The following is a 57671-nucleotide window of genomic DNA, read 5'->3' on the forward strand; positions in this document are numbered from 1 at the left end:
TCGTCCTCCATGGACGCCCGCGGGAACCCGATGCAGGACACCGGCACGGCCCCGATGAACCCGTCGTATTCCGCCCACACGGGCGGGGGACCGAACGCGGACCGGAGGCCCTCCACGCGGAGCAAGGCGACATCGGGTGCCTCGGCGGACCGCTCATTCGATGGCGGCCAGAGCACTTCTGCCACCCGCCAGCCGTCGTCATCGGAAGCGCGCTTCACAAGGGGAGGCTGATCGCCGAGGAGGCCGTGGGCGGAGGTGATCACCAATTCGTCGGTGAGGATGCATCCCGACTGCGTTCGCTCCCGCCGCTCATTGCCGGAACGGTAGGGGATCTTGATCTCGACGATGCGGACGGCCTCGTCGCTGAGGTTCAGATCGGGCATGGTGTTCCGCCCGGTCCGTTCAGTTGTTCAAAGGATCGTGCGTGACGATTCGCCTTTCGGGCGGTGCCGCGCCGTCCGCCGCCAATGCCAGTGACGCGGTCGTGCCGTCGCCCTTCCTTGTCATCGGCGCCAGCGTGAGACGCAGGCGATGGGTGTTCGCGCTGTTCTTCGAACCGTTGGCCCCCAGGTTGACGAACCATGCCGCGAAGGTCCCGTTCGCGCCGCGGGACGAGCCCGCTTGGACGGTGAGTTCGAGTTCGAGATCGCGGATTTCGAAGACCAGTTCCTCGTCCTGATCGGCAATCGCCTTCTTGAGTTCTTCGCGCAAGCCGGCAATGGCCGAGCCCAAAGGGATTTGTTCCATTGGAAGGAATCCGATCTGAAGGAGGGGTGGGCGACCTTCGAACTCCAGGCAGTCCTGGATCGTCGAGCCGCTGCGGTTTCGAAGCCGGGAGGCAATATTAACCGCTCGCGTTCGTGTCGGCGGTACGCGGATCCCGCAATCGTCGCCACGTGAGGACGGAATGTAATCATGGGGGCCAAAGCGATCCAGAGTGAATGGCAGTGGCAGGGCGGCACCGTTCGATGCCGCCCGGCCGCTTCGGTCCTTCAGCGGTTCCCCGCTTGCCTCATCCGGCCGCTGGAGGGATGTTCTGGTTGGCGTGGAAGAAGTTCTCGGGATCGTAGGCGTGCTTGATCGAGGCGAGCCGGTCGTAGTTGCCGCGGTATGTCGATTGCACGCGCTCCGGACTCTCTTTGGACCCGAGGAAGTTGACGTAGGAACCGCCCATGGAATGCGGATGCAGATCCGTCGAGTAGTCAACGGCCCATTGGCGGATCAAGGCGGCGTTGGCCGGGTCGGGGTCGATTCCGCCGATCACCGCGGACCAGACGGCGTCCCGGTACGCCCAAGCGGTCTCGTCCGCACCCACCCGGTGGGCGGCCCCGTCCACCGGGTAGAGGTGCATGGTCGAGGACTCGGTGGGCAGGCCGTGGCCGTACCGCTCGTGCACCTCGATCGCCTCGTCGGAGATCGTGTCGAAGAAGGCGCCGCGCCAGTACCATTGCAGCCCTTTCGGAATCAGCTCGTCGAACATGCTCTGCAAGGCGGGGTAGGGCATCGGCGCGGTGAAGTGGAAGGCCGGCGGAGCCGGATCGTTCGCCACCGCCAGGACTTCCTCGAGGCGGCCCTCTTCCAGATCGCCGGTGTAGCACCAGACCACCGCGCACATCTTCTGCCCGTGGATCGGCTCCGGGAACGGCGGCCCGGGCGGCACCGTCAGGAGGGCGAAGAACCCGTTGAGCTCTTCCGGCGCGGCGGGGAGGAACTCCCGGTACCACCGGAGGATCTCCTGGGTGCGGTCGACGGGCCAGACGGTCAAGCCGACCCCGACGTTGCTGACCTCGTTCAGCCGGAAGGTGAACGACGTGACGACGCCGAAGTTCCCGCCTCCGCCTCGCAGCGCCCAGAACAGGTCCGGATGGTTCTGTGCGGAGGCGGTCACGAAGGTGCCGTCGGCGAGCACGACATCGGCGGCCATCAGGCTGTCGATCGTCAGGCCGTACTTGCGGGTCAGGTGGCCGTGCCCGCCGCCCAGCGTGAGACCGCCGACTCCGGTCGTCGACATGATGCCGGAGGGTATGCCGAGGCCGAACGTATGCGCCGCATGGTCGAGAGCGCCCAGCTGAGCACCGCCGCCCACTTGCGCGATGCCCGCACCGGGGTCCACCCGAACCCAGTTCATGGGGGAGAGGTCCAGCGTGAGTCCGTCGTCCACCAGGCACAGGCCCGGACCGCTGTGCCCGCCCCCGCGTACGGCGAGATCGACCTCGACGTCCTGCGCGAAGGCGATCGTGGCCCGCACGTCGGCGACGTCGGCGCATTGCGCGAACGCGGCCGGGCGTCGGTCGATCATGGCGTTGTAGATGCTGCGGGCATCGTCGTAGCCTGGATCCCCTGGGGCGATAACGGGTCCGCGCAACGCTTCTCGCAGCCTGTCGAGGTTGGTCCCGTTGATGCTGCCCATGGTCGAATGCCTCCATCGGGATTTCGGATGACGAATGGCGGTCCGATTGCGCCGCGTACGCCTCGGCTCAGGCGGGGAGAGCGATCGTTCGTGCCGCGAATCATCCGACCTGAGTAGGTCTCGGCTCCCGGCCTGGCGATATTGACGCTACTTCACGTTCGGGGATCCAGTCCCGCATTTCGGCACAATGCCCGGCCCCGCCGACGTGGGCGACCTGGAACTTTGCGGCCTTGAAGGCGTCAATGCACTGCAGTTCCGGTTGGCCTCGGCCGGTCGGGCGGGCAGAATCGGGGAGTCGAGGAGGACTGAGGATGAACGTCAATGTGGACCGATCGAGCGTCGCCATGGGCGACGACGTGTACGCGCACGCCGAGACGATCGACCTGCCGGAGTCGAGCACGATCGCCGAGGCGGTCGCCTACCTGCGGCAGCGGCGGTTCCTCGCCGCTATCGCCGGCGGGCGCGCGACCTGGCTTCTCGAGGTCAACGGCAGCCCCGCGGCCGTGATCGCGCAGCAGTGGGCGGAGCCGAAGTTCCTCACCGACCCCTCGGACACGCTCGGCTCCTTCGGAAGCGAGGTCTCGCTCATGTTCCGCTACCGCGCGCAGATCGACCCCGATGACCTCTTCGACACCCTCGAGGCAGGAGAGGCCGGGCCTGAAACCTGAGATGGCGTCATTTCAGGTAGTCCTCGAGCAGCGCGGGGCGCAGACCGGATCGCTCGGCCTCTTCGACGAAGCGTTCGACGTCCTCGCGGAAGGCCTCCCTGAAGTGCATCAGGACGATGTCGCCCGAAGTCAGGCGGTCACCCGCGGCGTACTCGATGGCGCCTTCGTCGATGACGGCTGACCAGTGGACGACATGCCGCACCCCGCTGTCCTCCGCCGCGCGCAGGGTGTCGTCGTTGAACTCGCCGTAAGGCGGTCGCAAGAGCGTGGGACGGCGGCCGAACTCCCGCTGGTAGCGGTCCGAGGTCTCGCCGATCTGCCGCTGCTGCCCCTCGAGGGGCAGGGTGGTGAGATCCGGGTGGTCGAGCGTGTGGTTCTCGATGAGCGACCCGGTGCGGTCGCGCAGGTCGCGGAAGAAGCCGGGGTCCTGCCGCACGTACTGGTCGGTGAGGAACAGGGTGGCTTTGAGGTCGTGTTCCTTGAGGATGTCGGCCGTGTCGGGGTGGCGCGTGACGCCGTCGTCGATCGTCAGGAAGACGACGGGATCGTCGGTGTCCACTTTGAAGGTCACGTCGTCGATGGCGGTCTTCACATCGGGTTCGGGTGCGGGCCGGCCGGGGGCGTTCCGCGGGGAGGGCTTGGGCGCGGGACTGCGGGCGGCGTCGGTTGCGGTGCGCTCCGCCGTCGTGGTCGACCCGCATGCGGCGGCACCGAGCAATCCGGTACCGAGCAGGGAGCTCATCAGCAGGAAGCGTCGTCGTGAGGTGCTGTCTCGATTCATGGCGGGGACGCTATGCGCGCAGTTTCTCGGTCGCCCCTATCCGCTGTTGCGGTCCTCCAGCGGAAACCCATCGGTTCGGTAACAGCCGTTCTTCCAGCGGTAGCATGGCGGACGTGCAGGTCAGGAGATGGATTTCAGCGGGCGCCGTCGTGTGCGCGCTCTTCGCGGCGGGCGGCTGCGGCATCGCGGGCGGCGGGGTGCGGGTCGCCGAGGACGCCGGCGAAGGCACCACCGGTCCCGTCCCCGATTCGCAGCCGCACCCAGCCGAAGGCGAGGCGTTCAGCATCGACCCGGTCGCGGTCCTGCGCGAGGATCCCGAAGTGCGCCAGGACATCAAGGACCTGGTCGCACGCCCCTGCACCGGCGAGGGCTACGACGGGAGCTTCTTCCCAGTGGAGACGGCCTACGCGACCGTCGCCGGGACCGACGTCCAGGTCGTCGTCGTCAACGTCCTGGGCTGCACCTCCCCGTACCTCTGCGCCTCCGGTTACGCCAGCTATGTCTACCGGCTCTGGCAGGACGGGCCCGAGCAGGTCTTCGCCGCCGAGGAGGTCTCCACGACCGTCATGGTGACCGAGGGCGAGTTCACCCTCGAACGGCAGGTCTGGTTGCCCGGTGACACCGCCGACTGCCCGACCGGCCTGGAGTCGGTGCCCCTGACCTGGGACGGCGACGCTCTCGCGGGAGGCGGGTGAGCGGTGGGGCCGGCGCATGTGCTCTTCGTCGAGGACGACGACGTGATCCGGGAGGCCACGCAGCTGAGTCTGGAGCGGGACGGATTCCGGGTCTCCGTCGCCGCGGACGGCAGGGCCGGGCTGGAGGCGTTCTTCGCCGTGCGACCGGACGTGGCGCTGCTCGACGTGATGCTGCCGGGCATGAACGGGGTCAGCCTGTGCCGCCGCATCCGCGAGCACAGCCTCGTCCCGGTCATCATGCTCTCGGCCCGCGACGACCCGGTCGACGTGGTGGTCGGGCTTGAGGCCGGCGCCGACGACTACATCACCAAGCCCTTCGACAGCGCCGTGCTCACCGCCCGCATCCGGGCGGCGCTGCGCCGCGCGGAGACCGCCCCGTCGCCGGGCGGAGGCGAGCGGACCGGGCCGCTGCGGTTCGGGGCGGTCGAGATCGACCCCGACGGCGTGCGGGTGGTCCGGGACGGGGAACCCGTGGCGCTCACCCCGACCGAGATGCGCCTGCTGCTGCGATTCGCCGCTTCCCCAGGGATCGTGCTCAGCCGCGACATCCTCCTGGAGAGCGTCTGGAACTACCAGTGGGGCGGCGACAGCCGGGTCGTGGACGTGCACGTCCAGCGGCTGCGCAACAAGATCGGCGCCGACCTCATCGAGACCGTGCGCGGGTTCGGCTACAAGCTCATCGGCGACGTCCGATGAGCCTGCGCTGGAAGATCACCGCCACGATCACGCTCGTGAGCGTGCTCGTCGCGGTGGCGCTCAGCCTGATCGTGCACTTCGCCTTCGCCCACCGCCTCGCCGACGAGGCCCGCGAAGTCCAAGAGGAGCGGATCGCGCTGGTGATGCGGGAGTTCGACCGCACCGGGCAGGCCGCGCTCGGCGGCGTGCTGAACGACCCGGACCTGCCCGAAGACCTGCGGGCCGCGGTCGACGGCGATCGGACGGCGACCCTGATCGAGGACACCGGGGACGGCGCCTACGTCTGGGCCGCGGCACCCGTCGGCGACGGACGGATCCTGTCGCTGCGCGACACCTACGAGGACCACCTCGACTCGCTCGCGTCGCTCGACCGGGTGCTGGTGGGAGGCGCCGCCGCGGTCGTCGCGGCCGGGGCGGGATCTGGGGTCCTGATCGGCGCGCGCATGTCGCAGCGCCTCCGCCGGGCCGCGGCCGCCGCGGGACGGGTGGCCGACGGCGACCGCACCACCCGGGTGAGCGCCGCGATCGGCGGCAGGTCGCGCGACGAGGCCGCCGAACTGGCGCAGGCGATCGACGCGATGGCCGACGCCCTGCAGGCCAGGCTGGAGGCCGAACGGCGGGTCACCGCCGACATCGCCCACGAACTGCGCACCCCGATCACCGGGCTGAACACGGCCGCGGAACTCCTGCCGCCCGGCCGTCCGTCCGAACTGGTCCGCGACCGCGTCAGCGCGCTGCGCGCCCTGGTCGAGGACGTCCTCGAGGTGGCGCGCCTGGACACCGCCAGCGAAAGGGCCGACACGACCGACGTGCCCATCGCCGAGTTCACCACCCGGCGCGTCGCCGCCTTCGGGCCGGAAGTCCAGGTGCGCGTCGTCGCCGACGCCGTCGTCGAGACCGATCCGCGTCGACTCGAGCGGATCCTCGTCAACCTGGTCGCCAACGCGGTCAGGCACGGCGCACCGCCGGTGCTGGTGGAGGTCGACGGGCCCCGCATCACCGTCCGCGACCACGGGCCCGGCTACCCCGAAGCCGTGCTCCGCGACGGGCCGATCCGGTTCCGCATCGGCGCGGAGGACAACGGCGGGCACGGCCTCGGACTCACCATCGCTCTCGGCCAGGCCCGGGTGCTCGGCGCCCGGCTCGACCTCGCCAACGCCCCGGACGGCGGTGCACTCGCCACAGTGGACCTGAGGCCGTAACCGGATCCCACGGGACTCGGCGAGGACCGATCATGCGATGACGTCATTATGGCGTCTCTATGGCACAATGATGCATACAATTGCGCGCCTTGAGATCGGAACCCCAATGACCCCGGAACACGTCCGCGATGCCGCTGCGGTGGCGGCGATCTTCGGCTTCTTCGCGATGGCCTGGTTCGGCTGGGCCCAAGAGGCTCCGCCGGCTCGCTGGGTCAAGTGGCTCGCGGCCGGATCAGCGGCCGGCATTCTGACATTGATCATCGGCGGCCTCCTCGTCTGGCGGCACTGGTCCGACGGGACGGTGTTCGACGATCAAGTGAGCCCGCGGTTCGGCCTGGTCGTGGGCATCGAGTTCGCGTCCGCCGGCATCGGTGCGGCGCTGCTGGCCTGGCGCAAGCGCGCCGATCTGATCTCGGCGTGGATCGCCTTCGTCGTCGGCGTTCACTTCGTCCCCGTCGCGATGGTGCTCTCGATCCCGGCCCTGCACATCGTGGCCGCGGCGGTGACGGTCGCGTCGGCGGCCTCGGTCTTGGTCGCAAGGGCCAAGGGCCTCATCGTGAGTGCCGTGGTCGGTCTGAGCGTGGGCGGACTGCTGCTCGGGGCCGCGGTGCTGTCGCTGGTCGACGCGCTGACGCGGTAGCAGGCGATCGAGGCGCCCGCTCGCCGCGGGCGCCTCGATCGTGTGTCAGGCCTTTCCTGCGTGGGTTTCGAGGTAGGCGCGGATGGCGGCGGGGTCGTCCTCGCCGGCCCAGCCGATGTAGGCGTCGGGCCGGATGATCTTGGCGGTGCCGTCGGGGGCGGCCGAATCGGCGTCGGCGACGAAGCGGGCCGCGTAGGACTCGGCGCTGTCGAGGACCACGAACCTGCCGCCGCGCAGGGCCTCGTAGAGTCGGGTGCCGTCGGCGAGGGCGATGTCGTTGGCGCGGTGGCCGACGAGCTGGTCCTCGTCCTTGCCGTGTCCGTAGTGGAATCCGACGCCGGAGATGACGCCCATGGCCCTGGCCTCGATCGGCTTGATGTGCATGGCCGCGCCGAAGGCGAGCCCGCCGATGGCGGCCTTGATCTTCGAGCGTTCGGCGGCCAGGCGGATCATGGTGCCGCTGGAGCGCAGCACCATCTTGCCGACGGGGTGGCGCTCGGAGTGGTAGGTGTCGAGCAGGGCCGGGTCGGCTCCCCTGAGGACGGCGGCGAGCTTCCACGCGAGGTTCGCGGCGTCCTGGAGGCCGGTGTTCATGCCCTGGCCGCCCGCGGGGGAGTGGCAGTGGGCGGCGTCGCCGGCGAGGAAGACGTTGCCGTCGCGGTAGCTCGGGACCTGGCGCTCGTCGGAATGGAAGCGCGAGATCCAGCGCGCGTCGTGCATGCCGAAGTCGGAGCCGAAGACCAGGCGGGTGGCCTGCTTGATCTCGTCGAGGTCGATCGGGTCGTCGTCGTTCTTCTGCTCGGCCGAGTTCCAGGCGAAGATCCGCCAGTACTCGTCGCCGAAGGAGGCGATGAAGCAGAAGGCGCCGTTGATGCCGTGGATGGCGGGGCTCTCGGCGGGCGGCTCGGCGAGCTTGACGTCCGCGAGCATGATCGACTTCAGGACGGCCTCGCCCGGGTAGGGCATGCCGATCGCTTGGCGCACAGCGGACTTGACGCCGTCGGCGCCGACGGCATAGGTCGCCCTGTAGTCGCCCTGCGCGGTGCCGACGGTGACCGCGCCGTCGGCCTGCTCGAGGCCGGTCACCTTGTGGTCGTACAGGATCGAGGCGCCGGCGGTGAGGGCGCGGCGGCGCAGGACTTCCTCCACTGTGTACTGAGGGGTCATGAGCAGGTAGGGGAAGCGGGTCTCCAGGTCGGAGAGGTTGAGGGTGACGCGGTTGAACAGGCGGATGCCGGGCAGCTGCGCGCCGCCGTAGGCGATGAGCTCGTCGGCCATGCCGCGCGCGTCGAGCTCTTCGAGGGTGCGGGCGTGGACCCCGAAGGCGCGGGAGAGGTTCGAGAGGTGCTCGCCGCGGCCTTCGAGGACGAGGACGTCGACCCCGGCTTTGGCGAGGTCGCCCGCCAGGAGGAGCCCGGTGGGGCCGGCGCCGACGACGATGACGTCGGCTTGCTGCTGGTTGGACATATCAGTCTCCCTAGGGGTGTCTCGGTGACCTTAATTCATCATCTGCTGAATTTATTGTATGGCAAGGGTCGTGTGGTGAGAAGCCTTCGGCCGCAGTGTGACGCGATCGAAAATCCGGAAGCGGGCGGTGGTCCGGCTAGGGATAAAGCGTAGTGATCACCGGTCCGCATCCGAAGCGCTCTCGGGGAATCAGGTCGACCGGGACAGCGAACACCGTGCGTCGGGCCTTGGCAGAGCGATCGGGGAACGGATGGACCTGTCACGGCGCCAGTCACTCGACCTAAGCGGCTGCGCAGACGGGCCGATCCGACCATGAACGCTACGGAAGCGGCGAGGCCGCCGAGCGATCTAGGGTCGCCTCCATGGCGGTGACTAGCGATCGGTGGCGAGGCTTCCCAGTTCCGTGCGGGAGGTGATGCCCAGCTTCGGGAACGCCTTGTACAGGTGGTACGCGACCGTGCGCGGGCTGAGGAAGAGCTGGGCGCCGATGTCGCGGTTGGTCGCCCCCGTGACGGCCAACCGGACCACTTGCAGCTCTTGCGGTGTGAGTACGGCAAGGGGGTCGTCGGCGACGCGTCCGGGCACGGAGACTCCGGCCGCGCGCAGCTCACCTGCCGCTCGGGTCGACCACGGCGCAGCGCCCAGCCGGTCGAACCCCTCCTTCGCGGCCTCGAGCTGCAGGCGGGCTTCGCTCCGCCGCCGGTGGCGGCGGAGCCACTCGCCGTACGCCAGCCGGGTGCGGGCGAGGTCGAACGGCTGCTCGTGCTGGAGGTGGAGCGCAAGCGCCCGTTCATAAAGCCGCTCCGCCGAATCGTCACCGGCCATCATGGCCCGCGCCCGGTGCAGGACCGCGAGCGTCCCCACCTGTCCGGTGGAGTTCGCCCAGGCCGCATACCGCTCCAGCACCGCCGTCGCCTGATGCGGCTCGCCCGCTTTGACCGCCGCCTCGACGTAGTCCGGCCAGGCGTACCGCCACACGAACGCGTGCCGGGACGGCCCCGCCGCCTGGTCGATCCGCTCGGTCGCGGCGGCATACCGGCCCGCGCCCAGGTCCAGCATCGCGCCCGCGTACTCGGCCCAGCAGCGGCTCGGCATCCACGCCAGGGAGTCCGCGCTCCGCATGGCCTCGGACGAAAGTGCCGCATACGCGTTCTCGTCGCCTGCTACGGCTGACAGCCAGGCGTGCACGCCCGCCACATAGCCGCGCCATACGGGCTGATCCATGTCCGCTGCCAGCTCGAGCCCCTCGGCCGCCGTGGTGCGCGCGGCGTCATGCCGGCCGGCTAGCGCCTGGGCGATCGCAAGGGTCGTCATCGCCTGCGGGATCCGACCCAGTCGGCCCTCGGTCCGGCAGTCCTGGATGAGCGCTTCCGCGTCGGCGATCATCCCGTCGCGGTCGGCGCGGACGAGCGTGTGCATGGTGACCAGGAACCGCAGGTCGGAGGGCATCGCCTTCGGCGGGGAGGGGAGGGAGGTGGTCACCGAGGTGCCGCCTTCGATGGTCACGCGGAAGTCGCGGATGACCGCCTCACCCGCTGTGAGGTCGTTGCCGCCCTTGGGGGTCAGGGCCTCGATGCGACGGGCCAGCTCGACTTGATCGGGGTGTGCCGTACTGGTCCACGCGTAGTACGCGGCCAGTCCTAGAAACGAGAGTCTCGTGAGGTCGGCCGCGACCGTCCGTGCGATTTCCAGCAGGATCCGGGCGGCCTCCAGCGGCCGCCCTTCCTCAAAGGCCAGCCGCGCTCGCACTTGGGCTAGTTCCGCCGCGACGGCGGGATCCAGCGATGCGGTGTCGGTGCTTCGGCCTGCGCGCTCGACCAGTTCGGTGGCGCGCTGGCGCAGACCGGCCTCCGCGGCGCTGAACGCGGCGGCCGTGTATCGCCGGGCGGCGTCCTCGGGCTGGGGTGACAGCACTGCGGCCCTTGCATAGGCGGCCGAGACCGCGGCCTGTCCGCCCCGCTGGCGGGCGCGCTGCGCGAGGCGTTCGAGGCCCATGGCCACCTGCTCGTCGGCCCCCATGGTGACGGCGGCGAGGTGCCACGGCCGCCGGTCGTCGTCGACCGCGTCCGCCAGCGCCCGGTGCGCGGCGATCCGCGCGGTGATGTCGCACGCCAGCAGCACCGCGGTGCGCACCAGGGGGTGGTGGAAGGCGACGCCGTCGCCGGTGATGCGGATCAGGCCCGCTCGCTCGGCGGGAGCGGCGTCGGCGAGGGCGATGCCGAGCAGCCGCGCGGCGTGGGTGAGGACTTCGAGTGATCCGCCGTCGTCGAGCGCCGCCACCAGCAGGCAGGAGCGGGTGCGGTCGGGCAGCGCGGCGATCCGGTCGCGGAATCCGGCGAGCACGCGGTCGGTCGCGGGCTCGGCGGTTCCGAGGGTGAAGGACAGCGGCACCAGCGCTCCGGTCCGCTGCTCGGCGGTGAGCATGCGCGGCAGCTCGACGAGCGCCAGCGGGTTGCCCTGCGCCTCGGCCACCAGCTGGTCGCGCAGTGCGGGCGGCAGTGTTCCGGACCGCTCGGCGAGGAGCCGTCCGGCGGCGGCGTCGTCGAGTCGCGCGAGCCAGAGCTCGGGCAGTCCGGTGGCGGGGAGGTCCGCGCCGGTTCTGGCGGCGAACAGAACGGCGATCGGCTCGGCGTGCAGGCGGCGGGCCGCGAACAGCAGTGCGTCGGCGGACTCGCCGTCCATCCACTGTGCATCGTCGACGAGGCAGACGAGCGGGCGTTGCGAGGACAGCTCCACGAACAGGTTGAGCGTGGCCAGTCCGACGAGGAAGCGGTCGCCGCGGCCCGATTCACCCATGCCCAGCGCGCCGAGCAGCGCCGCGGCCTGCTGCGCCGGCAGCGCCTCCGCTCGGTCCAGGACCGGACGCAGCAGCGAGTGCAGCGCGGCGAACGGCAGTGCCGCCTCCGATTCGACGCCTGTCACGCGCAGCACGTGCGCGTCCGCGTTCTCGGCGGCGTAGTCGAGCAGCGCCGATTTGCCGATGCCCGCCTCGCCGCGCATCACCAGTACGCCGGGGCGGCTGTCGAGGATGCCGTGCAGCATCCGGTCGATCGCGGCCTGTTCGGCCTGGCGGCCGTGCAGCATGTCGTACCTCCTGAGGGGAGTGTCCGCAGTGGCGGCGTATCCAGCGGGCGTCGGGCGCTTCGGCTTCGGACGCTGTCGCGAGCTTAGTGTCGGATCCGCGCGCGAACGCGGGCACGTACGGGCCTCGCCTATGCGCCGAGGAACGCCGCGATGAGCGGAACCGCGGTTTCGGGGCAGTCTTCGTGGAGATTGTGGCCGCAGCCCGGGAGGATCTCGGCGCGGGCGTCGGGGATGCGGTGGGCGAGGCCCTCGGCCTGCGAGGGCGGCAGCCATGCGTCGTCGCCTCCCCAGAGGATCAGCGTCGGGGCGGCGACGTCGCTCAGCCGGACGTGGGTCTCGTCGTAGTCGAGGCCGCGGGCGAGGGCCACGAACGCGTCGCGCTGGGCCGGCCGGGAGAACCAGGCCCAGCCCTCGTCGATCATCTCGTCGGTGGCGAGTTCGTCGTGGCTGAAGGCGCTGAGCAGGCTGTCGGCGTAGAGGTCCCTCGTGGTGAGGTTCGCGGCGGCTTCGCCCACGCCAGGTCGAGCTCTTCGGTGAGCGAGTCGCCCGCCGCGCCCGCGGCGCCGGTTCGTTGACGCTCTCGAAGGCGAGCTCGGCCGGGTAGTCCTTGAAGCGGTCGGCGATCTGCGTCCACAGCGCCTCGTACTTCGCGAGCGCCGCGTCGCGGTCGTTCGGCAGCTCGTCCAGCCACATCCACGAGTCGTGGAACGTTCAGCAGGACTTGGAGGTCCTGTTCGAGCGCCAGTCGATCCCCTGCGCGACTCGGTCCATCCGGTCCGGGTCGACGGTATGGCCCGGACCCGGACCCATGTACTCCTCCCACGTGACGGGCAGCCGGATCGAGTTGAAGCCCTGCGACTTCACGTGCGCGAGCAGCTGTTCGGTGATCAGCGGGTTGCCCCAGGGGGTCTCCTCTCCCAGTGGTCCGAAGTGTTGCCCACGTTCCAGCCCGGCTGCATCGCCACCTGCTCCACCGCCGAGACGCCCCCAGCGGGCGGCGTGGCCGGGGAGGTGGTCGGCTCGCCGACCGTGCCGTCGCAGGCCCGGCCGTTGAGGCGGAACTCGAACGGCTCGCGGTTCACCCCGGCCCAGGAACCGTTGAAGCCGAAGGAGACCGACGAGCCGGTGGCGACCTTGGCGTTCCAGCTCAGGTTCGTGGCGTTGACCTGGTCGCCGGTGGCCGCGAACGCCGCGTTCCAGCCGTGGGTCACGCGCTGGCCCTCGGGCCAGGCCCATTCGACGTCCCAGCCGTCGATCGTCTCGCCGAGGTTCGTGACCGTGACGTTCGCGGTGAAGCCGCCGGTCCACTGGTTCTGGACGAAGTAGTCGACGTCGCAGCCTTGCGCCGCTTGGGCGCTGACCGCGCCCAGGAGGCCGGTCGCGAGCAGTGCGAGCACCGCCGCCGCGACCGCGAGCCATCGCGCGCGGGCACGCCGTATGGAATGGATGGTCACTGGAGACTCCTTGCCGGGTCGGGGAGTGGTGCGAAAGCCCCTGCGCCGCAGGAGGACACAGGGGATCCAAGTTGAGTCTTCAAACCTTATACATCGAGATTACTAAATGTGTCATATGGACGTCAAATTCAACCGTGTCTTGAGGCGCAGGTCAGAAGCCATCGCGCCCGTCCACGAACCGCTCGGTCGGCTGACCGAACGGGCCCAAGCCGCGGGATCGATCATGCCGGACCTGGCAGGCGAGGACGTGGTCTGCGTCATCGGCATGATCGCCAGCTCCCACTGGTCCTTCCCCGAAGGCGAGCAAGGCCGGCGGCGCTACCTCCGGCTGATCTTCGACGCCTTCCGCCCGGCCGCGCCCTTGCCGCCGCCGTCGCCGCTCCCGGGGTCCTGAGCGTTCAGCCTCAGGTCGGTTCCCGGCCGCCGGGCGTCGCGTGTCCTTATCCTTGGGTCCCTACGGTCAGGAGGCAAGGCGTGAGCGAGGAGATCGCGACGGCGAAGGACGCTGCGGGCGACGGGCTCGTGCTCGCGTTCGGTCGTCTGCTGGGGGCGGCCAACCGGTTGGAGTACTTGCTGGGCAAGGCGATCGAGGAGGAGTGCGGCATCTCGCACCTGACCTACGAGGTGCTGCTGATCCTCGCCCGCGCGGGCGGGACGGGGATGTCGATGGGGGCGATCAGCCGCGAGCAGGTGCTCACCACCGGGGGCGTCACCAGGCTCATCGACCGCATGGAGGCGGCCGGCCTGGTCGAGCGGGTCGCCAATCCGGGGGACCGGCGCGGCCGCCTGGTCCGGCTGACCGCGGCCGGCGACGCGAAGGCCGTCGAGGCCACGCGGGTGCACCGGGAGAACATCAAGCGCTACTTCGTGGCGCCCATTCCGGCCGATCATCGCGATTGGTTCGCGGACGACCTGCGGAAACTCAGTCACGCGGCCCGCGACGCGATCCCGCCGCTGCGGTGATCCGGGCCCCTACGGCAGATCGAAATATCTGATCAGTCAGATACTGTTATGTAAGGTATATGTGTTCCGTGCGTTGCGGAACCCGGATACGACCTTGCGAGGAGCATCATGAGCACGCTGGACTTCACGATTCTCGACCTTGACTTCCCCGCCGGGAGCAAGAACAAGACCGCCGTTCTCGTCACCGGCGAGCACGAGGCGCTCCTGGTCGACGCCGGCTTCACCCGCGCGGACGGGCACCGCATCGTCGCCGCGGTCCTCGACTCCGGCAAGGAACTGACCACCGTCTTCATCAGCCACGGCGACCCCGACTTCTACTTCGGCGCCGAAGCGGTCGCCGACGCCTTCTCGAACGCGCGCTTCGTCGCGACCCCGCAGACGATCGACCACATTCGACACTCATACGAGGGCAAGCTCAAGGCCTGGGCCGCGCTCGGCGCCAACCTGCCCACCCGACTGGTCGACATCGAACCTCTGGAAGGCGACCTCGAACTCGAGGGCGCCCTCCTCGAACTCAAGGGCGGTCCCGCGGCGCTCCCGGACCGGCACTACCTGTGGCAGGCCGAGCGGCACGCCATGCTGGGCGGCGTCCTGCTGTTCCAGGGCGAGCACGTCTGGGTCGCCGACACCCCGACCGAGGCCGACCGCGATGCCTGGATCGCGATGCTGGACGAGATGGCCGCGCTCGAACCCGAACTCGTCGTCCCCGGCCACCGCCTGCCCGGCACTCCCGCTGACGCCTCCGCCATCAGCGCGACCCGCGAGTACCTCATCGCATTCGGCGAGGAGCTCGCGAAGGCCGCTGACGCCGCGGCTCTGACCGAAGCGCTCCTCAAACGCTACCCCGAGCACGGCATGCAGATCGCCGCCCAGATCGGCGCCAAGGTCGCGAAGGGCGAAATGCAGTGGGGCTGATCGGCTTGGGCGACAACGACTTCGCGACCTCCACTGCGCCGCGCGACGTGGTGCGCCGCCAGTACCTCGCCTCGGCTGCCGGGGACTTGGAGGCGCTGCGCGCCACCCTCGCACCGGATGTGGAGTGGACCGAGATGGCGGGTTTCCCGCTCGCGGGGACCTACCGCACGCCGACGGGCGTCACCTCCGCGGTCATGGAGCGGCTCGGCGCCGACTGGGCCGACTGGACGGCCCATGACGACGCCTACGTCGTCGAGGGCGAGAACGTCGTGGTCCTGGCCCGCTACACCGCGACGAACAAGGCCACCGGCAAGCCGATCGACGTGCGGGTGGCCCACCACTTCACCGTCCGCGGGGGTCTCATCGTCCGCTTCGAGCAGTTCGTCGACACCGCACTGGTCCGCGAAGCCATGCGACCCTGACCGGTCCTGAGGCGTACGCGCTTGCCGAGGAGTTCGGGGAGCCGAGGCGAGCGCGGTGCCGCAGGCCACCACGCGCCGCTCCGACGCGACGAGCAGGGCGGCCGTTCCCGCGGTGAAGACCGAGGCGCAGGAGCTGCTGCCCGGCGGCCGATGAGGGTCGCGGCCTTCAGCGGATCGGCGCGGCCGCGCAGTAGCCGCCCGCGTGGTAGACGAGCGGATCGCGGTCCTCATCGGACTCGATGTCGGTGACCAGGCCGATGACGAGATGGTGGTCGCCGACCTCGAACCGGTCCTGGACGACGGCCCGCAACCGCGCGGGCGCCCCGTGGAGGACCGGTTCACCGGTCTCGAGGCGCGACCATGCGGTGGGGGAGCCGAAGCGGTCGGCGCCGCGCGCGGCGAAGCGGGCGGCGAGGTCGTGCTGGTCCGCGGCGAGGAAGTGCGCCGTGAAGCTCTCGGCGGCCGCGAACGTGGCCCACACCGAGGAGACGGTGGCGACGGCGAACGACACCAGCGGCGGTGCGAGCGAGACCGACGCGAGCGAGGTGGCGGTGAACCCGGCGGGGCCGTACCCGGCGTCGGCGCAGATCACCGTCACGCCGGCCGGGTGGGAGCGGAAGAGCGAGCGGTAGTCGTCGGGGGCGACGCCGGCGTGTGCGGCGGTCCGGGCGGCAGCGGTCAACATGGTTCCTCGGCAGGTTGCGGCACGGGCGCGTCGGGGGACGGGCCCGCGTCGGTCGAATGGAGACGAAGGGTTCCGAGCGGCACCGCTGGCGCGGGCGCTATGCCAAGGAACGGGGACAGATGGCGCTCGCGGCGCGCATCTGATCGATTTCGCGCCGCCGCGTGAGGAAGGCGGACGACATGCAGGCGACAGTAACGGCACGGGCCCGCCCGCGCCACCGCCGTCCCGCATCCCGGGCGCGGCGGCGAGGAGGGACGCGGCGCGAACGGTGGCGCGGGCGGGCCCGTGAATCGGACCGGTCGTCATCCGGCCCGTTCGTCCGCTCGCTGCGATGTCGGCCCTCCCGATACAACACCGGTATCGGGAGGGCCTTCCGCGGTCTCGGCGACGGGTGCGAGTGCCTGGGCGATCCGCTGCCGGTACTCCGGCATGGCCCGGGCGAAGCCCGCGGCGGCGACGCCGACCAGGCGGCCCCGGTGGCGGTATTCGGCCATGAAGCGGTGCCCCGGTTCCTGCGCCACGAGGCGCGATTCGCAGTCGGCGCCGGTGAAGCCGACGGCCTGGAGCCGCCTGCCGTACAGATGCGACCAGAAATTCGGCAGCGGCGTGTACGGGCCGATCCCTCCCAGGAGCGCCCGCGCGGCGTGCGCACCCTGCTCGGCAGCGTTGGCGTAGTGCTCGATCCGCAGTGTTCGTCCACTGTGCAGCGGATGCGGCCATCGCGCGACGTCTCCGGCGGCCGCGATGCCGGGAGCGACCAGGCCGTCGGCGCCGACCATGACGCCGTCCCCGTCCCCAAGACCCGTGCCCCGCAGCCACTCGGTTTCAGGTTCGGCGCCCAGGGCCGCCACGACGAGGTCGGCCGTTACGGTCCCGCCGTCCTGCAAGTGGACGCGTTCGACCCGGCCGGTCCCGGACACGCCCGCCATGCGGCCGGTGCGGACCTCGACGCCGTGTTCGCGGTGCATCGCCTCGGCGATCGCGCCGACCTCCGCGCCGAGGGCGCTCCGAAGCACGGGCCTCCCGCTGATGAGCGTGACCTCCAGCCCGAGTCCGCGCAGCGTAGCGGCGGTCTCGGAACCGATGAAGCCGCCGCCGACCACGACGGTGCGCGGCCGCGCTTCGATCTCCCGGCGCAGACCGCGCGCGTCGTCGAGCCCGCGGAGGAAGTGGACGCCCGGCAGGGCCGTGCCCTCGGGCAGCGACTTGGCGCGCAGCCCCGTCGCGATCACGAGCCCGTCGAAGCCGATGGCCGCCTCCCCGACCAGGACCGCGCGGCGCTCCAGGTCGAGACCGGTGGCGGCGCGACCGAGCCGCCACGCCGCGCCGAGCTCGTCGGCGCCCCGCAGCGAGAGGTCGGACTCGCCGAGAAGGTGCTCTTTGGACAGCGGCGGGCGCCGATAGGGCCGGTGCGGCTCGGCGCCGATCACGGTCAGGTCGCCGTCGAAGCCGAGGCGGCGCAGCTCCTGGCCCGCGCTGAACCCGGCCAGTCCCGCCCCGACGATGGCGATGCGTCGCATGGGTCAGCCCTGCTCGATGAATACGGCCTGCACGGGGCAGGCCAGGACGGCCTGCTCGATCTTGGCCCGCAGGGCGTCGTCCGGGTTCGCGTCATAGACGAGTTCGTCGTCATCGTCGAGTGAGAAGGCCTCTGGGGCGGCGAAGACGCACTGCGCGTGGGTCTCGCACTTGGCCATGTCGACGCGGATCTTCATGTCTTGTCCCTTCAGGACGGGTTGAACTTGGAGTACTTCTCGAACGTCCAGCGCATCGGGAGGGCGTGCTCGATCGCGACGGCGCGTTCGAGTTCGAAGTCGACCACCCGCTGCGCACCGGGGAACCCGGCGGCGCGGCGCGGGTCCCAGTCGGTGCGGGCGCGGCCGCTCAGGTGCAGGGCGTGCCCGTGCTCCCAGTCGAGGAACAGCAGCCCGCAGCGCGCGTCGAGTTCGAGGTTGCCGAGCGTCATGTACATCGAGTTGCCGATGTAGTCGGGCCAGGTGAGCGTTCGCTCGCCGGTCACGGCCACGAAGCCCGGATTGCCGCCCCGGTGGGAGGCGTCCGTGCCCTTGCCCTCGGCCAGCGTCGCGACGATGAAGGTGTCGGCAGTGGAGATCCACCGCCGCTGCGAGTCGGTCAGGATCGTCCCGGTCCGCGAAGCCCCTTGGGCCCCCGCGGCGAAGGAGCCCTCGGGGTGGCGCGTCTGCAGGTACTTGGGGCAGTTCGAATAGACCTGGCCGGTGCGGATCAGGAGGCCGTCGCCTACGCGGCGGGCGGTTCCGTTGATGCGCATGCGCCGCCGCGTCGAAGGTTCGATCGCGAGGACGCCGAGGTCGCGTTCGGCGTCGAAGGCGCCGGCGAGCGGATCGGCCCCGGCCGGGGCTCGGTCCACGACCACGGTGCGCTCGTCGGCGGACGACACGAACCCGGCCGGTCCGGCCAGAGCCGTGGCCCAGACCAGGCCTTCGTCGTCGGCGGCGCCGATCGCGATGAGGCGCTGGAGCGCGAGGAAATCGGCTGCGACCGGCGGGATGGTGTCGCCGACAAGGGCCGAGCCCCAGTTTCCGGCGTCGACGCCGGCTCGGCGCTGGACGGCGGTCTCTCCTGGGTGCTGCATGGGACTCCTTTCAGGCTGGGCCCGGGCCGCCCGCGGGCGGCCCGGGTCGGACGGATCGGTCTAGAAGAAACCGCAGGTGGGGGCGTCCGCGACGGGAGCCGGAGCGGTGTCGGCGCCCGAGGGCGCGTAGATCTCGAGGCGGATGCCGTCGGGGTCGGCGAAGAACACGCCGCCGGAGGAGGCGCCCTCGCCGTGGGGGACGATCCCGTCGTGGAAGAGCTGGACCCCAAGCCTTTTCAGCGTGGTCTCGGCCTGCTGCACGGTCGCGATGTCAGGGGCTTCGAAGGAGAGGTGGTGCAGGCCGGGGAGGTCGGTGGCGAACCCGCCCTTGCTCTGCTGCCACAGAGTGAGGAGCAGCGCGCCGTCGGCGCCGAGGAAGGCGTACTTGCGCTCGCCCTCGATCTGCGAGCCCAAGACTTCGAAGTCGAAGACCTCCTTGTAGAAGGCGATGGACCGGTCGAGGTCCGAGACGTTCAGGCCGACGTGGCCGGTTTTGAGGGCGGTGCCCATGACGACTCCCATCAATCTAATGGTTATTCCGTTAGAAATTATCCTGCCACGTCGATCTAACGGATGTATAGCGATTAGGCGTTAGAATTTCTGTGACGAGCGCGATATGCCGGATCCGGAGCGTTCTCAGGAACGACGAAGGGCCGCAACCGAAGTCGCGGCCCTTCTCGGGGTTCTGGTCAGTGTTCGGACTTGTGGCGGGCGTAGTGCCTGGCGGCGCGGGCCCGGTTGCCGCACCCGGCCGAGCACCACTCGCGCCTGGGGTGGTCCTTGACGAAGTACAGGACGCATCCGGGCCCGTAGCAGGCCCGCAGCTCCTCGCGGCCGGGTCCGGTCAGCAGCGCGATCGCCTGCGAGGCGATGAGTGAGCGGCTGCGCGCGGCACTCGATCCGCCGCCCGGTCGGCTCAACCGCAGGTCGCCGTCGCCGAACTCCAGGTGCGGCCAGGCCGGTGCGGCCTCGACCGCGTGATTGGCCTCGGCGACCGCCTCGGCGACCTCTGCGGTCGGCGAAGCGGCCTTCTCGCGCGTGTCATCGGTGACGAAGGCGGCCAGTCGGCGCAGCGCGTCGCGGAGCGAGCGGAAGGCGGTGAGGTCGGCCTCGCCCAGTGCGGTGTCCCCGTGCTCCGGATCGACCGCCGCGAGCCAGGCGCGCAGGTCGTCGACCGTGGCGAGGTCGTCGTGCAGGCTCGAGCGATCGGCCCAGATCGTGTTCATGAGCCGGACGGGCACCGGTTCGTCGGGGTGCAGTAGCGCAGGCATTATCTAACGATAACACCGGGTATTAATCGTTAGAAGATTTCGGCGCGGCGCACCCGCGCCACGATGGCGCGACCACCGGGAGGAGGCCGTCGCCGCGTCCCGGATCGTCCTGAACGCGCAAGACCCCGCCGCGTTCGCGCGAGTCCCAAAGGGCGGCCGCAGGCGCCCGACGCTGCTACGGTCGAGACGTGAGGGCCCTCGCGCTCTCGGCCCGAGCAGACCGCCCGGATCTGCGGTCATCTGCGGGGACACCGTCGCGTCGAGGGTCTCCGAACCGGGTCGTCGGGAGGGGACATGGACAGCGAGCGGAAGCCGGTGGAGCTCGATCCGAAGGTCGCGATGGGGCTGCTCATCCACGCCGAATTCGGACGCGTCGCCTTCGTCGCCGACGGCCTGCCGACGATCAGGCCCCTCAACCACGCGGTCTTCGAGGGCCGCATCCTCGTCCACACGGGTCATGCCTCGGTGTTCGCCGAGGCCGTGCGCGCGCAGCCGGGGCTCGAGGTCGCCTACCAGGTCGACGAGATCAAGCCGCACAGCAGGCTGGGCTGGAGCGTCCTCGTCGCGGGGACCGCCGTCGACGTCACGGGCGAGCGCGGCGCCGAGCAGCTGGGGAAGCGGGTCCAGTCCTGGATCAACCGGCCCCTCGACACGGTCATCGCCATCAAACCGCGAACGGTGACCGGTCTGCGCCTCACCATCGGCGACTGACGCGGCCATCCGCCGCTCGGCCCTCAGCCCAGGTCTTCGCGTACCAGCAGGATCACCTCGTCCATGTCGATGGCGCCGCGATGCCGTGCCTCGATCGCCGCGAGGCCCATGACGCACGACCACAAGGGTTCCGAGTATTCGGCCTCCATCCAGAGCGCCACGGCGTACAGCGCGATGCGCATCGACGCGAGCATTTCGGGGTCGGTCTCCGTCCGGCGCGCCACCAGTTCCATCAGCGGCGCCTGCATTTCGGTGAGCATGTCGTCCACCTGCTGGCGGGGGCGGAAACGACGCGGCTTGGCAGTGCGGCCGTAGTTCCGCCTGACTTCGTCGAGCAGGTTCGGGAGCTCGTGAGGCAATGGTGCTTTGGCCGCGTGCACCATTTCGGCCAATCGGTTGGGCAATTTGAAAGCCGTTGGAAGGCCGTTGGCGGGGAGCCGAGTCGCGAGCAGGAGCGAACCTGCGGTTTGCAGGAATCCTGGAGCGCTGCCGCTGGCGCGGAAGCGATCGCGATGCAGTCGGTACGAGACCTGGACGGCCCACCGCGTCGCCTCCAACAGCGTTTCGATCTCCTCGTGGATCCTCGCCGCCGGAATCGCGGGGATCTGGACCTGGCCGCTCCTGCTCGGTCCCGATCCGTTCGTGTTCGCGAGCCGCTGGATCGCCAGGAGGTAGATGGAATCGGCGTCGGCGTACCAGGCCGTTTCCGCGACCGTTTCCGCGAAGGAGTTGGCATATTGACGGTGGGAGTTGAGGGTCCGGGCCAGGACGGACTGGGTATCGCCGGGCCGGGTCACGCGGTCGACAGCCGTCTTGTAACTTCGCGCGGTCTTCTGCAAGGCGGCACAGGCGTCCCTGATCCGCACCGCCGCGTGCTCCGCCAATTCCGACCGGCCCGTCAGATCGAACCGGCTCAGCATGAACCGCCAGTCCTCGCGGACCCGATCCTGCAGCTGCCTAGCGGGTATCTCGAATCCCAGGTTGGCCCTTTGGCCGACGTATCTGGGCTCCACCGCGTTCCTGCGTCGAGACTGAACCCAGACGGCTTGCCGTCCGAGCCGCCCGGAGGACAGCGGTGCTTGCATCTCACCAAGGCGAGGCAGCCGGTACTGGAAGCCGCCGTGGTCGAATCGTTCGAGCCAGTCCATGAAGGAGGACACCTCGTCGGGCCACAGCCCCATGAGCACATCCTCCGGGCCGAACCGATGCGCGGAGGATCGGAACCCTCTGGCGTGCTCCGCTCTGGCGAACAGCCGATACACCTCCCGGTTCACCGGCGCGGCGCAGATCGTCCTGCCGGTGAGCGGCCTGACGTCGCGCAGGTTCCGGGCGATGGTCTCGTTGCAGACGACGAAGTACTCCTCGCTGTCCACAGGGTGCTCCGCGAGGAGGAACGCTTCGATGCGGTCGAGGAGCCGCGGATCGACTTCCCCGCCGCTCAGTTCGACCTCATGCCGCAGCTCGATCGCGAGCGTCCAGCCTTCGGCCGTTCCGGCGTCGGCACACGCTTCGATCAGCGGGGCCGAGTCGTAGGCGGTCGCCCAGAACAGCGCCGTGTTGCGCCACCAGCGCTTGCCGATGCGGCCGGCCAGCACCTCGACCCGCCCCTGCTCGTAGAGCTCCTTCGCGGCCAGGTACTCCTGGAAGGACAAGTGGGCGAACATGTACGCGTCCGAGTCCAGGAGCGACAGCAGGCCGTTGTCGCAGAGGTCCGCCAGCAACTCCCGCGCGGACACCCCGATCTCGAATTCCTCGACCAGTTCCTTGATCAGCGGCAGCGGATCGAACTGCACGGACTCCTCGAGCATCATCTCGAGCGCGAGCCGCTGCACGACGCGGAGTTTCGGCTTCAGGTCGAGCCGGTCCACCGGTGCGGTGAGTTTCACCCGGTTCCGTCGCTCGAACAGCAGCATCTCGACCATGCGCTCGTACAGTTCGCCCCGGCTGGCGGGCAGCCCATCGTCGCTGTTGCGGTGCACGTACACCATGAGCTGCAGCAACAGCGGCGTGCTCGCGAGGTCGTAGAGCGCCGGATCGGCCCGGAGGCTCGCCAGCAGCTCGGCTTCCTGGTCGGCGGCGGACCGCGCGTCCAGTTCGCCTCCCTTCCTGAAGGCGCGGTAGCAGTTCCGCACGAACTCATTGATCTGATCCCAGGTCAGCGGGCAGACCTCCAGCACCAGGTCGGCCGCGTCGAAGCTCGCCGACTCGAAGCCGAGCTCCCGCGAGGTGACCACCAGGTTGCAGTCCGGGTAGCTGCCGTGCTGCTGCTCGGCCCACAGCATCACGGCGGGCCGGTGCAGCGCGGGGACCTCGTCGAGCCCGTCGAGCATGATCATGCAGCGGCCCTTGGCCAGCCAGCGCTTCACTTCCTCGACCGGAAGTTCGTCGGGGTTGACCCAGCGGGCGCTCACCGCGATCTCCGCGAGGCCGATGCCGGGGTTCTCGATGATCTGTCCCAAGTGGTGGGCGAGCGCCACGAGGATCGGCATCGGCGCGTTCGGGTGCCGCTTCCGCGCCATCCGCATGGCGGCGGAACGGAGCAGAGTGGACTTGCCGGAGCCTGGCAGCCCGTACACCGCGAACTGCGCTCCCCTCCGCCCGAGCAGGAAGTCGTCGAGTGCGGCCCGTCTGCCCGGGCGGCCCGGCACCCAGCCGAAGACCTTCTGGCCGCCGACTTCGGTCTCGTCGTCTCGCAGGGAGACGTCGACGTACACGTCGGCGAGCGTCAGCCCCGGGAGCGCGCGGGAGACGGCGCCGAGCAGGGCCACGCTGTTCAGGTATCCGTGGCGTCGGATGCGGCTTCGATACCGCAGCACGCAGAGGTACGAGCGCACTCGCCGCCACAGGGCCTAGCAGACGCCCGCCGCGATCAGGGCGCCGCAGGCGACGCCGATCCACAACGGACTGCCCTTGGTGGAGACGAGGTAGGTCGTCGAGGCCGCGAAGACGGCGGCCACCGCGCCGACGATCGCGGTCGTCTCCATGGTCGTTCGGCGGCTGGGGGAGGGGGCAGGGAGCATCGGGGCAGCTTTCGGAACGGGCCATCGGCTCGTCCAGTGCCGTTGGCACAGTGCGAACACGAGGCGGGCCTGCATCCTGAATGACTGATCTTATCGCCGCAGCTCGATCTCGTCGGGTGTCGATGAGCCGCTCTGTCGCCCCGGTCGAGCCGCCGGGCTCGGTTTTCCGCTGCCCTCCACCACTTGCGGTCCCGAGCCCGAGTTATGTAAATTGAAGAAATTAAATATCACGATCATCAATATCCGCTGGACATCGCCCAGTTCACGATCGTGATCACTTCTCTCCGAACAGGAGCGGCACACCATGACCTCCTCCTCACCCGCGACCGCCGCGAGGCGGCCGCGGCGACTCGCCTTCGCGATCGCCGTGCTCCTCGCGGCGTCCCTCGTCGCAACCTCCTTGGCCCTCTGGCAGAGCGCCAAGGCCAGCGCGCTCGAAATCGGCACCTGGTACAACCTCGAGTCCCGGCATTCGGGGTTGGTGATGGGCATCCGGGCGGCCTCGACCGCCAGCGGCGCCGAGCTGGTGCAGTGGTCCAGCAACGGCTCTCACGACCAGCAGTTCCGCTTCGTCGACGCGGGCGGCGGCTACTACAAGATCCAAGTGCGCCATTCGAACCTGGTGCTCGACGTCGACGGCGGCAGCACCGCCGACGGCGCCAAGGTCCAGCAGTGGGGCGACGCGGGCACCGCGAACCAGCAGTGGAAGGTGACCGAAACGGGCGGTTACGCCACGATCGTCAACCGCGCTTCGGGCAAGGCGCTCGACGTCTGGGAGTGGTCGACCGCGTCCGGCGGCCGCATCTCCCAGTACGCGCCCACCGGCGGCGCGAACCAGCAGTGGAAGCTCGTTCCCGTCGGCGGCACCGGTCTGCCCCCGGGCGTCGACGTCCTCGACGGCTTCGGCGAGGGCACCACCGGCGGCCAGGGCGGCACCACCGTCACCGTCACCAACCAGGCCGACCTCGAGCGCTACGCAGCCGCCTCCGGCGCGTACACCATCAAGGTCGCGGCCACGATCAATATGAGCCCCAAGGGCAGAGAGATCCCGGTGTCCTCGAACAAGACGATCATCGGCGTCGGCGAGTCCGGGCAGATCGTCGGCGGCGGGTTCTTTCTCGGCGACGCCACGAGCAACGTCATCCTCCGCAACCTCACCATCCGCGACACCAAGATGGCCGACGACGACCCCGGCGACGACCTGTACGACTACGACGGCATCCAGATGGACGGCGCTGACCGCGTCTGGATCGACCACAACCGCATCTACAACATGAACGACGGCCTCATCGACTCCAGGAAGGACACCACGAACCTGACCGTCTCCTGGAACCACCTGGGCCCCAACAACAAGTCCTTCGGCATCGGCTGGACCGAGAAAGTCACCGCCCGGATCACCATCCACCACAACTGGATCCAGGGCACCAGCCAGCGCAATCCCAGCACCGACAACGTGGCCTACGCGCACCTCTACAACAACTACCTGCAGAGCATCACCGGCTACGGCAACTACTCGCGCGGCCAGACCAGGATGGTCCTGGAGAACTCCTACTTCCAGAACGTCAACAACCCGTACTACCCGGACTCGACCGCGCAGTTGCGCGAGAGCGGCAGCATCTGCTCCGGCTGCACCGGGCGCCGCGAGACCCTCGGTTCCGCCTTCAACCCGTCCAGTTTCTACACCTACACGCTCAACCCGGCCGCCGAGGTGCCCGGCCTCGTCGGCACCTACGCCGGTCCCCAATCCTGGCTCGGCGTCTGACCCGACGGTCCCCGGGCGGCCCCGTCCGTCCGCGATCCGGTCGAGCCCCGGACAGCGCAAAGCGGGGCGGGAGCCGCATGGCTCCCGCCCCTCCAGCTCAAGTCCGCTAGGACGCCGCTGCGCCCAGGACTCGCGCCTTCTCCGTCTCGAACTCGGTATCGGTGAGCTTCCCCCGGTCGTGCAGATCGGCGAGCACCCGCAGCTGCTCGGCGACATTGTCCGGCGCGTACTTCGCGACGAACGCGCGACTGCTCTCATCGATGGCCTCACGCTCCGCGACGGTCGCGCCGGCCGGGCGGGCGATCAGGTAGATGAGCGTGCCGAAGAACGGCAGCAGGATCACGACCACGACCCACAGCGCCTTGAGCCAGCCTTTGAGATCGTCCCGGCGGAAGATGTCGAACAGCGCGAACATCCACACCATCATCAGCGGCAGCCAGATCACCAGCAGCCAGAAGAAATCCCAGAACGACATGGCGTCCCCCTCATGCCTGGATCGCGACCGGACCGGCCCCGACTACGACTCACTATTGCAAGATCTCGCATGACATGTCGCGAATTCGGGCGCTCTCCTCGTCGTCCACGAGCCTCCGGCGGAAAGGCGCTCAAGCTCGGGCAGGATCCCTCCGTTGAACTGGTTCCCGGGGAATTCGATCAGCACCGCGCGGCGCAGCCCCGTCAGCGGCGTTGAACGCGAGAACGCCCCGGTCAGGGCCCGATCGGTCCTAGTATTTGGGGGCCCACGCGGCATTCTTCGAAGGAGCGAGACCATGTCCGACGACGCGTTGAACCCGGCCGAGCGCGAAGAACTCGAACGGCTCCGCGCCCAGGCATCCCGCACGGGGAACGGCCGGCACGGGCTGCGCTGGACCGGATCGGTCGTACTGCTGGTGCTCGGGGCGATCGTGCTCATGCTGGCCTCCGTGACCGTGTTCGCACGCAACGAGGTCCTCAACACAGACCGGTTCACCGAGACCATGGAACCCCTCTACCACGACGCCGAGGTCCGCGCGGCCGTCGCCGCCCGCATCTCGAACGCCGTCGGTGAAGCCCTCGACGTCGAAGCACTCGTTGACGAGGCGATCGCCGCCGTCCAGACGAGGGGCGGCCCCGAGGTCCTCGACAGGCTCGCCGTGCCGCTCGCCTCCGGCATCAACGGGTTCATCGACAAGCAGGTCACCGCGGTCGTCTACTCCGACCAGTTCACCGACCTGTGGCGCGAGGCCACCCGGAGCGCCCACACCGCGCTCGTCTCCCTGTTGCGGGGCGAGGACGGCGGACTCCTCGAACTCCAGGGCCAGGACCTGGTGCTCGACCTCGGGCCCGTCGTCGAACGGGTCAAGGACCGCATGGTCGAGGCCGGATTCGCGCTGGCCGAAAGCCTTCCGGCGGTGTCGGTGACCTTCACGATCGCCAGCTCGGAGGCGTTCCCGCAGGCGCGGACCGCCGCGGCCCTGCTCGACGCAGCGGCCTGGATCCTGCCGTTCGCCGGGCTCGCGCTGCTGGCCGGCGGAGTCGTCCTCGCGCCGAGCCGCCGCCGGGGCCTGCTCATCGGCGCTCTCTGCGTCGCCGGCGCGATGCTGCTGCTCTCGGCCGGGCTCACGGTCGGCCGGGGCGTGTATCTCGCGGGGCTCGGCGACGCGGTCCAGTCACCGGCCGCCGCGGCGAACGTCTACGACACGGTCACCCGCTTCCTCAAGGGCGCGGCCGAGACCATCACCGTCCTCGCGCTCATCACCGCCCTCGTCTGCTGGCTGCTCGGGCCCGGGACGGTGGCGCGGGGTTCGCGCAGGCTCGGCGCTTCGGGCCGCGACGCCGCCGCGCGGGGCATGGCCGGTGCGGGACTGACCTTCGGCGGCTTCGGCGGTTTCGTGCTCCGCCACCGCCGGACGATCGAGGTGCTCCTGGTCGTCGGCGGTCTGCTCTGGATCGTCCTGTGGCGACACCCCGGCGTCTCCGGCGTCATCACGGTCGTCGTGGTCGTGGCGGTGCTCGCCGCCGTCGTGGAGCTGATCGGCCGCACCGCCTTCGAGGCCGAGCGCGAGCCGGGCCCGATCCCGGCCTGAGCGGGCCCCGCGGTCACCAGTGGCGCGCGACCTCGTAATGCTCGGCCAGGTGGATGAGGTACCGGCTGTCGTATTGGAGGAGTTCACGGTAGAGGTCGGGATCGGGCCTCTCACCGGGGCGGGTCAGGGCCAGCTGGGCGATGTAGGAGACGAGCGGGTCGCCCGGGTAGCTGACACCGTCGGTGGGGCTCTCCTCCAGCCAGGACAGCAGGGGGTGCAGCGCCGCCTGTACCGCCTTCGTGACTCGCTCGGCGTGGTCCAGCAGCGCATTCGGCCCTATCAGTTCGGGCCAGAACTCGGTCTCGGCCTCGATGGTGAGGGCCACGGCGAGCGTCAGCTCGTACTTGAAATCGGAGTCGATCGTCCATTCCGGCAGCGGGTACCGCGCGTCGAGCGCGGCCCTCAACGACGCCTCGGCAAGCATCGGTCAGGCGCTCTTCCGCTTGGAGGCGGGCGCCTTCTTCGCCGTCTTCTTGCGCGCGGTCGACTTCTTCGCGGTCTTCTTGGCCGCTTTCTTCACGCTCTTCTCCGCGGCCTTCTTGGCCGGCTGCTTGGCCGACTGCTTCGCCGGGCGCCGCCTGCCCGAGCCCGACTTCGTCTGGTCGACGCTCTTGGCCAGCGCCTCCATCAGGTCGATGACCTTCGCCTTGGGCTCCGCCTTGACCTTCGCCTTGAGCGTGCGGCCTTCCGCCTTGGCCTCGATGAGGTCCTGCATGGCCTCTTGGTACTCGTCGCTGTACTCCCCGGGGTCGAAGTCGTCGATGGCCATGGACTCGATGAGGGTCGCGGCCATCTTCAGCTCCGCCTGCCTCGTCTCGCCGCCAAGCCCGGAGGCCTCGGGTTCGCGGATCTCGTCGGCCCAGACCATCGTGTGCAGGACCAGCACCTCGTCGCGGGGGAGGAGGGCGGCGAGGCTCTCGCGGCGGCGCAGCGTGACCCGGACGATCGCGACGCGGTCGGCCTCCACGAGGGCCTCGCGCAGCAGCGCGTACGGCCTGGCCGCGGCCTTGCCCGGTTCGGCGTAGTAGGACCGCTCGTAGTAGATCGGGTCGATCTGCTCGGCGGGTACGAATCCGATGACCTCGATGGTCTTCGACGTGCTGATCGGCAGGTCGGCGAGGTCGTCCTCGTCGAGGATCACGATGTCGCCCTCGTCGGTCTCGGTGCCCTTGGCGATGTCCTCGGGGTCGACGACCTTGCCGTCGAGCTCGCAGACCTTCTGGTAGCGGATCCGGCCCCCGTCGGCCGCGTGGTACTGATGGAGGGAGAGGTCGTGGCTGCCGGTGGCCGCACGGAGCCGGATCGGGATGCTCACCAACCCGAACGCGATCACGCCGTCCCAGATCGCACCTGGCATGACCACAGCATGGCACTGAGGGTGATGATGCGCGTGCGTTAAGTGATAATTCTTCGTTTGTCGGCGCCGCCGGTCGGGTATCTTCCGCTCATGCCACGCAAGCTCGACGAATACCGCAGCAAACGGGACTTCTCGAAAACCGGCGAGCCCTCGGGCGGCCGCAAGGGCGACCGCGGCGACCGGTTCGTCATCCAGCGGCACGAGGCCTCCCGCCTGCACTACGACCTCCGCCTCGAGATCGACGGCGTGCTCGTCTCCTGGGCCGTCCCGAAGGGCCCCTCGCTCAACCCGGAGGACAAGCGCCTCGCCGTCCGCACCGAGGACCACCCCCTCGACTACGCCGAGTACGAGGGGCGCATCCCCGAAGGCGAATACGGCGCGGGCACCATGATCGTCTGGGACGCCGGCACCTACGAGAACCTCACCGAGAAGCGCGGCAAGCCGGTCCCGATCGGCGACGCCCTCGAACACGGCCACCTCGTGGTGCGGCTCGACGGCGAGAAGCTCAACGGCGCGTTCGCGCTGTCCCGCATGGGCGAAGACCACGACTGGTTGCTCGTCAAGGTCGACGACGAAGGCGCCGACCGCCGCCGCAAACCCGCCAAGACCCAGCTCGAATCCGTGCTCAGCGGGCGCACCAACAAGGACTTGGCGTGAGCGGCTTCCGCGAGCCGATGCTCGCGACCCTCACCGAACGCCGCTTCTCCAACGCGGCCTGGATCTTCGAGCGGAAGTTCGACGGCATGCGCGCGCTGGCGGTCCGCGAAGGCGGTGCGGCGCCGCAATTGTGGTCGCGCAACGAGAAGCGCCTCGACAAGCGCTTCCCCGAGCTCGTCGACGCGCTCGCCGAACTCGGCGGGCCCGAGTTCACCGCCGACGGCGAGATCGTCGCGTTCGACGGCAGGCAGACGAGCTTCGCCCGCCTGCAGGCCCGCATCCACCTCACCGGCGCGACCCGGATCGCCGCCACCGGCGTCGAGGTCTACTACTACCTGTTCGACCTGCTCTCCTTCGAAGGCGAGGACCTGACGCGGCGGCCGCTGCGCGAGCGCAAGCGGATCCTCAAGGGCGCGTTCCACTTCCAGGACCCGCTCCGATATTCCGTGCACCGCAACTCCGACGGCGCGGCGTACTACGAGGACGCGTGCGGGCGCGGCTGGGAAGGCCTGATCGCCAAACGCGCGGACTCGCGCTACCGCAGCGGCCGGTCGACCGACTGGCTCAAGTTCAAATGCGTACGCGACCAGGAGTTCGTGGTCGGCGGCTTCACCGACCCGCAAGGTTCGCGCTCCGGTTTCGGCGCGCTGCTCGTCGGATACCACGAAAGCCAGGGCCTGCTGCGCTACGCGGGCAAGGTCGGCACCGGCTACGACGACCGCACCCTGCGGGCCTTGCGGGCGCGGATGGACGACCTGTCCCGGGACGCCAGCCCCTTCGCCGACCAGGTCCGCGAGAAGAGCGCGCACTGGATCGAACCGGAGCTGGTCGTGCAGGTGGGCTTCACCGAATGGACCGGCGACGGGATGCTCCGCCACCCCCGGTACCAGGGCGAGCGCACCGACAAGGCTCCCGAGGACGTCGTGCGGGAAACGGCCTGACATGGCGCCCCTCATCCATGTGGCCGGACACGACATCAAAGTGACCACGCTCGACAAAGTGCTCTTCCCCGACGACGGGATCACCAAGGGGGACATGCTCGTCCACTATCTCGCCGTCGCCGAGGCGATGCTCCCGCACCTGGCCGGGCGCCCGCTGACCCTGCGCCGCTTCCCGCACGGCATCGTCACCGAGGGGTTCTTCCAGAAGGACACCGGCGGGCGCTTCCCCGACTGGATCGACACCGTCGAAGTCGCGCACCGGCACAGCGAGGGCAGCGTCCGGTACGTCATGTGCGACGACGCCGCGTCGCTGCTCTACCTCGCCAACCAGGGCACCATCGAATTCCACATCTGGACCGCGACCGTGGCCAACCTCGGCCACCCCGACCGGCTCGTCATGGACCTCGACCCGCCGCAGGGCGTCACCGTGGCCGAGCTCCGCTCCGTCGCCCGGCGCGCCCGGGACCTCTACGCCGACCTCGGCCTCACCGCGTACCTCCAGGCCACCGGCGGACGCGGCTACCACGTGGTCGCGCCCCTCGACCGCGGCGCGAACTTCCGGTTCGTACGCGACCTCGCCGGAGACCTCGCCGCCCGCCTCGCCGCCGACGACCCCGACCGGCTCACCACCGCGCACCGCAAGAACCGCCGCGGCGACCGGATCTTCCTCGACGTCAACCGCAACGGCCGCGCCCAGACCTTCATCGCCCCGTACTCGCTGCGCGCCCGCCCCGGCGCCACCGTCGCGACCCCGCTCGAGTGGAGCGAGCTCGGCCGCTCGACCCCGAACGGCTTCACCACGGCCGCGGTCCGCCGCCGCCTCGCCCGAAAGGCCGACCCCTGGGCCGGCATGGACGACCACGCCGCCTCCCCCGGAGCCGTGCGCAAGCGGCTGGACGCCCTCGACGATTGACGCAAGGCCCTTGACACAGAAACCGTTATCTATGAAACTGGCCATAGAAACATCGTATCTATCAAGGATTTGCAGCTGAAGAATCAACTTGAATGTCGTAGTTAAGCGGAAATAATCAACGACTTTCGTTACAGGCGTCGGATGTTTGCGGCGCCTCGGCTCTTGTGCTCGATCGACCCTGCCGCTAGCTTGGTTCATCGAGTCCTCCGCACCCGAGTATCCAAACTGGAGCAACCCCGTGAGTGAGACCGCCCCGCCGCAGCCCGAACCCTCCTTCGAGTGGGCCCAACCCGGACGTTACCTGCGGTTCGACCACGGCGAGGACCACCCCGTCCGGATCGCCCGCTGGGCGACCGGTCCCGACGGACCGTCGTTCGCCGCGCCCATGCCCATCGTCGACGTGAACACCGCCGGGGAGCCGCGCGCCCGCCACAATCAGAGCCTCCTGCATTGGGGCGCCGGGCTGCGCCTGCGCTACACCTTTCATGAATTCGACGGCAATGAGCTGCGGATTCACCAGCGTGAACCCGAGAGCGGGCTCGAAGTGACCAGCGTCTTCCGGGCGGCGGGGCCGGGCCTGCAGATCCGGCACACCGTTCGCAACGGCGCAGAAACCGGTATCATGCTGCTTTCGGTCACCTCCGCGCTCGTCGCCGTCCCCGAAGGCCCCCACGACCTGATCTGGGGAGAGAGCGAATGGCTCGCCGAAGGGCGCTGGCGCCAGCGGCCGATCGCCGAGCTGCTGCCGAACGTCAACCCGGAGTTCCACCACGGCCGCCGCAACCGCGGGAACTTCGGCGTGACCAGCCACGGGTCCTTTTCGAGCGGCGAGTTCCTGCCCACCGGCGTGCTCGCCGTCGCAGGCGGGCCATCGATCGCGTGGCAGGTCGAGACCAGCGCCGGATGGCACTGGGAGGCGACGCAGAACGAAGGCACGGTCACCGTCGGCGTGTACGGCGCGACCGACCTGTACCACCAGTTCGCCCAGCACCTGGCCCCCGGCGAGGAGTTCACCTCGGTGCCCGCCGGGTTCTGCGTCGCTGACGGCGGACGGGACGCGGCATTCGCGGCGCTCACCGACTACCGCCGCGCGATCCGCGAGCTGCGCCCGGTCGACGCCCGACTGCCGCTGGTCTACAACGACTTCATGAACACCCTCATGGCCGGGCCCTCGACCGAGAAGGAGCTGCCGCTCATCGAGGCAGCGGCCGAGGCCGGTGCGGAGTACTTCTGCATCGACGCCGGCTGGTACGGCACCGGCAACTGGTGGACCGACTCGGGTGACTGGCACGAGGTCCCCGGGCTGTTCGACGGCGGCCTCATCTCGCTCATCGACGCGATCCGCGCCAAGGGCATGCGCCCGGGGATCTGGCTCGAACCCGAAGCCGTGGGCGGCAACGCGAAAGCGGGCAGGGAGCTGCCCGAGGAGGCGTTCTTCCAGCGGCACGGCCGCCGCGTCAACGAGACCGGGCACTTCCAGCTCGACTTCCGCCACCCGGCCGCCCGCGCGCTGCTGGACGAGGCCGTGGACCGGCTCGTGGACGAGTTCGGGATCGAGTTCTTCAAGCTCGACTACAACGTCAACTCCGGTGTGGGCACGGATGTGGACGCCGACGGCCCCGGGGCCGGGCTCCTCGGGCACACGCGGGCCTTCCGCGACTGGTTGAGCGACGCCCAGACTCGCCACCCGAACGTGCTGTTCGAGAACTGCGGTTCGGGCGCGATGCGCATGGACTACAACCTCCTTTCCGTGGCGCACCTGCAATCCACCAGCGACCAGCAGGACTTCCGGCTGTACGCGGCGATCGCCGCCGCCGCGCCCGCGAGCGTCCTCCCCGAGCAGGCCGGGAACTGGGCCTACCCGGCTGAGGAGATGAGCATCGAGGAGACGGCGTTCGCGATGACTGCGGGCGTCATGGGCCGGCTCTACCTCTCCGGGTTCCTCGGCGGGCTGAGCCCGGAGCGCTTCACGCTGGTGCGCGAGGCCATCGCGCTCCACAAGGACTGGCGCCACCGCATCGCCAAGTCGCACCCGGTGTGGCCGCTCGGCCTTCCCGGATGGGACGACGACGTGATCGCGCTGCAACTGGACACCGGCGACGAGTCGCTGCTGGCGCTGTGGGGGCGCGGCGAAGCCGCCGAGATCGCGCTGCCGGGGCTGCGCGGGCGGACTTTCGAGCAGGTCTATCCGGTCGCCTTGCCACAGTGGACGATCCGCGAGGACGGCGGCGTGCCGATCGTGGAGGTGCCCACCGGCAACGCCGCTCGCATCTTCGCGGTGCGGTAGCGAAGCAACGATGGGGCCTTTCCGGATTGCGGCATCCGGAAGGCCTCGTCGCCAATGCCCGAGTTGTGTGGATCAGTGAAAGATTCGATCAATCATCTATTGATTGATGCCTATACCAGGCATAACGCTCATGAACAGTAACGATATTTCGACTATCCGAACGCTCCGACAGTAAAGATCAGATCTTTTTTCGTTCAGAGCATTGACGAAGTTGAGTGATCGATTTACCGTGAACATTCACGAATCTGGATCGCAAAGGAGCGGGCGTGAGCGTCTTGAGCTGGGAGTGTCGCCTAACGGCACACAGGACGACCGGAGCGGAACGGTGACCGCGGCAGTGGAGGCGCCGACCGCGGCCACCGTCCGCGAGCGGCGCCGAAAGACGCGCCGGCGGAACCTGCGGCGGCATTGGCAGCTGTACGTGCTGCTGGTGCTTCCGGTGGCGTACTTCGTGATCTTCCAGTACATCCCGATGGCGAACAACGTGATCGCCTTCAAGGACTACAACGTGGTCCAGGGCATCTGGGGTTCGCCCTGGGCCGGGTTCGACCACTTCGAGCGGTTCTTCGCCAACCCGGTCGCCTGGGACCTGATCCGCAACACGTTGATGCTGAGCCTCTACGGCTTCCTGGCCGGATTCCCGATCCCGATCATCCTCGCTCTGGCCCTGAACGAGGTGCGGGCGCGCTTCTTCAAGCGCACGGTCCAGATGGTGACCTACGCACCGCACTTCATCTCGACGGTCATCGTCGTCTCAATGCTCATCCTGATCTTCTCCCCGCGCATCGGGTTCATGTCGGATGCGCTGGGCTTCTTCGGGATGGACTCGAACCTGCTCGCGGATCCTGACGCGTTCCGCAGCGTGTACGTGTGGAGCGACATCTGGCAGACCGCGGGGTACTCGGCGATCATCTACATGGCCGCGCTCGCGGGGATCGACGTGAGCCTGTACGAGGCCGCCCGCCTCGACGGGGCGTCCCGGTTGCAGAAGATCTGGCATGTGGACCTGCCGGGGATCGCGCCCACGGTCGTCGTGGTGATGATCCTGAGCGTCGGCTCGGTGATGGCGATCGGGTTCGAGAAGGCGTTCCTGCTGCAGAACCCCCTCAACCTCTCGCAGTCGGAGATCATCGCGACCTACACGTACAAGATCGGCCTGCTCAACGCCGACTTCAGCCTGGCGACGGCGGTCGGGCTGTTCAACTCCGTCATCAACCTCGTCCTCCTCCTTGCGGTCAACACCGTCTCCAAGCGCGTGACCGGCAACGGACTCTGGTGAAGGGAGCCCCTGCAATGACTATCGAGACCGCTACTCGGGCCGAGCCCGAGACCGCCCCCGAAATCAAGGCCCGCAAGCCGAAACGCCGCCGCGCCACCCAGGTGCAGGACACCCGCGTGGACCGGATCTTCATGGTCGGCGTCTACGCCCTCCTGACGACCTTCCTGCTCATCGTGCTCGTGCCGCTGATCAACATCGTGGCCAGCTCCTTCTCCAGCCCCGCGGCGGTGTCGGGCGGCCGGGTGTTCCTGTGGCCGGTCGACTTCACCTTCATCGGCTACAAGGCGGTGCTGACCAGCGACGCCATCATCACCGGCTTCGGCAACTCGCTGTTCTACGCCGGCGTCGGAACGCTCGTCAGCGTCGCTCTCACGGTGATGATCGCCTACCCGCTCTCCCGCAGCGAACTGGTGGGACGCAAGGTCTTCATCGGCGGCGTCCTGTTCACGATGCTGTTCTCCGGCGGGCTGATCCCGACCTACATGGTCGTCCGGGCCCTCGGCCTGCTGGACACCCGCTGGGCGCTGATCCTGCCTGCCGCGATCGGGGCCTGGCAGGTGCTCATCGCCATGACCTTCTTCCGCTCCTCGATCCCCGGCGAGCTCTATGAAGCGGCGCAACTCGACGGCGCCAGTGATCTGCGGTTCCTGTGGTCGATCGTGCTGCCGCTTTCGAAACCGCTGCTGGCGGTCATCGCGCTCATGTACGGCATCGGGCAGTGGAACTCCTACTTCAGCGCCCTGATCTACCTGCGGAGCGAAGAGCTGTACCCCTTGCAGCTGGTACTGCGGAACATCCTGATCGTCAACAACACCGGCGGAACGAACCTCGCCGATCAGATGGCGGCCGAGCAGATGGCCGACCTCATGAAGTTCTCCCTCATCGTCGTGTCCACAGTGCCGGTCATGCTCGTGTACCCGTTCGTGGCAAGGCACTTCACCAAGGGCGTGATGCTCGGCTCCGTCAAGGGCTAGAGCGCCGCTACCCCGAGTTTTTTCGCCGTAGCCGGCTCGACGGCGTTCCCCCTCACTCCCGTCAACTCCTCAAACCGAAAGGCAGTCAACGATGACCAGCAGATTCGCCCGAGCGGCAGCGGCCGGAGCGGCGCTCGCCGTGTCGGCCAGCGCGTTCGCCGCGTGCTCCTCGGAGCCGGAGACCACTCCGGACGACGTGATCACCGTCTTCGCCCCGCAAGGCGAAGACGCGGACCTGGACACGAACGCCTTCACGAAGGTGATAGAAGAGAAGTTCGACGTCGACCTCCAGTTCGAGACGACGACGTGGGACGGGGCCGCGGCCGGGGAGAAGCGGCAGATCTCCCTCGCCAGCGGCGACTACCCGGACGCTTACATGCTCATTCCATGGGTCGACCAGTTCTCCAGCGATGAGCTGGTGAAGCTCGGCGGTCAGGGGGTGATCCTGCCGCTCGACGACCTGATCGGCGAGGACACCCCGAACCTCACCGCCGCGTTCGAGAAGGAGCCGGGATTCAAGGAACTGGCGACGTCCCCGGACGGGAAGATCTGGGGCATTCCCGCGTGGAACGACTGCTACCACTGCTCGTATCCCTCGAAGCTGTGGATGAACTCCACTTGGCTGGAGGCCGTCGACCTGCCCCAGCCCACCACGCCCGAAGAGCTTCGGACGGTGCTCGAGGCGTTCAAGACGCAGGACCCCAACGGGAACGGGAAGGCCGACGAGATCCCGCTCTCCGCGGCGGGCGGCAGCTCGCTCTTGTCGTACCTGATGAACCCGTTCGTCTACACCGCGGAGATGTACTCGAACGCGGAGGGCACCACCCCGGCCACGCTCGGGGCCGTCAACGGCGAGGTCGTCCTGCAGCCCACCCGAGACGAATGGCGCGATGCGATCGCCTACGTCGCTTCCCTGTACGAGGACGGCCTGATCGACGAGGGCGCCTTCACGCAGAACGGCGAGGCGCTCAATGCCAAGGGCAACAGCGCGGAGGGCGTGATCCTCGGATCGGTCGCCGTCATGCACCCCTGGTTCGTGACCAACGACCACGAGGACGGGCGTTACGGGCAGTACGACGCGGTCGCGCCGCTGACCGGACCGAACGGCAGCGACGCGACGTACAGCGGTGGGGGCGCCGGCGCCGCACCCGGCGCGACCTTCGTGATCACGAACCGCTCCAGCGAGGCCAAGCAGAAGAAGCTCATGCAGATTCTCGACTTCATGGTCTCGTATGACGGGCACCTGCAGGGCGAGTTCGGCGTCGAGGGCGTCAACTGGTCCCGCCCCGAGGCGGGCGATGTGGCCCTGGACGAGGCCCTGGAGCCGAACTTCAAGACCCTCACGCCTCCCGAGGGCGAGGGCACGAACAACTCGTGGGGTCCGATCGCGCAGTTCTTCAGCGACGCGGAGTTCCGCAACAGCCAGGTCACCGCGACGGACATCTACACTCCCGAGGGCTATGAGCGCCGTCTGTTCGAAGCCACGAAGCTCTACGAGGGCCACGAGTCCGCCGAGCTGTTCCCCTACTGGGAGGTGGGGGTGACCGGCGAGACCGCCACTGAGCTCTCGACGATCCAGACGAACGTGGAGAACTTCGTCGTCCAGGCGAGCGCGGAGTTCGTCACCGGCGTCCGCGACATCGAGAGCGATGAGGACTGGGCCGAGTTCCAGCAGAACCTGACCGACCTCGGCGCCGAACGGTACGTCGAGATCTACCAAGAGGCCTGGGACGCCTCGAAGTAGCTCCCCCTACTGGTGGGCCGCCTCCGGGTCAAGACGAGGAGGCGGCCCACTGTCACGACACCTATTGAAAGGCCCCGGCAGCATGATCCGCGAGCGGCGATTCATCAACGGCGACTGGAAGTTCGACTTCGGCGAGCATCCCGAGGCGGAACTGGAGGCGTCGGATCCACAGTGGTATGACGTGGGCCTGCCGCACTCCTTCGAGCTCCCGGACTTCCGCGAGCACAAGATCTATGTCGGCCACGGCTGCTACCGGCGCACCATCGAGGTGGACGAGACGTGGCTGGGCAAGTGGATCGCGCTGGAGTTCCTCGGTGTCTTCCAAGTGGCCGAGGTGTTCGTGAACGGCCGCTTCGCGGGCCGCCACGAGGGCGGCTACACACCGTTCACAGTGGACATATCCGATGCCGTCACCGCCGGGGCGAACGACGTGTTCGTGCGGGTGAACAATCTGTGGAACGCGCGCCTGGCGCCGCGCGCCGGCGATTACAGCTTCGGCGGCGGGATCAACCGCGACGTGAGCCTCATCGTCGCCGACCGGGTGCGCATCGACTGGTACGGCATCGGTGTCACCACACCGGAAGTGAGCCGCGAGCGCGCCACGGTGGCCGCTTCCGTGGAGGTCGTCAACGACGAACCCTGGCCGGTCCAGGTCAGCGTGGCGGCTGTGGTCTCCGACCCCGAACGCTCGGTCGCGTCGCTGCCGACCATGCACCGGAGGATCCCCGCCCGGTCTCGCGCAGTGGTGGAACTCGAAGGGGTCGTGGCGAATCCGATCCTGTGGCATCCCGACCATCCGCACCGCTACAAGCTGACGGCTTCGGTATCGGTCGACGGCATCGCCCGCGACTCGCAGACCACACACTTCGGCTTCCGCTGGTTCGAGTTCACCGCCGATCGCGGTTTCTTCCTCAACGGCGAGCACCTCTACCTTCACGGTGCGAACGTCCACCAGAACCGCGGTGGCTGGGGCGACGCCGGCACGCGGGCGTCCATCCGCCGCGACATCGCGATGGTGAAGGAGCTGGGGATGAACATCATCCGAGGCTCCCACTACCCGCACCACCCTTACTTCGCCGAGGAATGCGACCGCCAGGGGATCCTGTTCTGGTCCGAGCTCCACTTCTGGGGCATGGGCGGCCCGAGCGACGACGGCTACTGGTTCGCCAGCGCCTATCCGGTGAACGAGGCCGACGAGGCCGAGTTCGAAGAGAGCCTGCGCCTGGCGTTGCGGGAGATGATCCGCACCCACCGCAACCATCCGAGCATCATCACCTGGAGCATCGGCAACGAGGCGTTCTTCAGCGACGACGCGGTGATCGGCAAGGCCAAGGCGCTCACCGTGGAACTGGTCGCGCTCGCGAAGGAGCTCGACCCGACTCGGCCCGCAGCGGTCGGCGGTGCGCAGCGCAAGGGCTTCGACGTGCTCGGCGACATCGCCGGCTACAACGGCGACGGCGCGGAGCTCTTCATGGACCCCGGGTTCCCGAGTGTCGTCTCGGAGCACCACGGCGTGATCGGCCCCGGTCCCGGCAAGTACGAGGTGCGGTGGGAGCACGGGGTCGAGGTCGACTACCCGTGGCGCTCAGGGAAGATCTTCTGGTGCGCCTTCCACTACAAGACGATCGCGCCGGGGGCCGGCCTGCAAGGCCTCGCCGACTACTTCCGCAGGCCCAAACGGGCTTACTACTGGTACCGCGAGCAGTTGCGCGGGATCGCCCCGCCCGTCTTCCCCGAACCCGGGACGGCGGCCGCGCTGCGGCTGCGCACCGACACTGAGACGATCCCGACCGACGGCACCGGCGACGCGAGGATCGAAGTCGAGCTCGTCGACGAGCGCGGGGTCCGCGTGGCCGACGACCGGCCGATCCGCCTCACCGTAGTCGAGGGCGAGGCGCTGTTCCCTTCAGGGCAGAGCATCACGCTGTCTCCGGAGACCAGCAGCGTCTGGGATGGGGCAGGGGCGATCGAAGTGCGCTCCTATGCGCCTGGGTCGCAGCGTATCCGCGCCACCGCCGATGGCATGGCGCCGGCCGAGATCGTGCTGACCGCGACCGGTCGAGGGCGGCCGCTCGGCTCGGCGCGGCGGCTCCCGCCGCGCGCGCCGTACCTGACCGAACCGCCGCCGGGTGGCGGCTACATCTCGCTGGCGGCCTACCGCCCGGTGAAGACCAGCAGCGCCGCCCCGGGGCACCATGGCGGCAATGCGACCGAATCGGGCGGCTCGTGCTGGCGCGCGATGCGGCGGGAACCGGGCGAGTGGATCGCCGCGAGCCTCGAGTTCCCGTACTTGATCAGCCGGGTCGAGATCGACTTCGCCGAGGCGCCGAGCAGCCCGTGGCTGGTCGAATCGGCCGAGGACGGGCACGAGTTCACGACACTGCACCGGGGCGAGCCCGGTAGCGTTCGCTCGGTCAAGGTCGAATTCGAGCTGCGGACGGCCACGGCGGTCCGCGTGTACTTCCCAGAGCAACCCATCGACATCGAGGAGATCCGTGTCCACTGAATCCGAATACGCGGGCTACCTGTACGCGTATTTCAAGCGCGAGGGCGCCGACGGCGAGCAGGTCTACTTCGCCTTGAGCGAGGGCGACGACCCGCTGCGCTTCAAGGACCTCAACGGCGGCAAGCCGGTCCTGCGCTCCACCTCTGGCGAAGGCGGCGTGCGCGACCACCACATCGTGCGCTCCCCGGAAGGCGATCGGTTCTACCTGGTCGCCACCGACCTGTGCCTGTACAAGAGCATGGACTGGGACCGGCACCAGCGGTGGGGCAGCCGCTCGATCATGGTCTGGGAGTCCGGGGATCTCGTGGACTGGGGCGAGGGCCGGCTGGTGGAGGTCGCGCCGCCGGAGGCCGGCAACACGTGGGCGCCCGAGTCGGTGTGGGACCCCGAGCAGGAGGCCTACCTCGTGCACTGGTCGTCGAAGCTCTACGACGGCCCTGAGCACGAAGGCGAGACCTACAACCGGATCGTGTGCGCGACCACGCGCGACTTCCGGGAGTTCTCCGAGCCGCAGGTGTGGATCGACCGGGGCTGGAACACGATCGACGCCACGGTGATCGAGCACGAGGGCGTCTACTACCGCTACCTCAAGGACGAGCGCAGCCGCACTCACGGTGTGCCACATGGCAAGTCGATCTTCTCCGAGACCGCGACCTCCCTCATGGGCGAGTGGAAGCCGCTGGCCGAGGGCATCGGCCTGGGGCCGGTCAGCCAGGGCGAGGGGCCGCTCGTGTACAAGTCGAACACCGAGGACAAGTGGTACCTCTGGATCGACGAGTTCAGGCCCGATCGCCGGTACGTGCCGTTCGAGACCACCGATCTCGCGGGCGGTGCATGGACGCCCTCCGAGGGCTTCCTGCTGCCGGAGGACCCGTGCCACGGCGTCGTGCTGCCGGTGACCGCCGCGGAGCACGAGCGTCTGACCGCCGCCTGGGCCTGACGGAGACGAACGGGCGGGGCCGAGCGACCATCGCTCGGCCCCGCCTTTGCGACCTCAGGAAGCGTTGCCGCCCTTGCGGGGGCGTTCGAGCACGGCGTTCCCGTACGGCTCGAGTTCCAGGGCCTCGCCGTCGATGTCGACCGTCGCCGGGGTCGGGCTGCAGTTGAGCACGAACACGTGGTCGGTGTCGCCGTCGCTGCGGACCTGGGCCGTGACGCCCGCCGGGAGGTCGGTGTCGAGGGCGCGTTCGACGCCGGTCTCGGCGATCAGCGAGCCGTAGAAGTCGCCGAGGAAGTCCGCGCCGGTGCGCGCCGCGATGAAGTACGCCCGGCCCGCTCCGCGGTGGTTGACGGTGAGCGCCGGCCGGCCCGCGTAGAAGTCGGAGCCGTACGAGCCGAGGACTTCAGCGCCCTCGGCGTGGATCAGCTCGCACAGGTCGAACGCCTCGTACTCCGTGCCGTTCCAGGCGATCGCGTTCCGGTCGTCCGGGTAAAGCGCGTCGACCTCCTCGGCCCAGACACCGAGCGTCTCCCGCAGCGGGCCGGGGAAGCCGCCCAGGAAGGTCTTGTCGTTCTCGTCGACGTACCCGGAGGCGTAGGTGGCGACGAAGGTGCCGCCGCGCTTGACGAACGCGTCGACGGCCTCGGCGACGCCCGGCCTGAGCATGTAGAGCATCGGCGCGACGAGGACCTTGTACCGGTCCAGACCGCCCTCAGCGGCGAGGAGCGAGCCGTCGATCACGTCGACCGGCACGCCCTGCTGCCAGAACGCCTGGTAGTGGTCGATCACCGTGCGCGCGTATCCGGTCCTCTGCTGGAGCATGCCCCTCATGTCGTCCAGGGCCCACCGGTTGGGCCAGTCGTAGACGAGCGCGACATCTGCGGGGGTTGCAGTGCCGACGACCGCGTCCATGCCGGCGAGGCGCTCGCCGACCTCGGCCACGTCCCGGAAGACGCGGGTCTTCTCGGTGCCCTCGTGGTCGACGATCGCGCCGTGGAACTTCTCTGAACCGCCGCGGCCCTTGCGGAACTGGAAGTACTGCACGGTGTCCGCGCCGTGCGCGACCGCCTGCAGCGACTGGAGCAAGTGGACACCGGGGCGGTGGAGCTTGGCGACCGGCCGCCAGTTCGTGGCCGACGGAGAGGACTCCATGAGCATGAACGGCTTGCCCTTGAGGCTGCGCGTCAGGTCGTGGTGGAACGAGGCCTCGACGCCGGTGCGCACGTCGCTCTCGGTGCCGTTCCACTGCGGGTAGGAGTCCCAGGAGACGACGTCGAGCACTTCGGCGAGCCGGTAGTAGTCGATGCCCGGGTAGGTGCCCATGAGGTTGGTCGTGCAGGGGATCTCGGGGGTGATCGCCTTGAGCGGCGTGATCTCGTGCAGGTAGAAGTCGACGAACTGCTCGGTGGTGAACCGCATCCAGTCCACTTGCAGGCCGTGGATGTCCTGCTCGCCCTTGGCGCCCGGGGACTCGACGTGGGACCAGTCGGAGTAGGTCTTGGCCCAGAACGCGCTCCACCACGCCTCGTTCAGGTCGTCGAGCGAGCCGTACTTGTCCCGGAGGTACTCGCGGAACCGCTCCTGGCACAGGTCGCAGTGGCATTCGCCGCCGTACTCGTTCGAGATGTGCCAGACGCCGAGCGCGGGATGCCTCCCGTAGCGCTCGGCGAGCGCCGTGTTGATCGCCAGGGTCTTCTCGCGGTACACCGGCGAGGTGAGGCAGTGGTTGTGGCGGCCGCCGTGGCGGTTCTTCGTGCGGTCGCCGTTCATCCGCAGGACCTCGGGGTAGCGGTGGCTCATCCAGCCGGGGCGGGCGCCGGAGGGGGTGGCGAGGACGGCGGTGATGCCGTTCTCGGCCATGAGGTCCAGGATCTCGTCGAGCCAGCCGAACTCGTACCGGCCCTCTTCGGGTTCGAGTGCGGCCCACGCGAAGATGCCGACCGACAGGGTGTTGACCCCGGCGAGGCGGGCGAGGCGCATGTCCTCCTTCCAGGTCTCGTCCTTGGTCCTGAGCCACTGGTCGGGGTTGTAGTCACCGCCGTGCAGGAGGTGGGGGACGCCCTTGACGATGGGCGCGTGGCGGATGGTCTTCCGGCTCACGAGGCGTACTTCCTTCATTCGGCACCGTTCATTTACCGATCAAGACCCTATGGCAAAGTCACCGATTGTCAACCCGGATCGTGATCGGATCCGGCGGCGCGAACGCCGTGCGCGCCGCTTCGGTAGCCAGTCGGGCTCACGCCGTGGACGCGCGTGAACTGGCGCGAGAAGTACATCGGGTCGTCGTAGCCCGTCTCGCGGGCGACCGCCGCGACCGGCAGGTCCGTGCCGTCGAGGAGCTCCCTGGCGCGGGTCATCCGCAGCTGCACCTGGAACTGCAGCGGCGTGACACCCAGCCGCTCGCGGAACAGTGCGGTGAGCTGGGAAGCGCTGAGCCCCACCATGTCCGCGAGCGCGGTGACCGAGGTGCGGCGCGGCGCGGCGGCCCGCAGATGCGCCGCGGCCCGCTCCAGGGGACTCAAGTCGGATCCGGGTCCGCGCCGCCCGGTGGCGACCACGCGGGTGAGCGCGTGCCAGGCCGCTCCGGCGGCCTCGATGAACGCCGACGCGGTCAGCCCGGAGTCCAGCGCGTCGATGACTTGTGAGACCAGGCTCACCACCGGCGCCGGGTCGCGAAGGTGCGTCACCGGGCCTCCCGCCGCCGCGTGCGCGGTCCGGACCAGGTCGGCCGCGTCCACGCCCGTGAAGTGGAACCACCACAGCGTCCACGGATCCGCTTCGAGGGCGCCGTACGCGTGCGGACGGTCGGCGGGGAGCAGCACCGTGCCCCCTCGGGAGACCGTGAACCGGGTGCCCTCGGTGCGGCACCAGCCCGTGCCGTCGGTGCAGACCAGCAGCACGTGCTCGCGCGCGCCGCGCGGACGGACGCGGCCGTGCCGGGCCGCGTGCGGGAAATGGCCGGCGTCGGTGACCATCAGCTTGCCCGTCACCGGGTGCCGCAGGGCCTTCGCGACCGCAGCACGTGGGACCACGAGCATCCGCTGCCCGGAGAAGCCGTCGCGGATCGCGGAGCCGTCATCGACCGTGGTTTCGTCCATGCCCTCCAGTGAAATGACCATCGACAGGCATGTCAAGCGCTCGTAAGGTCGAGCACATGCCCTCCGAGCCGTCGAGAATCGTCCTGCCCGAGGCCCCTGCCGCGCTCGCGGACCGGCCGGTCAAGGCCTGGCGCGAGCCGGTCGCGATCGACTCCTACGCGCCCGCCTCACCAGACCTGTACCCGGCGTACCTCGAACAGCGCGTCTACCAGGGCTCCTCGGGTGCGGTCTACCCGCTGCCGTTCATCGACGCGGTGGCACGCGAGAAGGCCCCGCGCGAGTGGGACGCGATCCACCTCGAGAACGAGTACGTGCGGCTGATGATCCTGCCCGAACTCGGCGGAAGAATCCACATCGGACTCGACAAGACCCGCGGATACGACTTCTTCTACCGCAACGACGTCATCAAACCCGCCCTCGTCGGCCTCGCCGGACCCTGGATCTCCGGCGGCGTCGAATGCAACTGGCCCCAGCACCACCGCCCCGCCACCCACCTCCCGGTCGAGAGCGCGATCGAGTCCGAAACGGACGGAGCCGTGACGGCCTGGTGCTCCGACCACGACCCCTTCGCCCGCATGCAGGGCATGCACGGGATCAGGCTGCGGCCCGCGAGCGCGCTCATCGAACTGCGCGGCCACCTCGTCAACCGCAGCGACGACGTCCAGACCTTCCTCTGGTGGGCCAACGTCGCCGCCAAGGCGGGGGAGGACTACCAGTCGTTCTTCCCCGCCGACGTACGCGTCGTCGCCGACCACGCCAAGCGCGCCACCACCACCTTCCCTGCAGCCCAGGGGCATTACTACGGCGTCGACTACCCGGGCCGCCGTGGTTCAGGCGGCGATCGCCTCGACTGGTACCGGAACATCCCCGTCCCCACCTCCTACATGTGCCTCGGCAGCGAGGACGACTTCTTCGGCGGCTACGACCACGCCGCCAGCGCCGGATTCGTGCACTGGGCCGACCACCGCATCGCACCCGGCAAGAAGCAGTGGACCTGGGGAAACGCCCCCTTCGGATGGGCCTGGGACGGGCACCTCACCGACGACGGCGGGCCCTATGTGGAACTCATGGCCGGGGTCTTCACCGACAACCAGCCCGACTTCGCGTTCCTCGCCCCCGGCGAGACCAGGAGCTTCTCCCAGTACTGGTACCCGATCCAGGACACCGGACCCGTCCACCAGGCCACATTGGATGCCGCTGTCCGACTCGACCTGGACGGCACCCGAGTCCGGGTCGCCGCCGCAGTGACCACCTCGCGGCCTGGCGCGGTCATCCGACTCCGGGCGGGCGACCGAACCGTCTACGAGACGGAAGCCGACCTCGCTCCGGGAGCGCCGCATGTCGCGGCGTTCGATCTTGACGGCGGGGACGGTGCGGCGGTCGCGAGCCGGAGATCGACACAGGCCGGAACGGCGGTCGACCCGACCGATTGCGAACTCGAGGTCGAGCATGGCGGCAGGACCCTCGTGTCCTGGCGGCCGAGAGCCGAACCGCCCACGACTGGACGGTCCGTCGGAGCCGCTGAGCGGACAAGCGAGAACACCACCGAGGCCGTCGGTCCTCCGAGCGGGACCGCCGCAGCGCCTGTGAACGCACCCAGCGGAACCGAGGTCGCAACTGAACCGCTTGCGCCCGAAGCGATCCACTCCCTCGACGAGCTCTACCTCACCGGCCTCCACCTCGACCAGTACCGGCACGCGACCCGCTCGCCCGTGCCCTACTGGCGCGAGGCCCTGCGCCGCGACCCCGGCGACGCTCGGTGCAACACCGCGCTGGCGGCACGCCTGGCGCGCGCCGGGCGACTCGACGAAGCCGAAGCGCATCTTCGAGCGGCGGTGGCGCGCCTGACCAGGCGTAACCCGAACCCGCGCGACGGCGAGGCCCACTACCGGCTCGGGGTCGTCCTCGCCCGGCAGCGCCGCGAGGCCGAGGCCAAGGCGGCCTTCGGGAAAGCCCTCTGGGACCGCGCCTGGGCCGACCCCGCCACCGTCGCGACCGCCAGGCTCGACCTCGCCGCCGGGCGGGATGCCGAAGCCGAACTTCGCGAGGCCGTCGCGCGCAGCCCGCGCCACACGCAGGCCCGCAACCTTCTCGCCGTCGCGGTGCTCCGGCGCGGCGATCGGGTCCGTGCGACTGCGATCGTGCGAGGCACCTTGAGCGACAACCCACTCGACGCGTGGGCTCGGGATCTTGCCGTACCACTCGGCCTCGATGCGGCGCCGACGACCGATCCGACGATCGCCCTCGATGTCGCCCTCGAATACCGGGCGATCGGCGAGGACGAGGCAGCGATCGCGGGTTTCGCGGCCGCCGCCGCACTCGCACCGGCTCCGGGCCAGGTCAACGTCGCGCCGATTGCGTGGCTCCACCGCGCCGACCTCGCCTTCGAACGCGGCGAGGAGGACGTGGCCGATGCTGCGCTGCAACGTGTTCACGAACTCGACCGCACCTGGTGCTTCCCTTCGCACACCGAAGACGATGCCCTCGCCCGGCTGCGCGAGCGCCGTCCGGCGGACCCGGTCCTCGCCGCCCTCTCCGGGCATCGGCTGTACGCGGCGGGCCGCCAGCGCGAAGCGATCATTGCTTGGGAGGTCGCCGCCGAGACAGGCGATCCGGTGGTGCTGCGCAACCTCGGCGTGGCCGCGCACAACGTCGAAGGCGACGCCGAGCGCGCCGCCAGTTGGTACGAGCGCGCCCGCACGGTGGCCCCCGACGACGCGCGCCTGCTGTACGAGGCCGACCAACTCGATGCGAGGCGCGGTGTTGATCCGTCGAAACGCGTTGCCGCCCTGGAACCTCGCCGCGACCTCGTCGACCAGCGCGACGACCTCACGGTCCAGTTCGCCGAGCTCCTGACCGCGGGCGGTCGGCCCTGCGACGCCATCGAAGTGCTCGTGGGCCGCGCATTCCAGCCGTGGGAAGGCGGAGAAGGGCGGGTCCTGGCTGCCTGGGAGGACGCGCACCTCGTCCTCGCACGCCGGGCGATCGCCGGAAGCCGTACAAGCGAGACGACAGCCCGCGCCGAGACCGCGCGTTCCGTTGAGGTCGAATCGCAAGCCGCAACCGGCCCAGAGGAGGCCGTGGCCCATGCCAAGGCCGCGCTCTGGCCGCCCGCGAACCTCGGCGAGGCCCGCCACCCGCTCGCCAACACCGCCGACCTCCACCTCGTGCTCGGCGACGCCCTCGCAGCGGCGGGCGACGCCGAAGCGGCCCGCGCCGCCTGGAGTGCCGCCGCCTCCCAGCAGGGCGACTTCCAGACGATGCAGGTGCAGGCCCACTCCGAGCACACTGCCGCCGCGGTCAGCGCGCTCCGACGCCTCGGCGAAACCGAAGCGGCCCGAGCACTCCGCGACGACCTTGCCCGGTACATCGACGAGCAGGCCGGTGCCACGGCGACGATCGACTACTTCGCGACCTCGCTGCCCGCCATGCTCCTGTTCACCACGGACCTCCAAGCCGCCCATGACCTTCGGGTCCTGGTGCTGCGGGCGCAGCTGGCGTCGCTGGACGGCGAACCCGGTCGCGCCGCGATCCTTGCCCGCGAGGCCCTAGAGCGGGATCCGCTCAACGCCGCCGCGCGAGCCGTCAAGACCGAGACGGATGCGGTGAGCGTGCGCGTGGGTGAAGGAGCGGCATGAGCGATCAGGGACACCACCGCGACCTTCGCGCCGTCACACCCGCACTGCCCGTTCGCGGACACCTGCCCTACGGCGAACCGGCCGGTACGCCGGACCGCATTACGGTCACCAGCCGCTACATCGAACGCGATGGCCGCCCCTGGATCCCGATCACCGGCGAGATCCACTACTCCCGCCTGCCGCGCGAACGCTGGAACGAAGTCCTCGGTCACGCCCGCGCAGGCGGCCTCAACTCCGTCGCCACCTATATCTTCTGGTCCGCACACGAACCCGAGCCCGGTCGCTTCGACTGGACCGGGAACCTCGACCTGCGCGCTTTCACCGAACTGGCCGCCGCCCGCGGCCTCGACGTCGTCGTCCGCCTCGGCCCTTGGGCGCACGGCGAATCCCGCAACGGCGGCTTCCCCGATTGGCTCCTCGGGCGCGACCTCAAGCCCCGCAGCAACGACCCCGCCTACCTGGCGCTCGTACGCCCGCTCTACGCCCAGATCGCCGCCCAGCTGCGGGGCCTGACCCACGCGGAGGGCGGGCCGGTCATCGGCGGTCAGGTCGACAACGAATTGTATGACCAGCCCGAACACCTCCGCGTCCTCCGTGAGATCGCCGAGGAGGCCGGTCTGCGGGTGCCGATCTGGACCGCCACCGGCTGGGGCGGAGCGCAGGTCCCCGACACGCTGCTGCCCGTGTACGGCGCCTACGCCGAGGGCTTCTGGGAGGACGAGGCCACCGAGTGGCCCGCGTTCGCGCCCCTCCACTTCCGCTATTCCGAGATCCGCGACGACCTGAGCGTCGGTGCCGACCTGCGCGAAGCCCTCGACGGGATCGCGGCCGCCGCAACACATCTCGACACCTTGCGTCCTTTTGCGACCTGCGAGCTCGGTGGCGGCATGCACGTCGCCTACCATCGCAGGCCCCTCGTCTCGGGCGAGGACGTCGCGAACCTCGCCCTCGCGAAGATCGGGTCCGGCTCGGCCTGGCAGGGCTACTACATGTACGCCGGTGGCACCCAGCGCACCGGACCTCATGGGACCGAGCAGGAATCGCAGGCCACCGGCTACCCCAACGACGTGCCCGCGCTCTCCTACGACTTCCACGCGCCGATCGGCGAGCACGGCCAGATCCGCCCGCACCACCACTACCTGCGCCGCCAGCATCTGTGGCTCCGCGAAGAGGGCCACCGGCTCGCCGCGATGGCCACCCAATTCGGCGGCGGCAGCGCGGACCCCGAGGAACCGCGGTGGGCCGTGCGCTCGGACGGGCGCAGCGGCTACCTGTTCCTCACCACTTACCAGCCGCCGAAGCGTCCCATTGCGGGCCAGCCCGGCGTCCAGTTCACGATCCGCTTCGCTGACGCGTCCGTGACCGTGCCCAGTGCGCCGATCGACGTGCCCGCCGGGCATTCGCTCGTCTGGCCGCTGCGGTACGCGCTCACGCCGGCCCTCGAATTGCGCAGCGCCACAGCGCAGGTCATCACCCGTCTGGCCGATGAGGACGGTGAGGTGGTGGTACTCGCGGCGACCGAGGGCATCCCGGTTGAGATCGTCCTCGGCGACGGCTCCATCGTGGGTCTGCCGGGGCCGCCGGGTCCGGACTGCCTCGTCCAGTTGGCGGGCGTGCGGCTGCTGGTGCTCGATGAGGCCAGCGCGAACCGGCTCTACCGGCTGCCGATCGCCGGACGCGACCGGCTCGTCCTCGCCGATGCTCCCGTCCATGCGGAGGCGGGCGACCTCGTCGTCCAACCCGAGACCCCGGGAGTGACCGTCGCTGTCTGGCCCGCACCCGACGGGTTCAGCGCCGAAGGCGCCGACCTTGGCCCGCCCCGTGACGAGGGGCTTTGGCGGACATGGACATTGCGCGCGCATCACGCCGGTTCCGTCCCCGTGCCGGTCGAGTTCCGCCAGGCGGCCGGTCCCGCGCCCGCACCCGCGCGGGGCGGACCGATGCGGCGCTTGAGTGCTCCGACCGACTACTCCGGGGCCGCAGTCGTACACGTCGACGTCCCCGACCTGGAAGGCGCCGACCGTGCCCTGGTCCGTCTGGAATGGACCGGTGATGCGGGTCGAGCCTACGTCGGCGACCGCTTCGTGTCCGATCAATTCTGGCACGGCCGCGTCTGGGACATCGAGATCACGCCGCACCGGGACGCCGTGGCCGAGCACGGCGTGCGGCTCGAACTCCTGCCGTGGCGACGAGAGACGGGCGTGTGGGTCGATCCTTCCGTCCGCGATGTCGAGGACGGGGTGGCCGTCTCGTCGGCGACCCTCGTCAGGGTCGGCAGGGCCCGCCTCCGGGCCCAAGGCGAACGGTGATGCCGGCGTGCCAGTCCGCCACGCCCGCAACCCGTCTCAGGCCTCCGGGCCGAAACCCATGACTTCCAACCGCAAGGAGCCGCAATCGTGATACCCGACCATCTGCCCGAACGCCTGGCGATCACCCTCTGGGACTTCTCCTGGTACGTGCGCACTGGCCCCGGCGAGCCCTTCGCCGACCTCGGCGCCGCGTTCGCCCGCGCCGTCGACCTCGGCTACAACGCCGTTCGCATCTGCGCGATGCCCTTCCTGCTCTTCAAGTCCGGCATCGACACCACGGCGCTGCGGCTCGAACCGCTCGGCGGCGACACGGCCTCGGGCGGCTACGGCTCGCGCGTGCGCTGGTACGACGTGCGCGAACCGACGGTGATCGACGCCCGCGCCCACCTGCTCGAGTTGTTCCGCGCCGCAGACCGCTACGGCGTCAAGGTGATCGCCTCGTCGTGGGAATACCAGCAGAGCCCGGCCTTCGCGGACGGCCCCGCCTGGTACGAGGCCCTGCACGCCGTCGACCCCGAGGACCGGCTCACGGCTCTCGCCGAAGCCCAGGCGGACCTCGTCGACTTCCTCGCCGAACACGGTCTCGCGCATGTGATCGCGTGTGTGGAGCCGCACAACGAGGTCCAGATCGGACATATCACGGCCGGTCTGCCCGGTGTCGAGGACGTGGTCGTGGAGCTTCAAGGCCGCCTGGAAGCCGGTATCGGTGCGTTCCGGGAGCGGCACCCCGAGGTCCTGTGTGCGCCGAACTACGGCGGCGTCCCGATCGGGTCCATGCGCGGCCTGCCGCGCAACGCGACCGCGCTCGGCTTCCACCCGTACGTCTACGGCGTCCTCGACGACCTCGTGGAGGAGTTCGGGCTGCGCCGCGACCCCTCGCTGTTCCCGCAGGAGCGCGCAGACGCCGAACTGCTCCGTCCCGGCGCTCCGCCGCTCGCCGAATGGCGGCTGCCCGAGGCGAAGGCGTGGAAGCTGCGGGCCTCGATCATGCAGCCCGCCGAGATCTACGTCCACGACTGGTGCGATCCGGAGCAGTTCGACCGGTGGCTCTACGACCGCTATGGCGCGCACCGGATCGCGATGGCGAACCGCCTGCGCGACTGGATCGACGTAGCCGCCGACCACGCGAAGCGCCTGGGTGTCCCGGTGTTCTTCGGCGAGGGCTGGGTCGGCTACACGCCCCGTGACGGCCGTTTCGAGGAAGGACCGGTCGGCGCCCAGATCTGCCGCGACGCGATCGCCCATTCCGTGCGGGTCGGGGCCTGGGGCTCGATCGTCTGCTCCAACGCCGCCCCGCAGCATCCCATGTGGACTGATGAGGATCTGCAGCGCGAATGCAACGCCGCGCTGCTCGCGCCGCTGAAATAGCGGATGCCGGGGCCCGGACCGGGCCCCGGCATCCGTCAGGCGTCGAGGAGCGACAGCTCGCGGAGCTTCGCCTCGACCTCGGCGTTGCTCGGCTCGACCTGGTGGGAGCCGTCCGGGTAGACCACGACGGGGATGTTCGTCCGGCCCGAGATGCGCCGCGCCTCATCGGCGGCGGCAGGGTCGGCTTCGAGGTCGACGTAGTCGAACCCGACGGCGAGCCCCTCGAGCTGCCGCTTCGTGCGGCGGCAGTCGCCGCACCATTCGGCTCCGTATACGCGGAGCGCCGGCGCGGTGCCCGCCTCGTTGCCTTCTGTCATGTCGCTACCGTCCCTTCTCACGGTGTGGAACGGTACGCCTCTCCGTCGGCCGATGCCACCGGAGTGTGGCCGGGTAGACGCCGGTCAGGGGCGCAGTCGGAAGGCCTTGTGGGTCGGGCGGAAACCCGCCGCTTCCAGGAGCGGGCCCAGGGGTGTGGCGAGCGCCGTAGCATCGTTGACGCGTTCGATCGACAGCACGTCGGCGGCTCCGGCGCGGACCGCGTCAGCGAGGGCGTCGACGGCGGCCCGCATCCGGCCGTCGCCAGCGATCCCATCCGATTCGCTTGCCGGCCAGGCGATCATCGTCTTGCCGCCACGTTCGAGGTAGAGCACCAGCGCGCCGTCGACGAGGACGACGAGCGAACCGGCCTTGCGGCCCGGCTTGTGGCCCGCGCCCGCGGGCGGTTCGGGCCATGGGAGGGCGGCGCCGTAGGCGTTGGCGGGGTCGGTCGCGGCCAGGACCACCGCGTCGGGTTCGTGCGGGCGCTCGCGATCGGCCGCGACGGCGCGCAGGCGGTCGACGGCGCCGTCGGCGGCGAACTGGGCCGCGCCGAGCCCTTCGACCACGTATCCGCGGCGGGCCTTGCCCGACTCCTCGAAGACCGACAGGACCCGGTAGGCCTTCGCGAAGCCGCCCTCGACGTCCTCGGCGGCCACCGCGCCGCGGGTGACCACGCCGTGGCGGTCCAGGAGCGTCGTCGCGAGGGCGTGCGCCCGCACCGTGGGGTCGGTCGCGGGAGCGGGCAGCAGCGACCAGCGTCCGGCCACTGTGGGCATGACGGCGATGCCGGTCCCGGCGCGGAACTCGCGCCAGCCCGAGCCCGCACCGGGGGAGTAGCGCCCGCGCGGGACCGCGCGTTTGGCCCGGTGGGCGGTCGCTCCCGGTGCGCTGCCGGAGCCGAGGTACGCGCGGAGCGGGGCGAGCGTGTCGTTGGTGACGCGACCGGCCCAGACCAGGTCCCAGAGCGCTTCGGCGAGTTGGCCTTCCGAGGCTTCGGGGTGCTCGGCGCGGGCCTGCTCGGCGAGCTGGCGGAAGAAGAGGCCGAAGCCCCCCGCGAGCGCCTCCAGCAGTGCGCTGTGGAGCGGTCCCGCGTCGAACGACGTAGGTTCCGGGAGGAACAGCGGTGCGGTCTCGGCCGGGTAGAGCGCGACCCAGCCGTCCTTGCCGGGGATCGCGCCCGCCCCGGCCCACAGGATCTCGCCGGAGGCGGTGAGCTCGTCGAGCAAGACGGGGACGTAGTCGGCGACGCGAGCGGGCAGGATCAGCTTCTCCAGCGCGGAGGCGGGAACCGGCACGCCCTGGAGCTGCTCGGCGGCGCGGGCGAGTCCGTCGACGCCGCTGAGGCCGCCGCCGACGTGCTGCCATCCGGGCAGGAACGCGGCGAACGCGGCAGGGGCGACAGGTTCGAGCTCTTTGCGAAGGGCCGCAAGCGAACGGCGGCGCAAGCGGCGCAGCACCGCGGCGTCGCACCATTCGCGGCCCTCACCGCCGGGCCGGAACTCGCCCCCGGCGAGGCGGCCGTCGGCGGCGAGGCGCTGCAGGACGCCGTCGGCGACGGCGGTGCCGAGGCCGAAGCGGGCCGCCGCGTCCCCCGAGGTGAAGGGGCCGTGGGTGCGGGCGTAGCGGGCGAAGAGGTCGCCGAGGGGATCGGCGACCGGTTCGAGGAACGCGTCCGGAACGCCAGCGGGGATCGCGGCGCCGAGGGCGTCCCGGAGGCGGCCCGCGTCCTCGATCGCGGCCCAATGGTCCCGGTCGGCGATGCGCACACGGAAGCCGCGTCCGGCCCCGGCCAATGCCGCGGCCCAGGCGGGCTCCGCGCCGCGCTCGGCGAGCTCGTCGTCGCGGAGGGGGCCGAGGAGGCGCAGCAGGTCGGCGACGCTCTCGGCGTCCCGCGCGCGGCGGTCCTCGGTGAGCCACTGCAGTTCGCGCTCAAGGGATTCGAGCGCCTGCGGGTCGAGCAGCTCGCGCAGTTCGGCCTGGCCGAGGAGTTCGCCGAGGAGCCGCGAGTCGAGGGACAGCGCGGCGGCCCGGCGTTCGGCGAGCGGTGTGTCTCCCTGGTACATGAACTGGGCGACGTATCCGAAGAGGAGGGAGCGAGCGAACGGCGAGGCCTCCGGAGTCGCGATCTCGACAAGCCGCACCCGGCGGGCTTCGATGTCGCCCATGAGCTCGGCGAGGCCGGGCACGTCGTAGACGTCCTGGAGGACCTCGCGGACGGCTTCGAGGATGATCGGGAACGACGGGAACTGCGCGGCGACCTCGAGGAGCTGGGAGGAGCGCAGCCGCTGCTGCCACAGCGGCTGGCGCTTGCCCGGTTGGCGGTGGGGCAGCAGGAGGGCGCGGGCGGCGGCCTCGCGGAAGCGGGAGGCGAACAGGGCCGAGCCGCTGACGGCCTCGGTCACGAGGTCGGTGATCTCGCCCTTGTCGAAGGCGAGGTCGGCGGGGTCGAAGCCGAAGTCCTCGGTGTCCGGCAGGCGCAGCACGATGCCGTCGTCGTGGTGCATCAGCTGCGGGTCGACGCCGTGCCGTTCGCGAAGGCGCGCACCGAGGGCGAGCGCCCAGGGCGCGTGGACGCGGGCGCCGAAGGGGGAGTGCACGACGATGCGCCAGTCGCCGAGCTCGTCGCGGAAGCGCTCGACGACGATGGTGCGGTCGTCCGGGACGTGCCGGGTGGCCTCGCGCTGCTCGTCGAGGTAGGCGAGGGCGTTGCGGGCGGCGAAGTCGTCCAGGCCCGCGGCGTTGAGCCGCTTGTGGGCACGGTCCCGGGGCAGCGAGGCGATCTCACGGGTGAAGGCGCCGAGGGCGCGGCCGAGTTCGAGCGGCCTGCCGAGGTTGTCGCCGATCCAGAACGGGAGCCTGCCGGGCACGCCGGGCGCGGGGGAGACCACGACGCGGTCGCGCGTGACCTCCTCGATGCGCCAGGAGGAGGTGCCGAGCGAGAACACGTCGCCGACCCGCGACTCGTAGACCATCTCCTCGTCGAGTTCGCCGACGCGGCCGCCGCCGCGCTTGGGATCGGTGCCCGCCAGGAAGACGCCGAACAGGCCGCGGTCGGGGATGGTGCCGCCGGAGGTGACGGCGAGGCGCTGCGCGCCGGGGCGGGCCGTCAGGTTCCCGCTCGCGCGGTCCCAGACCAGACGCGGGCGCAGCTCCGCGAACGCGTCCGACGGGTACCTGCCCGCCAGCATGTCCAATGTGGCCTCGAAGGCGGACTCGGGGAGCGAGGCGAACGGGGCGGAGCGGCGCACCACCGCGAGCAGGTCGGCGGTGGTCCAGTCGTCCATCGCGCACATGGCGACGATCTGCTGGGCGAGCACGTCGAGCGGGTTCGCGGGGACGGTGAGCGCTTCGATCGCGCCCTCCCGCATGCGCTCGGCGACCACCGCGGACTGCACGAGGTCGCCGCGGGTCTTGGGGAAGAACACACCGCGCGAGACCGCCCCGACCTGGTGCCCGGCGCGCCCGACGCGCTGCAGCCCCGACGCGACCGACGGCGGGGCCTCGACCTGCACGACGAGGTCGACCGCGCCCATGTCGATGCCGAGCTCCAGACTGGAGGTGGCGACGACGGCACGAAGACGGCCTGATTTGAGGTCCTCCTCGACCTGCTTGCGCTGCTCCTTCGAGATCGAGCCGTGGTGGGTGCGGGCCAGGACCTGCGGCGCGGCGGGGGTCACCGAGGCGTTGCCCATCATCTCGGCCGGGCCGTGGTCCTCGGGCAGGCTCCGGCCGGTCAAGCGCTCATGCTCGATCTCGTTGAGCCTGCTCGAAAGCCGCTCGGCCACGCGGCGCGCGTTGGTGAAGACGATCGTCGACCGGTGCCGCTCGACGAGGTCGGTGATGCGCTCCTCGACGTGCGGCCAGATCGACCCGGCCGCGCGCGCCTCGGCCGCCGCGGAAGCGCCCGGCGCCGGGGCAGCCGCGAGGTCGCCCATGTCCTCGACCGGCACTACCACCGACAGGTCGAACACCTTCGCCGACGGCGGCTGCACGATCGCCACGTTCCGTTGCGGCGACAGGAAACGGGCCACCTCCTCGACCGGCCGGACGGTGGCGGAGAGGCCGATCCGGCGCGCGGGCCGCTTGAGGAGCTGGTCGAGCCGCTCCAGGGAGAGCGCGAGGTGCGCGCCGCGCTTGGTGCCCGCGACGGCGTGGACCTCGTCGAGGATCACGGTCTCCACGCCCGCCAGCGCCTCCCTCGCCTTCGAGGTCAGCATCAGGAACAGCGACTCGGGCGTGGTGATGAGGATGTCCGGCGGCCGGACCGCGATCGAGCGTCGCTCGGCGGGCGGGGTGTCGCCCGAGCGCACCGCGACGCGGATCTCGGGCTCGGGCAGGCCGAGGCGGGCCGCTTCGGCGCGGATGCCCTCGAGCGGGACGGCGAGGTTGCGTTCGACGTCGACGCCGAGGGCCTTGAGCGGCGATATGTACAGGACCCGGCAGCGCAGTTTCGGGTCGTCGGGCGGCGGCGCGGAGGCGAGGGCGTCGAGCGAGGAGAGGAACGCGGCCAGGGTCTTGCCGGAGCCCGTGGGCGCCACGACCAGGACGTCCTTCTCCTCGGCCAGTGCCCGCCAGGCGCTCTCCTGCGCGGGCGTCGGCGCTTGGAACGCGTCGGCGAACCATGCCGCGGTCGCGGGGAAGAACCGGTCGAGCGCGGATTTGCGAGGAGAACGGGCCATGCCGTCAATGGTGCCCCGGAGCGCCGACATGACCGCCGCGGTTCCCGGATCCGAGCACGCGCGCTCATACCTCGACACCCGTCTATGTTTTCGACAACATTTCTGCTAGGTTGAGCCACGAACACGGGAGCGGGCGCCGGGCCAGGCGTTCGCGCCCACCGCAAGCGTCCCCTTGAGGAGTGGCGATGAAGCCGAAGAGATCCATGTGGTGGAGGGCGCTGGCCGCGCTCTTCGCGGCGGCGGCGCTGGTGCTCGCACCGTCGGCGCCCGCGCAGGCGTACAACCCGATGGGCGGGGTCCTGTACGACCTCGGCGACCGGGAATGCCTGAAGGGCCTGGGGAACTGCGCGGTCTACCCGAAGTCCGCGCAGCTGCCGGGCGGCCGCCTGGTGGCGGCCTTCGAGAACGCGGTCGTCGCCCCCTCCGGCAGCGCCGACGGCGAGACCCTTCCCGTCTACAAGAGCGACGACCACGGCACGAGCTGGCAGCACCTCACCGAGGTGCCCGCACCCGCGTACCTCTCGAGCGACCCCGCGTACGACCGGTACATCAGCCACTGGGGCAGCCCGTACCTCTACGCCCTCCCGCAGCAGGTCGGGAACCTCTCGGCCGGGACCCTGCTGCTCGCCAGCATCGTCACGGGCGACGACCACTACTTCCTCGAGCGCAAGGCCGCCGATCCGAACTGGGTGCCCACCAACGACGGCGACCGCAGCGACATGGCGCTCGCGCTCTACTCCAGCACCGACCAGGGCGCGACCTGGAAGGTCGTCAACATCATCGCCACCGGCGGCTGGCAGGGCGGCAGCGCCGGCGCCACGGGCGTCAACGTCGCCGCGGCCAACACCTACCGCCAGGTCGACCCCGTCTGGGAACCCTTCCTGATGGTCCACAACGGACAACTGGTCGCCTACTACTCGGACGAGAACGACTACATCGGCGTCACCGCCGCCGGAGTGCCGATCCTCGACCCCGCCAACGCCACCGCGCCCGACTCCCACGGGCAGGTCCTGGTGCACAAGACCTGGAACGGCACGAGCGCCGCCTGGTCCAGCCCCATCGTCGACGTGGCGGGCCTCAACGTGAACATGGGCGGCGGCAAGACCGAGATCGGCGGCGGCCGCCCGGGCATGACCA

At 69.9% G+C, this 57671-nt stretch carries 48 protein-coding genes and 1 pseudogene (2 of these 49 cut by a window edge); 25 read left to right on the forward strand and 24 right to left on the reverse strand.

From position 1 onward, the window contains the following. From O1R50_RS15205 to O1R50_RS15215, 3 genes are all read right to left on the reverse strand, one after another. A protein-coding gene (locus O1R50_RS15205; RefSeq protein ID WP_270110935.1) for a S1 family peptidase crosses the window boundary here: on the reverse strand, nt 1-383 show its 5' end (the start). The gene continues 3805 nt to the left of window position 1, outside the view; 383 of the gene's 4188 nt are visible here — the first part of the coding sequence; its start codon is at nt 381-383; its stop codon lies off the left edge, out of view. A gap of 19 nt (nt 384-402) precedes the next feature. Continuing rightward, nucleotides 403-747, reverse strand: a complete 345-nt coding sequence (locus O1R50_RS15210; RefSeq protein ID WP_270110936.1) for a trypco2 family protein — start codon at nt 745-747, stop codon at nt 403-405. 265 nt (nt 748-1012) lie between these two features. Continuing rightward, nucleotides 1013-2410, reverse strand: a complete 1398-nt coding sequence (locus O1R50_RS15215; RefSeq protein WP_270110937.1) for an FAD-binding oxidoreductase — start codon at nt 2408-2410, stop codon at nt 1013-1015. A gap of 311 nt (nt 2411-2721) precedes the next feature. Between O1R50_RS15215 and O1R50_RS15220 the strand changes: the two genes are divergently transcribed. Further along, nucleotides 2722-3078 (forward strand): hypothetical protein, encoded by a 357-nt coding sequence (locus tag O1R50_RS15220; protein ID WP_270110939.1) that lies wholly within the window; start codon nt 2722-2724, stop codon nt 3076-3078. Nucleotides 3079-3085: 7 nt separating this feature from the next. Here O1R50_RS15220 and O1R50_RS15225 read toward each other — a convergent pair whose 3' ends face one another. After that, nucleotides 3086-3859 (reverse strand): polysaccharide deacetylase family protein, encoded by a 774-nt coding sequence (locus O1R50_RS15225; RefSeq protein ID WP_270110940.1) that lies wholly within the window; start codon nt 3857-3859, stop codon nt 3086-3088. Between the two features lie 113 nt (nt 3860-3972). Between O1R50_RS15225 and O1R50_RS15230 the strand changes: the two genes are divergently transcribed. The 4 genes from O1R50_RS15230 (at nt 3973) to O1R50_RS15245 (ending at nt 7092) form a co-directional block, all read left to right on the forward strand. After that, nucleotides 3973-4554 (forward strand): hypothetical protein, encoded by a 582-nt coding sequence (locus O1R50_RS15230; RefSeq protein ID WP_270110941.1) that lies wholly within the window; start codon nt 3973-3975, stop codon nt 4552-4554. Nucleotides 4555-4557: 3 nt separating this feature from the next. Continuing rightward, nucleotides 4558-5250, forward strand: coding sequence for a two-component system response regulator CseB (cseB, locus tag O1R50_RS15235; RefSeq protein ID WP_270110942.1), 693 nt, complete (start codon nt 4558-4560; stop codon nt 5248-5250). Further along, complete coding sequence (locus tag O1R50_RS15240) at nt 5247-6452, forward strand: sensor histidine kinase (protein ID WP_270110943.1); 1206 nt, start codon at nt 5247-5249, stop codon at nt 6450-6452. Before cseB ends, O1R50_RS15240 begins: the two co-directional genes overlap by 4 nt. Before the next feature lie 106 nt (nt 6453-6558). Continuing rightward, on the forward strand, nt 6559-7092 hold the full coding sequence (locus O1R50_RS15245; RefSeq protein ID WP_270110944.1) for a hypothetical protein: 534 nt from the start codon (nt 6559-6561) through the stop codon (nt 7090-7092). 45 nt (nt 7093-7137) lie between these two features. Here O1R50_RS15245 and O1R50_RS15250 read toward each other — a convergent pair whose 3' ends face one another. The 5 genes and pseudogenes from O1R50_RS15250 to O1R50_RS15270 form a co-directional block, all read right to left on the reverse strand. After that, a complete protein-coding gene (locus tag O1R50_RS15250) occupies nt 7138-8559 on the reverse strand; it encodes an FAD-dependent monooxygenase (RefSeq protein WP_270110945.1) in 1422 nt (473 codons plus the stop codon). A 372-nt stretch (nt 8560-8931) separates the two neighbouring features. Beyond that, entirely contained in the window at nt 8932-11643 is a 2712-nt protein-coding gene (locus tag O1R50_RS15255) for an ATP-binding protein (protein WP_270111013.1), read from the reverse strand. Between the two features lie 128 nt (nt 11644-11771). After that, nucleotides 11772-12158, reverse strand: a complete 387-nt coding sequence (locus O1R50_RS15260) for an alpha/beta fold hydrolase (protein ID WP_270111014.1) — start codon at nt 12156-12158, stop codon at nt 11772-11774. 94 nt (nt 12159-12252) lie between these two features. Then, nucleotides 12253-12591: pseudogene (locus O1R50_RS15265) on the reverse strand (cellulase family glycosylhydrolase); the annotation flags it as partial. Next, nucleotides 12531-13097: a cellulose-binding domain-containing protein gene (locus O1R50_RS15270; protein ID WP_270110946.1), complete on the reverse strand. Its 567-nt coding sequence runs from the start codon at nt 13095-13097 to the stop codon at nt 12531-12533. The pseudogene O1R50_RS15265 and the gene O1R50_RS15270, both read right to left, overlap by 61 nt. A 139-nt stretch (nt 13098-13236) precedes the next feature. On the opposite strand from O1R50_RS15270, the gene O1R50_RS15275 reads away from it, so the two are divergent. From O1R50_RS15275 to O1R50_RS15290, 4 genes are all read left to right on the forward strand, one after another. Continuing rightward, nucleotides 13237-13491 carry a hypothetical protein gene (locus tag O1R50_RS15275; RefSeq protein ID WP_270110947.1) on the forward strand — a complete coding sequence of 85 codons (255 nt, stop codon included), beginning with the start codon at nt 13237-13239 and terminating at the stop codon, nt 13489-13491. A gap of 80 nt (nt 13492-13571) precedes the next feature. Beyond that, the gene (locus O1R50_RS15280; RefSeq protein ID WP_270110948.1) at nt 13572-14060 is read left to right on the forward strand and encodes a MarR family winged helix-turn-helix transcriptional regulator; all 489 of its coding nucleotides are present in this window, start codon (nt 13572-13574) and stop codon (nt 14058-14060) included. Nucleotides 14061-14168: 108 nt separating this feature from the next. After that, on the forward strand, nt 14169-14975 hold the full coding sequence (locus tag O1R50_RS15285; protein ID WP_270110949.1) for an MBL fold metallo-hydrolase: 807 nt from the start codon (nt 14169-14171) through the stop codon (nt 14973-14975). Then, entirely contained in the window at nt 14975-15397 is a 423-nt protein-coding gene (locus O1R50_RS15290) for a nuclear transport factor 2 family protein (protein ID WP_408612709.1), read from the forward strand. The genes O1R50_RS15285 and O1R50_RS15290 overlap by 1 nt, the downstream gene beginning before the upstream one ends. 166 nt (nt 15398-15563) lie before the next feature. Here O1R50_RS15290 and O1R50_RS15295 read toward each other — a convergent pair whose 3' ends face one another. The 6 genes from O1R50_RS15295 to O1R50_RS15320 all read right to left on the reverse strand — a co-directional run bounded on the left by O1R50_RS15295 (nt 15564) and on the right by O1R50_RS15320 (nt 19967). Continuing rightward, complete coding sequence (locus O1R50_RS15295) at nt 15564-16082, reverse strand: flavin reductase family protein (protein WP_270110951.1); 519 nt, start codon at nt 16080-16082, stop codon at nt 15564-15566. 302 nt (nt 16083-16384) lie between these two features. After that, a complete protein-coding gene (locus tag O1R50_RS15300; protein WP_270110953.1) occupies nt 16385-17602 on the reverse strand; it encodes an NAD(P)/FAD-dependent oxidoreductase in 1218 nt (405 codons plus the stop codon). Nucleotides 17603-17605: 3 nt separating this feature from the next. Further along, the gene (locus O1R50_RS15305; protein WP_270110954.1) at nt 17606-17797 is read right to left on the reverse strand and encodes a ferredoxin; all 192 of its coding nucleotides are present in this window, start codon (nt 17795-17797) and stop codon (nt 17606-17608) included. 11 nt (nt 17798-17808) lie between these two features. Next, complete coding sequence (locus tag O1R50_RS15310) at nt 17809-18696, reverse strand: pyridoxamine 5'-phosphate oxidase family protein (RefSeq protein ID WP_270110955.1); 888 nt, start codon at nt 18694-18696, stop codon at nt 17809-17811. Between the two features lie 60 nt (nt 18697-18756). Continuing rightward, nucleotides 18757-19218 carry a VOC family protein gene (locus O1R50_RS15315; protein WP_270110956.1) on the reverse strand — a complete coding sequence of 154 codons (462 nt, stop codon included), beginning with the start codon at nt 19216-19218 and terminating at the stop codon, nt 18757-18759. Nucleotides 19219-19385: 167 nt separating this feature from the next. Then, on the reverse strand, nt 19386-19967 hold the full coding sequence (locus tag O1R50_RS15320; protein WP_270110957.1) for a CGNR zinc finger domain-containing protein: 582 nt from the start codon (nt 19965-19967) through the stop codon (nt 19386-19388). Nucleotides 19968-20261: 294 nt separating this feature from the next. Between O1R50_RS15320 and O1R50_RS15325 the strand changes: the two genes are divergently transcribed. Then, nucleotides 20262-20678 (forward strand): pyridoxamine 5'-phosphate oxidase family protein, encoded by a 417-nt coding sequence (locus O1R50_RS15325; RefSeq protein ID WP_270110958.1) that lies wholly within the window; start codon nt 20262-20264, stop codon nt 20676-20678. A gap of 23 nt (nt 20679-20701) precedes the next feature. Here the strand turns inward: O1R50_RS15325 and O1R50_RS15330 are convergent, their stop codons facing one another. Then, entirely contained in the window at nt 20702-23446 is a 2745-nt protein-coding gene (locus O1R50_RS15330; protein WP_270110959.1) for an NACHT domain-containing protein, read from the reverse strand. Nucleotides 23447-23527: 81 nt separating this feature from the next. Beyond that, the gene (locus tag O1R50_RS15335) at nt 23528-23698 is read right to left on the reverse strand and encodes a hypothetical protein (protein ID WP_270110960.1); all 171 of its coding nucleotides are present in this window, start codon (nt 23696-23698) and stop codon (nt 23528-23530) included. Nucleotides 23699-24002: 304 nt separating this feature from the next. On the opposite strand from O1R50_RS15335, the gene O1R50_RS15340 reads away from it, so the two are divergent. Then, nucleotides 24003-25460, forward strand: a complete 1458-nt coding sequence (locus O1R50_RS15340; RefSeq protein ID WP_270110961.1) for an RICIN domain-containing protein — start codon at nt 24003-24005, stop codon at nt 25458-25460. Nucleotides 25461-25566: 106 nt separating this feature from the next. Here O1R50_RS15340 and O1R50_RS15345 read toward each other — a convergent pair whose 3' ends face one another. Next, a complete protein-coding gene (locus O1R50_RS15345; RefSeq protein ID WP_270110962.1) occupies nt 25567-25935 on the reverse strand; it encodes an SHOCT domain-containing protein in 369 nt (122 codons plus the stop codon). A gap of 295 nt (nt 25936-26230) precedes the next feature. On the opposite strand from O1R50_RS15345, the gene O1R50_RS15350 reads away from it, so the two are divergent. After that, on the forward strand, nt 26231-27526 hold the full coding sequence (locus O1R50_RS15350) for a hypothetical protein (RefSeq protein WP_270110964.1): 1296 nt from the start codon (nt 26231-26233) through the stop codon (nt 27524-27526). A gap of 13 nt (nt 27527-27539) precedes the next feature. Here O1R50_RS15350 and O1R50_RS15355 read toward each other — a convergent pair whose 3' ends face one another. Both O1R50_RS15355 and ku read right to left on the reverse strand, forming a co-directional pair. Continuing rightward, nucleotides 27540-27950, reverse strand: coding sequence for a hypothetical protein (locus tag O1R50_RS15355; RefSeq protein ID WP_270110965.1), 411 nt, complete (start codon nt 27948-27950; stop codon nt 27540-27542). Nucleotides 27951-27953: 3 nt separating this feature from the next. Further along, the gene (gene ku / locus O1R50_RS15360; RefSeq protein WP_270110966.1) at nt 27954-28883 is read right to left on the reverse strand and encodes a non-homologous end joining protein Ku; all 930 of its coding nucleotides are present in this window, start codon (nt 28881-28883) and stop codon (nt 27954-27956) included. Nucleotides 28884-28973: 90 nt separating this feature from the next. Between ku and O1R50_RS15365 the strand changes: the two genes are divergently transcribed. The 9 genes from O1R50_RS15365 to O1R50_RS15405 all read left to right on the forward strand — a co-directional run bounded on the left by O1R50_RS15365 (nt 28974) and on the right by O1R50_RS15405 (nt 41124). Beyond that, entirely contained in the window at nt 28974-29540 is a 567-nt protein-coding gene (locus O1R50_RS15365) for a DNA polymerase ligase N-terminal domain-containing protein (RefSeq protein ID WP_270110967.1), read from the forward strand. After that, nucleotides 29537-30481, forward strand: a complete 945-nt coding sequence (gene ligD, locus O1R50_RS15370) for a non-homologous end-joining DNA ligase (RefSeq protein WP_270110968.1) — start codon at nt 29537-29539, stop codon at nt 30479-30481. Before O1R50_RS15365 ends, ligD (O1R50_RS15370) begins: the two co-directional genes overlap by 4 nt. Before the next feature lies 1 nt (nt 30482). After that, complete coding sequence (ligD, locus tag O1R50_RS15375) at nt 30483-31394, forward strand: non-homologous end-joining DNA ligase (protein WP_270110969.1); 912 nt, start codon at nt 30483-30485, stop codon at nt 31392-31394. A gap of 238 nt (nt 31395-31632) precedes the next feature. Next, nucleotides 31633-33681: a glycoside hydrolase family 36 protein gene (locus O1R50_RS15380; RefSeq protein ID WP_270110970.1), complete on the forward strand. Its 2049-nt coding sequence runs from the start codon at nt 31633-31635 to the stop codon at nt 33679-33681. Nucleotides 33682-34006: 325 nt separating this feature from the next. Beyond that, a complete protein-coding gene (locus O1R50_RS15385; RefSeq protein WP_270110971.1) occupies nt 34007-34960 on the forward strand; it encodes an ABC transporter permease in 954 nt (317 codons plus the stop codon). Nucleotides 34961-34974: 14 nt separating this feature from the next. Then, nucleotides 34975-35934, forward strand: a complete 960-nt coding sequence (locus O1R50_RS15390) for a carbohydrate ABC transporter permease (protein ID WP_270110972.1) — start codon at nt 34975-34977, stop codon at nt 35932-35934. Nucleotides 35935-36025: 91 nt separating this feature from the next. Next, the gene (locus O1R50_RS15395) at nt 36026-37678 is read left to right on the forward strand and encodes a type 2 periplasmic-binding domain-containing protein (protein WP_270110973.1); all 1653 of its coding nucleotides are present in this window, start codon (nt 36026-36028) and stop codon (nt 37676-37678) included. Nucleotides 37679-37760: 82 nt separating this feature from the next. Further along, nucleotides 37761-40184 carry a glycoside hydrolase family 2 protein gene (locus O1R50_RS15400; protein WP_270110974.1) on the forward strand — a complete coding sequence of 808 codons (2424 nt, stop codon included), beginning with the start codon at nt 37761-37763 and terminating at the stop codon, nt 40182-40184. Then, complete coding sequence (locus O1R50_RS15405) at nt 40174-41124, forward strand: glycoside hydrolase family 43 protein (protein WP_270110975.1); 951 nt, start codon at nt 40174-40176, stop codon at nt 41122-41124. The genes O1R50_RS15400 and O1R50_RS15405 overlap by 11 nt, the downstream gene beginning before the upstream one ends. Before the next feature lie 54 nt (nt 41125-41178). Here the strand turns inward: O1R50_RS15405 and O1R50_RS15410 are convergent, their stop codons facing one another. Then, a complete protein-coding gene (locus O1R50_RS15410; protein WP_408612706.1) occupies nt 41179-43242 on the reverse strand; it encodes a beta-galactosidase in 2064 nt (687 codons plus the stop codon). Between the two features lie 50 nt (nt 43243-43292). Then, nucleotides 43293-44222 (reverse strand): helix-turn-helix domain-containing protein, encoded by a 930-nt coding sequence (locus O1R50_RS15415; protein WP_270110977.1) that lies wholly within the window; start codon nt 44220-44222, stop codon nt 43293-43295. A 29-nt stretch (nt 44223-44251) separates the two neighbouring features. On the opposite strand from O1R50_RS15415, the gene O1R50_RS15420 reads away from it, so the two are divergent. From O1R50_RS15420 to O1R50_RS15430, 3 genes are all read left to right on the forward strand, one after another. Beyond that, nucleotides 44252-47860 carry a DUF5107 domain-containing protein gene (locus O1R50_RS15420; protein ID WP_270110978.1) on the forward strand — a complete coding sequence of 1203 codons (3609 nt, stop codon included), beginning with the start codon at nt 44252-44254 and terminating at the stop codon, nt 47858-47860. After that, nucleotides 47857-50169: a beta-galactosidase gene (locus O1R50_RS15425; protein ID WP_270110979.1), complete on the forward strand. Its 2313-nt coding sequence runs from the start codon at nt 47857-47859 to the stop codon at nt 50167-50169. The genes O1R50_RS15420 and O1R50_RS15425 overlap by 4 nt, the downstream gene beginning before the upstream one ends. Before the next feature lie 87 nt (nt 50170-50256). Continuing rightward, nucleotides 50257-51537, forward strand: a complete 1281-nt coding sequence (locus O1R50_RS15430; RefSeq protein ID WP_270110980.1) for a cellulase-like family protein — start codon at nt 50257-50259, stop codon at nt 51535-51537. Between the two features lie 35 nt (nt 51538-51572). Here O1R50_RS15430 and O1R50_RS15435 read toward each other — a convergent pair whose 3' ends face one another. Beyond that, on the reverse strand, nt 51573-51854 hold the full coding sequence (locus O1R50_RS15435; protein WP_270110981.1) for a glutaredoxin domain-containing protein: 282 nt from the start codon (nt 51852-51854) through the stop codon (nt 51573-51575). Nucleotides 51855-51938: 84 nt separating this feature from the next. After that, nucleotides 51939-56534 carry an ATP-dependent helicase gene (locus O1R50_RS15440; RefSeq protein WP_270110982.1) on the reverse strand — a complete coding sequence of 1532 codons (4596 nt, stop codon included), beginning with the start codon at nt 56532-56534 and terminating at the stop codon, nt 51939-51941. Nucleotides 56535-56737: 203 nt separating this feature from the next. On the opposite strand from O1R50_RS15440, the gene O1R50_RS15445 reads away from it, so the two are divergent. Next, nucleotides 56738-57671, forward strand: partial view of an RICIN domain-containing protein gene (locus O1R50_RS15445; RefSeq protein WP_408612710.1) — the beginning only. Its footprint extends 1298 nt past the window's final position; the window shows 934 of its 2232 coding nt (coding positions 1-934); its start codon is at nt 56738-56740; the stop codon falls past the right edge of the window.

It is taken from the genome of Glycomyces luteolus (assembly GCF_027622875.1).
Classification (GTDB): Bacteria; Actinomycetota; Actinomycetes; order Mycobacteriales; family Micromonosporaceae; genus Glycomyces; species Glycomyces luteolus.

Excerpts from the sequence above, each read along its gene's own strand:
- O1R50_RS15210 (WP_270110936.1), bottom strand. The coding sequence starts at position 747 with ATGGAACAAATCCCTTTGGGCTCGGCCATTGCCGGCTTGCGCGAAGAA.
- O1R50_RS15215 (WP_270110937.1), bottom strand. The coding sequence starts at position 2,410 with ATGGGCAGCATCAACGGGACCAACCTCGACAGGCTGCGAGAAGCGTTG.
- O1R50_RS15220 (WP_270110939.1), top strand. The coding sequence starts at position 2,722 with ATGAACGTCAATGTGGACCGATCGAGCGTCGCCATGGGCGACGACGTG.
- O1R50_RS15225 (WP_270110940.1), bottom strand. The coding sequence starts at position 3,859 with ATGAATCGAGACAGCACCTCACGACGACGCTTCCTGCTGATGAGCTCC.
- O1R50_RS15240 (WP_270110943.1), top strand. The coding sequence starts at position 5,247 with ATGAGCCTGCGCTGGAAGATCACCGCCACGATCACGCTCGTGAGCGTG.
- O1R50_RS15245 (WP_270110944.1), top strand. The coding sequence starts at position 6,559 with ATGACCCCGGAACACGTCCGCGATGCCGCTGCGGTGGCGGCGATCTTC.
- O1R50_RS15250 (WP_270110945.1), bottom strand. The coding sequence starts at position 8,559 with ATGTCCAACCAGCAGCAAGCCGACGTCATCGTCGTCGGCGCCGGCCCC.
- O1R50_RS15255 (WP_270111013.1), bottom strand. The coding sequence starts at position 11,643 with ATGCTGCACGGCCGCCAGGCCGAACAGGCCGCGATCGACCGGATGCTG.
- O1R50_RS15285 (WP_270110949.1), top strand. The coding sequence starts at position 14,169 with ATGAGCACGCTGGACTTCACGATTCTCGACCTTGACTTCCCCGCCGGG.
- O1R50_RS15295 (WP_270110951.1), bottom strand. The coding sequence starts at position 16,082 with ATGTTGACCGCTGCCGCCCGGACCGCCGCACACGCCGGCGTCGCCCCC.
- O1R50_RS15300 (WP_270110953.1), bottom strand. The coding sequence starts at position 17,602 with ATGCGACGCATCGCCATCGTCGGGGCGGGACTGGCCGGGTTCAGCGCG.
- O1R50_RS15305 (WP_270110954.1), bottom strand. The coding sequence starts at position 17,797 with ATGAAGATCCGCGTCGACATGGCCAAGTGCGAGACCCACGCGCAGTGC.
- O1R50_RS15310 (WP_270110955.1), bottom strand. The coding sequence starts at position 18,696 with ATGCAGCACCCAGGAGAGACCGCCGTCCAGCGCCGAGCCGGCGTCGAC.
- O1R50_RS15315 (WP_270110956.1), bottom strand. The coding sequence starts at position 19,218 with ATGGGAGTCGTCATGGGCACCGCCCTCAAAACCGGCCACGTCGGCCTG.
- O1R50_RS15320 (WP_270110957.1), bottom strand. The coding sequence starts at position 19,967 with ATGCCTGCGCTACTGCACCCCGACGAACCGGTGCCCGTCCGGCTCATG.
- O1R50_RS15325 (WP_270110958.1), top strand. The coding sequence starts at position 20,262 with ATGGACAGCGAGCGGAAGCCGGTGGAGCTCGATCCGAAGGTCGCGATG.
- O1R50_RS15335 (WP_270110960.1), bottom strand. The coding sequence starts at position 23,698 with ATGCTCCCTGCCCCCTCCCCCAGCCGCCGAACGACCATGGAGACGACC.
- O1R50_RS15340 (WP_270110961.1), top strand. The coding sequence starts at position 24,003 with ATGACCTCCTCCTCACCCGCGACCGCCGCGAGGCGGCCGCGGCGACTC.
- O1R50_RS15345 (WP_270110962.1), bottom strand. The coding sequence starts at position 25,935 with ATGTCGTTCTGGGATTTCTTCTGGCTGCTGGTGATCTGGCTGCCGCTG.
- O1R50_RS15350 (WP_270110964.1), top strand. The coding sequence starts at position 26,231 with ATGTCCGACGACGCGTTGAACCCGGCCGAGCGCGAAGAACTCGAACGG.
- O1R50_RS15355 (WP_270110965.1), bottom strand. The coding sequence starts at position 27,950 with ATGCTTGCCGAGGCGTCGTTGAGGGCCGCGCTCGACGCGCGGTACCCG.
- ku (WP_270110966.1), bottom strand. The coding sequence starts at position 28,883 with ATGCCAGGTGCGATCTGGGACGGCGTGATCGCGTTCGGGTTGGTGAGC.
- O1R50_RS15365 (WP_270110967.1), top strand. The coding sequence starts at position 28,974 with ATGCCACGCAAGCTCGACGAATACCGCAGCAAACGGGACTTCTCGAAA.
- ligD (WP_270110969.1), top strand. The coding sequence starts at position 30,483 with ATGGCGCCCCTCATCCATGTGGCCGGACACGACATCAAAGTGACCACG.
- O1R50_RS15390 (WP_270110972.1), top strand. The coding sequence starts at position 34,975 with ATGACTATCGAGACCGCTACTCGGGCCGAGCCCGAGACCGCCCCCGAA.
- O1R50_RS15395 (WP_270110973.1), top strand. The coding sequence starts at position 36,026 with ATGACCAGCAGATTCGCCCGAGCGGCAGCGGCCGGAGCGGCGCTCGCC.
- O1R50_RS15400 (WP_270110974.1), top strand. The coding sequence starts at position 37,761 with ATGATCCGCGAGCGGCGATTCATCAACGGCGACTGGAAGTTCGACTTC.
- O1R50_RS15410 (WP_408612706.1), bottom strand. The coding sequence starts at position 43,242 with ATGAAGGAAGTACGCCTCGTGAGCCGGAAGACCATCCGCCACGCGCCC.
- O1R50_RS15415 (WP_270110977.1), bottom strand. The coding sequence starts at position 44,222 with ATGGACGAAACCACGGTCGATGACGGCTCCGCGATCCGCGACGGCTTC.
- O1R50_RS15420 (WP_270110978.1), top strand. The coding sequence starts at position 44,252 with ATGTCAAGCGCTCGTAAGGTCGAGCACATGCCCTCCGAGCCGTCGAGA.
- O1R50_RS15425 (WP_270110979.1), top strand. The coding sequence starts at position 47,857 with ATGAGCGATCAGGGACACCACCGCGACCTTCGCGCCGTCACACCCGCA.
- O1R50_RS15435 (WP_270110981.1), bottom strand. The coding sequence starts at position 51,854 with ATGACAGAAGGCAACGAGGCGGGCACCGCGCCGGCGCTCCGCGTATAC.
- O1R50_RS15440 (WP_270110982.1), bottom strand. The coding sequence starts at position 56,534 with ATGGCCCGTTCTCCTCGCAAATCCGCGCTCGACCGGTTCTTCCCCGCG.